At 54.6% G+C, this 52,654-nt stretch carries 50 protein-coding genes and 1 pseudogene; 18 read left to right on the top strand and 33 right to left on the bottom strand.

The window, feature by feature from the left end:
- Positions 1 to 77: 77 nt before the first annotated feature.
- From HALTITAN_RS23375 to HALTITAN_RS24615, 22 genes are all read right to left on the bottom strand, one after another.
- Complete coding sequence (locus HALTITAN_RS23375; RefSeq protein ID WP_201764714.1) at positions 78 to 941, bottom strand: acyl-CoA thioesterase; 864 nt, start codon at positions 939 to 941, stop codon at positions 78 to 80.
- 145 nt (positions 942 to 1,086) lie between these two features.
- Positions 1,087 to 1,278: a GMC oxidoreductase gene (locus HALTITAN_RS25075; RefSeq protein ID WP_425598109.1), complete on the bottom strand. Its 192-nt coding sequence runs from the start codon at positions 1,276 to 1,278 to the stop codon at positions 1,087 to 1,089.
- Positions 1,279 to 2,412: 1,134 nt separating this feature from the next.
- The gene (locus tag HALTITAN_RS23365) at positions 2,413 to 2,886 is read right to left on the bottom strand and encodes a nuclear transport factor 2 family protein (RefSeq protein ID WP_009288572.1); all 474 of its coding nucleotides are present in this window, start codon (positions 2,884 to 2,886) and stop codon (positions 2,413 to 2,415) included.
- A 230-nt stretch (positions 2,887 to 3,116) separates the two neighbouring features.
- Positions 3,117 to 3,452: a DUF4286 family protein gene (locus HALTITAN_RS23360; protein WP_051052213.1), complete on the bottom strand. Its 336-nt coding sequence runs from the start codon at positions 3,450 to 3,452 to the stop codon at positions 3,117 to 3,119.
- Between the two features lie 87 nt (positions 3,453 to 3,539).
- Positions 3,540 to 4,943: an aldehyde dehydrogenase family protein gene (locus HALTITAN_RS23355; RefSeq protein WP_039860800.1), complete on the bottom strand. Its 1,404-nt coding sequence runs from the start codon at positions 4,941 to 4,943 to the stop codon at positions 3,540 to 3,542.
- Positions 4,944 to 5,658: 715 nt separating this feature from the next.
- Positions 5,659 to 6,816: a CaiB/BaiF CoA transferase family protein gene (locus HALTITAN_RS23350; RefSeq protein ID WP_009288571.1), complete on the bottom strand. Its 1,158-nt coding sequence runs from the start codon at positions 6,814 to 6,816 to the stop codon at positions 5,659 to 5,661.
- Positions 6,813 to 8,324, bottom strand: a complete 1,512-nt coding sequence (locus HALTITAN_RS23345; protein WP_009288570.1) for an MDR family MFS transporter — start codon at positions 8,322 to 8,324, stop codon at positions 6,813 to 6,815. The genes HALTITAN_RS23350 and HALTITAN_RS23345 overlap by 4 nt, the downstream gene beginning before the upstream one ends.
- Positions 8,325 to 8,423: 99 nt before the next feature.
- Complete coding sequence (locus tag HALTITAN_RS23340; protein ID WP_009288569.1) at positions 8,424 to 9,386, bottom strand: electron transfer flavoprotein subunit alpha/FixB family protein; 963 nt, start codon at positions 9,384 to 9,386, stop codon at positions 8,424 to 8,426.
- Positions 9,387 to 9,400: 14 nt separating this feature from the next.
- A complete protein-coding gene (locus tag HALTITAN_RS23335; protein WP_009288568.1) occupies positions 9,401 to 10,162 on the bottom strand; it encodes an electron transfer flavoprotein subunit beta/FixA family protein in 762 nt (253 codons plus the stop codon).
- Positions 10,163 to 10,216: 54 nt separating this feature from the next.
- Positions 10,217 to 10,537, bottom strand: a complete 321-nt coding sequence (locus HALTITAN_RS23330; protein WP_039860798.1) for a 2Fe-2S iron-sulfur cluster-binding protein — start codon at positions 10,535 to 10,537, stop codon at positions 10,217 to 10,219.
- A gap of 44 nt (positions 10,538 to 10,581) precedes the next feature.
- Positions 10,582 to 11,802 (bottom strand): NAD(P)/FAD-dependent oxidoreductase, encoded by a 1,221-nt coding sequence (locus HALTITAN_RS23325; protein WP_039860797.1) that lies wholly within the window; start codon positions 11,800 to 11,802, stop codon positions 10,582 to 10,584.
- A 46-nt stretch (positions 11,803 to 11,848) separates the two neighbouring features.
- On the bottom strand, positions 11,849 to 12,904 hold the full coding sequence (locus HALTITAN_RS23320) for a TRAP transporter substrate-binding protein (RefSeq protein WP_009288566.1): 1,056 nt from the start codon (positions 12,902 to 12,904) through the stop codon (positions 11,849 to 11,851).
- A gap of 575 nt (positions 12,905 to 13,479) precedes the next feature.
- A complete protein-coding gene (locus tag HALTITAN_RS23315) occupies positions 13,480 to 14,271 on the bottom strand; it encodes a glucose 1-dehydrogenase (protein WP_201764713.1) in 792 nt (263 codons plus the stop codon).
- A 122-nt stretch (positions 14,272 to 14,393) separates the two neighbouring features.
- A complete protein-coding gene (locus HALTITAN_RS23310; protein ID WP_009288565.1) occupies positions 14,394 to 15,671 on the bottom strand; it encodes a cytochrome P450 in 1,278 nt (425 codons plus the stop codon).
- Between the two features lie 299 nt (positions 15,672 to 15,970).
- Entirely contained in the window at positions 15,971 to 17,020 is a 1,050-nt protein-coding gene (locus HALTITAN_RS23305; protein ID WP_039860795.1) for a TRAP transporter substrate-binding protein, read from the bottom strand.
- Between the two features lie 101 nt (positions 17,021 to 17,121).
- Entirely contained in the window at positions 17,122 to 17,985 is an 864-nt protein-coding gene (locus HALTITAN_RS23300) for an alpha/beta fold hydrolase (RefSeq protein ID WP_201764712.1), read from the bottom strand.
- Between the two features lie 83 nt (positions 17,986 to 18,068).
- Complete coding sequence (locus HALTITAN_RS23295) at positions 18,069 to 18,836, bottom strand: SDR family NAD(P)-dependent oxidoreductase (protein ID WP_201764711.1); 768 nt, start codon at positions 18,834 to 18,836, stop codon at positions 18,069 to 18,071.
- A 127-nt stretch (positions 18,837 to 18,963) separates the two neighbouring features.
- Positions 18,964 to 20,007 (bottom strand): TRAP transporter substrate-binding protein, encoded by a 1,044-nt coding sequence (locus HALTITAN_RS23290; RefSeq protein ID WP_236614992.1) that lies wholly within the window; start codon positions 20,005 to 20,007, stop codon positions 18,964 to 18,966.
- 828 nt (positions 20,008 to 20,835) lie between these two features.
- The gene (locus HALTITAN_RS23285; protein WP_236614994.1) at positions 20,836 to 21,594 is read right to left on the bottom strand and encodes a dienelactone hydrolase family protein; all 759 of its coding nucleotides are present in this window, start codon (positions 21,592 to 21,594) and stop codon (positions 20,836 to 20,838) included.
- Positions 21,595 to 21,877: 283 nt separating this feature from the next.
- On the bottom strand, positions 21,878 to 22,978 hold the full coding sequence (locus HALTITAN_RS23280; RefSeq protein ID WP_152419305.1) for a DcaP family trimeric outer membrane transporter: 1,101 nt from the start codon (positions 22,976 to 22,978) through the stop codon (positions 21,878 to 21,880).
- A gap of 868 nt (positions 22,979 to 23,846) precedes the next feature.
- The gene (locus HALTITAN_RS23275) at positions 23,847 to 25,139 is read right to left on the bottom strand and encodes a TRAP transporter large permease (RefSeq protein ID WP_009288561.1); all 1,293 of its coding nucleotides are present in this window, start codon (positions 25,137 to 25,139) and stop codon (positions 23,847 to 23,849) included.
- A gap of 66 nt (positions 25,140 to 25,205) precedes the next feature.
- The gene (locus HALTITAN_RS24615; RefSeq protein WP_051052209.1) at positions 25,206 to 25,817 is read right to left on the bottom strand and encodes a TRAP transporter small permease; all 612 of its coding nucleotides are present in this window, start codon (positions 25,815 to 25,817) and stop codon (positions 25,206 to 25,208) included.
- A 581-nt stretch (positions 25,818 to 26,398) separates the two neighbouring features.
- Here HALTITAN_RS24615 and HALTITAN_RS23265 point away from each other — a divergent pair.
- The 7 genes and pseudogenes from HALTITAN_RS23265 to HALTITAN_RS25070 all read left to right on the top strand — a co-directional run bounded on the left by HALTITAN_RS23265 (position 26,399) and on the right by HALTITAN_RS25070 (position 29,957).
- Positions 26,399 to 26,611, top strand: coding sequence for a hypothetical protein (locus HALTITAN_RS23265; protein ID WP_039860786.1), 213 nt, complete (start codon positions 26,399 to 26,401; stop codon positions 26,609 to 26,611).
- Positions 26,608 to 26,970, top strand: a complete 363-nt coding sequence (tnpB, locus tag HALTITAN_RS23260; protein ID WP_039860785.1) for an IS66 family insertion sequence element accessory protein TnpB — start codon at positions 26,608 to 26,610, stop codon at positions 26,968 to 26,970. The genes HALTITAN_RS23265 and tnpB overlap by 4 nt, the downstream gene beginning before the upstream one ends.
- A gap of 45 nt (positions 26,971 to 27,015) precedes the next feature.
- Positions 27,016 to 27,243, top strand: coding sequence for a hypothetical protein (locus HALTITAN_RS26435; RefSeq protein ID WP_039860784.1), 228 nt, complete (start codon positions 27,016 to 27,018; stop codon positions 27,241 to 27,243).
- A pseudogene (gene tnpC, locus HALTITAN_RS24610) lies at positions 27,240 to 28,332 on the top strand (IS66 family transposase); the annotation flags it as partial. The gene HALTITAN_RS26435 and the pseudogene tnpC, both read left to right, overlap by 4 nt.
- A gap of 270 nt (positions 28,333 to 28,602) precedes the next feature.
- On the top strand, positions 28,603 to 28,695 hold the full coding sequence (locus tag HALTITAN_RS26430) for a hypothetical protein (protein ID WP_411572277.1): 93 nt from the start codon (positions 28,603 to 28,605) through the stop codon (positions 28,693 to 28,695).
- Positions 28,668 to 29,189, top strand: coding sequence for a hypothetical protein (locus HALTITAN_RS23245; protein WP_009288556.1), 522 nt, complete (start codon positions 28,668 to 28,670; stop codon positions 29,187 to 29,189). Before HALTITAN_RS26430 ends, HALTITAN_RS23245 begins: the two co-directional genes overlap by 28 nt.
- Positions 29,155 to 29,957 (top strand): IS5 family transposase gene (locus HALTITAN_RS25070; protein WP_085947174.1). Its coding sequence is split into 2 segments (ribosomal slippage): positions 29,155 to 29,446 and positions 29,446 to 29,957, totalling 804 coding nucleotides; the frame shifts between segments, so codons are not numbered across the junction. The genes HALTITAN_RS23245 and HALTITAN_RS25070 overlap by 35 nt, the downstream gene beginning before the upstream one ends.
- Positions 29,958 to 30,052: 95 nt before the next feature.
- Here HALTITAN_RS25070 and HALTITAN_RS23230 read toward each other — a convergent pair.
- The 3 genes from HALTITAN_RS23230 to HALTITAN_RS23220 are packed head-to-tail and all read right to left on the bottom strand — an operon-like array spanning position 30,053 to position 36,267.
- Positions 30,053 to 33,256 (bottom strand): tyrosine-type recombinase/integrase, encoded by a 3,204-nt coding sequence (locus tag HALTITAN_RS23230; protein ID WP_009288555.1) that lies wholly within the window; start codon positions 33,254 to 33,256, stop codon positions 30,053 to 30,055.
- Positions 33,249 to 35,738, bottom strand: a complete 2,490-nt coding sequence (locus tag HALTITAN_RS23225; RefSeq protein ID WP_039860781.1) for a hypothetical protein — start codon at positions 35,736 to 35,738, stop codon at positions 33,249 to 33,251. Before HALTITAN_RS23225 ends, HALTITAN_RS23230 begins: the two co-directional genes overlap by 8 nt.
- Position 35,739: 1 nt before the next feature.
- A complete protein-coding gene (locus HALTITAN_RS23220; RefSeq protein WP_009288554.1) occupies positions 35,740 to 36,267 on the bottom strand; it encodes a hypothetical protein in 528 nt (175 codons plus the stop codon).
- A 180-nt stretch (positions 36,268 to 36,447) separates the two neighbouring features.
- Here HALTITAN_RS23220 and HALTITAN_RS23215 point away from each other — a divergent pair, with 180 nt between their 5' ends.
- Positions 36,448 to 38,781 carry a TOTE conflict system archaeo-eukaryotic primase domain-containing protein gene (locus HALTITAN_RS23215; RefSeq protein WP_039860779.1) on the top strand — a complete coding sequence of 778 codons (2,334 nt, stop codon included), beginning with the start codon at positions 36,448 to 36,450 and terminating at the stop codon, positions 38,779 to 38,781.
- Between the two features lie 96 nt (positions 38,782 to 38,877).
- On the opposite strand, the gene HALTITAN_RS23210 is transcribed toward HALTITAN_RS23215, so the two are convergent.
- From HALTITAN_RS23210 to HALTITAN_RS23195, 3 genes are all read right to left on the bottom strand, one after another.
- The gene (locus HALTITAN_RS23210; protein ID WP_039860777.1) at positions 38,878 to 39,171 is read right to left on the bottom strand and encodes a helix-turn-helix domain-containing protein; all 294 of its coding nucleotides are present in this window, start codon (positions 39,169 to 39,171) and stop codon (positions 38,878 to 38,880) included.
- Positions 39,172 to 39,197: 26 nt separating this feature from the next.
- Positions 39,198 to 39,521, bottom strand: coding sequence for a type II toxin-antitoxin system RelE/ParE family toxin (locus tag HALTITAN_RS23205; protein ID WP_035565904.1), 324 nt, complete (start codon positions 39,519 to 39,521; stop codon positions 39,198 to 39,200).
- A gap of 840 nt (positions 39,522 to 40,361) precedes the next feature.
- Positions 40,362 to 41,300, bottom strand: a complete 939-nt coding sequence (locus HALTITAN_RS23195) for a LysR family transcriptional regulator (protein WP_009288551.1) — start codon at positions 41,298 to 41,300, stop codon at positions 40,362 to 40,364.
- A 140-nt stretch (positions 41,301 to 41,440) separates the two neighbouring features.
- On the opposite strand from HALTITAN_RS23195, the gene HALTITAN_RS23190 reads away from it, so the two are divergent.
- A complete protein-coding gene (locus HALTITAN_RS23190; RefSeq protein WP_039860768.1) occupies positions 41,441 to 42,499 on the top strand; it encodes an SDR family oxidoreductase in 1,059 nt (352 codons plus the stop codon).
- A 207-nt stretch (positions 42,500 to 42,706) separates the two neighbouring features.
- Positions 42,707 to 43,651 (top strand): co-chaperone YbbN, encoded by a 945-nt coding sequence (locus HALTITAN_RS23185; RefSeq protein WP_039860766.1) that lies wholly within the window; start codon positions 42,707 to 42,709, stop codon positions 43,649 to 43,651.
- A gap of 16 nt (positions 43,652 to 43,667) precedes the next feature.
- Here the strand turns inward: HALTITAN_RS23185 and HALTITAN_RS23180 are convergent, their stop codons facing one another.
- Entirely contained in the window at positions 43,668 to 44,834 is a 1,167-nt protein-coding gene (locus HALTITAN_RS23180) for a MalY/PatB family protein (protein ID WP_039860764.1), read from the bottom strand.
- A gap of 37 nt (positions 44,835 to 44,871) precedes the next feature.
- On the opposite strand from HALTITAN_RS23180, the gene HALTITAN_RS23175 reads away from it, so the two are divergent.
- From HALTITAN_RS23175 to HALTITAN_RS23150, 6 genes are all read left to right on the top strand, one after another.
- Complete coding sequence (locus tag HALTITAN_RS23175; protein ID WP_022520367.1) at positions 44,872 to 45,303, top strand: hypothetical protein; 432 nt, start codon at positions 44,872 to 44,874, stop codon at positions 45,301 to 45,303.
- 55 nt (positions 45,304 to 45,358) lie between these two features.
- Positions 45,359 to 46,165, top strand: a complete 807-nt coding sequence (locus HALTITAN_RS23170) for a hypothetical protein (RefSeq protein WP_009288548.1) — start codon at positions 45,359 to 45,361, stop codon at positions 46,163 to 46,165.
- An 86-nt stretch (positions 46,166 to 46,251) separates the two neighbouring features.
- The gene (locus tag HALTITAN_RS23165) at positions 46,252 to 46,659 is read left to right on the top strand and encodes an acyl-CoA thioesterase (RefSeq protein ID WP_027957662.1); all 408 of its coding nucleotides are present in this window, start codon (positions 46,252 to 46,254) and stop codon (positions 46,657 to 46,659) included.
- Positions 46,660 to 46,700: 41 nt separating this feature from the next.
- The gene (locus HALTITAN_RS23160; RefSeq protein ID WP_007111787.1) at positions 46,701 to 47,003 is read left to right on the top strand and encodes a hypothetical protein; all 303 of its coding nucleotides are present in this window, start codon (positions 46,701 to 46,703) and stop codon (positions 47,001 to 47,003) included.
- 12 nt (positions 47,004 to 47,015) lie between these two features.
- Complete coding sequence (locus tag HALTITAN_RS23155) at positions 47,016 to 47,537, top strand: DUF501 domain-containing protein (protein ID WP_009288547.1); 522 nt, start codon at positions 47,016 to 47,018, stop codon at positions 47,535 to 47,537.
- Between the two features lie 91 nt (positions 47,538 to 47,628).
- Positions 47,629 to 48,171 (top strand): LOG family protein, encoded by a 543-nt coding sequence (locus HALTITAN_RS23150; RefSeq protein ID WP_009288546.1) that lies wholly within the window; start codon positions 47,629 to 47,631, stop codon positions 48,169 to 48,171.
- A gap of 20 nt (positions 48,172 to 48,191) precedes the next feature.
- On the opposite strand, the gene HALTITAN_RS23145 is transcribed toward HALTITAN_RS23150, so the two are convergent.
- A complete protein-coding gene (locus HALTITAN_RS23145; RefSeq protein ID WP_027957659.1) occupies positions 48,192 to 48,704 on the bottom strand; it encodes a hypothetical protein in 513 nt (170 codons plus the stop codon).
- 34 nt (positions 48,705 to 48,738) lie between these two features.
- Positions 48,739 to 49,233, bottom strand: coding sequence for a tetratricopeptide repeat protein (locus HALTITAN_RS23140; protein WP_009288545.1), 495 nt, complete (start codon positions 49,231 to 49,233; stop codon positions 48,739 to 48,741).
- Between the two features lie 249 nt (positions 49,234 to 49,482).
- On the opposite strand from HALTITAN_RS23140, the gene HALTITAN_RS23135 reads away from it, so the two are divergent.
- Both HALTITAN_RS23135 and yaaA read left to right on the top strand, forming a co-directional pair.
- A complete protein-coding gene (locus HALTITAN_RS23135) occupies positions 49,483 to 50,514 on the top strand; it encodes an NADP(H)-dependent aldo-keto reductase (RefSeq protein WP_022520370.1) in 1,032 nt (343 codons plus the stop codon).
- 134 nt (positions 50,515 to 50,648) lie between these two features.
- Positions 50,649 to 51,428, top strand: a complete 780-nt coding sequence (gene yaaA, locus HALTITAN_RS23130; RefSeq protein ID WP_027957657.1) for a peroxide stress protein YaaA — start codon at positions 50,649 to 50,651, stop codon at positions 51,426 to 51,428.
- A gap of 10 nt (positions 51,429 to 51,438) precedes the next feature.
- Here the strand turns inward: yaaA and HALTITAN_RS23125 are convergent, their stop codons facing one another.
- Together HALTITAN_RS23125 and HALTITAN_RS23120 are read right to left on the bottom strand one after the other, a co-directional pair.
- A complete protein-coding gene (locus tag HALTITAN_RS23125) occupies positions 51,439 to 52,014 on the bottom strand; it encodes an isochorismatase family protein (protein WP_022520372.1) in 576 nt (191 codons plus the stop codon).
- Positions 52,015 to 52,128: 114 nt separating this feature from the next.
- Positions 52,129 to 52,317: a hypothetical protein gene (locus HALTITAN_RS23120; RefSeq protein WP_022520373.1), complete on the bottom strand. Its 189-nt coding sequence runs from the start codon at positions 52,315 to 52,317 to the stop codon at positions 52,129 to 52,131.
- Between the last annotated feature and the right edge of the window lie 337 nt (positions 52,318 to 52,654).

Raw genomic sequence — 52,654 nt, 5'->3', positions numbered from 1 at the left:
CTGTCCCATCGCCATTCTCCATCAAGTAGCTTTTTCTAAACGCTCATTCAAGTTGCGGGAAAAACTCACCTATTCTCTCATTCGAATTTGGCATTGACGCGCAGCAACCCTTCCTGCATGGTCGTCGACACGAGCTGTCCGTCCTGATAGATCTCACCGCGCCCCAGCCCGCGGTTCCCAACCGAGCACGCTCCCTCGATGTCGTAGTAGAACCATCGGTCTGCACGAACCGGCGCATGAAACCACATCACATGATCGAGGCTCGCCGCCTGTGCGGCCGGATGCAGCCCGCCGATGCCCCGGGGCCGCATGGCGGTAGCCATCAGGTCAAGATCCGATACATAAGCAAGCAATGCTTGATGCACTAGAGGGTCGTCACCCAATGGCTGCCGGATCCGGCACCAGAATCCCGCCTTGGGAGCACGCCGTCCGGGCATCACTGGATGCCGCCAATCGGCGCTGCGACGCTCGATTAGGGCATGGAAGAACGCAGGGTTCACGGCGCCATTACTGCGATCGAGCGAACCGACCCGAGCCAGGAACTGCTCCTCCGACTCCAAGGCTTCCGGCTCGGCCACCCGTGGCATCGACGCACGCCATTCATCACTACCTTCCTGCGCTTGAAAGGAAGCTGACGCAGTAAAGATCGGCTTGTCGTTCTGCAGCACTGACAAAGCGAGTGTGGAGAAACCTCGCCCCTCACGAATAGGCTCAATCCGAAAGAGCATATCCCGGGTGATATCTCCCGGTCTTAGGAAGTAGCCTTGCAACGAGTGCAACCAGCGTTGGCCAATGGCAGATCGCCCCATAGCCATCACCGACTGGGCTAACAACTGACCACCATAAACTCTCGGCGTGCCTCCGGCCGGCGAGGCACCACGAAATAGGTAGGTATCGAGCCGCTCCAGTCTGAGCAACTCAACCAGATCGTCCACAGTCATTCGCACGGTCATTTCCTTTTCTCATCGACTACTCATATCAGGAAAGCCGACACTTCACACTGGCATTTTCCGATAGCCTCCAAACCACCATCCGCCCATCTCATCGACAGATCCAATACTTTCATCGGATGCTTTCATATGCTTTTTATATGAACAGAAAGTTCCCAAAGAATGGCCTTCGCAACCACCGCGTCCGAAAAACTCCCTGTGAGACACAGAGGGTATTGCCCTTGAGGGTAATTACCATGGTTGCCGTCGCGGTATTTCTGGAAGTCTGGTTCGGCATGATCGAGGCATCAATCACCCTCAACCCTGTCAGCCCATGGATGGGATCCACCACTGCGTCGATCAGTGGCAGGGCACATTCGCGCCGCACCTATAGATAGAGGTAGAAAACCGTGGAACCCTTCGTGGCAGCGTATGTAAGCCAATCCACAACGCTAGTAACGTCCGCACCGAGCGCCAACTCTTGCTCGTAAAAAGACCGAAGCGTCTTGCTTGCCAGGATCTTAAGGACCGTACGACAACACTCGCTGGCCCTCTTCATCAGCCAAGTAATTAGCGGAGGAACCTTCATATCCATTGACTGAGCACGGACATAGCCGCAACTGCGTAGGCGATGCTGCTAGACCGCGCAGGCCACCAGCGCAACGACCCTGATCGCCCTGATCTCTGGTCAAATGGCTAGCTTGTGTAAAGATGCATTGAAGACCGGCATCGCCCGCCTCCCCCCACTTCATAAAGTAATGTACCAACGCCAACTGCAACCCCAGAAAGCTCGATTTTCTAAACGACCAGCGCTGCGCCTCCCATAGCAGGCGCAGCCGCTTGACTGATGGAGGTGAAGCCGCTGCCACGCGCAACGATCTGCGCCATATCATGGCCTAGGAAATATGCGCCCACGCGCGGCAGATCATGGATCGTGGGCACCTTAAGCGAGCCAGCAACGAGTCTTCACCAATTCCCGAGCCCCTGCAGTAGCCTCGGCGTACCGATCGCCCCACAAATAAGAATGACCTCGCGTCGACAGCGAGTCTCCCCACGGCCCTGCAGTGTCACCCCAACTATTCGTTTTTCCTTAAAACAACATTCAGGTAATTACGGCATCCGTGACAACTATCAAATTTCTGCGGTGCTTGATCGGATTCAGAAACGCAGTAGCCGAACTGAGCCTTCGGATCTCAAAATATTGGATTGGAAAAAATTCATCTCAGCCTGAGTGTACCCATTAGTATCGAGTTTCGCGGTAATTACGGCCGTGGCTCAGCCAGTTTTCAGGTTCATGATCGACATGAATAATTCGCTTTCAAACGTCAGCAGTACCGTTCTCATCGGCAATAGAAACCGTTGCCGTGGTAATTATCCCAGTCAGAATCGCGCGTAATAAATGCTTTTTTATCAGCGCGCAAGCAGTTTGTGCGGGACGTTCTTTAGTTTGTAAATGTAAAAACATAGCAACTCACGCTCTTTGTTATGAATACTGTGCGTTGAGCAATGCCGTGTCGTAGTACTCTTCAAAGGACTCTACCTTACCGTCTCTAAAGCGGAATATTTGTACATAGCGGCCATTGTAGCGGAGGTGTTTGTTTCCCCAGGTGTCGCCGGTTTGCACATCGATTGCGCTTTGGGCCTTGGTGACAATCGTGTTGGGGTCTTCCCCAACAATAAAATCGTCAACGACCCAATCAAAGGTGCCTGTCATTTCATCAAAGATAGGGTCCCAGAATGCCTTGACGGCGGTCCAGCCGGAATGAACGCCGATTTTACACACCGCGACATCGTCACTAACAAATGGTGTTAAGACACTGGGCTGGTCGTCAACCCAAAGTGAATAAAATCGGTCTTTGTCTTTCAAGTAGAGAGAGAAAAAATCCCTGATAGTATCAATATTTTTCAGCGCAATCGGGTTTCTGGTTTCGACACTTGGTGAGGTATCGCTAGTCATGGTATTTCCTTAGGTTCTGAGTTTCGAAGTTATTTATACTTGATGTTTTTATTGGATTTATTCCCAGGGAGCCGGTTTCAGAAGCTTAGTGTCTCCTTCCGTGCCTTGACTGACGGTCGCTTTACCTCCGCTGGGTCTGCAAGGACATGGGTGGCATGGAAGATGGCCTCAACGGTGAGTGAGGCTTGGTATTGTAGCCGCATAGGCCTAGCCAACGCTTCGTCAGCCAATTACGGCGCACCGCCCCCTACGGAAACGGGCTCGTAGACAACTGCGAAAAGGTGTGGATCGAGAGCCTCGCTCATCGGCATAGTCTCTCCGCCGACGCGCCGCAATACCTCATCCATCACCTCTTTCGGGTCCTCTGTCTGTAGCTCATAGATCACGAGGTATCGCCACAGCGGATTCGCCTGCATCGGGTCATGCGCCATTCGGAAGCGCTGCGCGCCAATCACGCCCGGGACTTTCAGCAAGTCCGGGATGTGCTGCTCCTCGTACCAACGGTTGTATTCTTCCTCCGAACCTTCGCTCGGATTCGTCAGAACGATAAACGTGTATGTCTGCATACCTTCTCCTACGTAGTTATTGATAGTTCGATCTGGCCCTTCTTACTTCCCTACCTTTGATTCAGAAAAATTGGCTCAAAGGCTGGGCTATATCTTAGTCACATTCACCACTTTCACCTGCGTAAGTTCCGCCAGCCCCTCCTCAGCGAACTCAACGCCGAAGCCCGACAACTTGGCGCCGGCGAACGGTGTGGTCGGCGTGACGACGCCGTGCTGGTTGACCCAGACCGTGCCGGAGTCGAGCCGGCAGGCAACCTCATGGGCACGAGAGACATTCGGTGACCAGACGGAGTTGCCTAGCCCGTAGCTGGTGGCATTGGCACGGTACACTGCATCGTTCAGATCGGCGTACTTAATCACTGGCAACACCGGGCCGAACTGCTCCTCGTCGACCAGCCGGCTGCCCTCGGCAATGTCGCGGACAATGGTGGGATTGATGAAGTAGCCCGGCCGCTGTGGGCAGTCCCCACCGGCGATTATCTCGCCATCCCAACGGGACTCTTCGATCAGAGCCTTAAGCTTCTCGTACTGCTCGCGGTTCTGAATCGGACCGAGCTCGACACCCTCCTCCAATCCCGGCCCGACCACCGCCTTGTTCGCGATACCGGCAAGCTCTTCGCAGACAGCATCGTACAGCTTCTCTGGAACGTACAAGCGCTTCATCGCGACGCAGACCTGACCGTTGTTGGCGAACGCCGCTTTGAACAGCAGCGGTGCCACCTGCTTCGGGTCGCAATCATCGAGCACGATGCCAGCGTCGTTGCCGCCCAGCTCTAGGGTCAGCCGCTTTAGGTCGGCCGCGACAGAGCTCATCACCTTCAGGCCGGTCTGGGTCGATCCGGTAAAAGCGATCTTGCGGACCTTCGGATGGCTGGTCAGTAGCGGCCCGAGATCGTTGCAGTCGGTGATGATATTGAGCGTGCCGGCCGGAATTATATCTTTGAGCAGCTCGCCGAGCCTGAGCGTAGTGAGTGGCGTGCTTGGCGCTGGCTTCAACACCATAGTGTTACCCGCTAGCAGGGCCGGTGCGATCTTGCCGGAGGCCATGAAAACCGGGAAGTTCCATGGCAGGATAGCGCCGACGACACCAAGCGGTCGGCGGTGCAACTCGACCCGGCCAGACTCAGTTTCCTCGATCACGCGAATTGGTATGTCGACGCTGGAGTAGTGGCGAAACAGATAAGCGGCACCGCCCACCTCAGTGGTAGCTTCGGCGAGAGGCTTGCCCTGCTCCTTCGTCAACAGGCGTGCCAGTTCCTCAGTATTAGCCTCAATGACGTCCGCAACACGAGCTAAAACCGCCTGTCGCTGCGCCAGCGGAGTCGAACTCCATTCGTCGAAGGCAGCAGCGGCGGCATCTACCGCCAAGTTGACCTGTTCGGCCGAGGCGCGAGCACACTGCGCGAAGACTTCTCTAGTCGACGGGTCAATTACGTCCATCAACTTCGCGCCCTTTTCCAGGCGTCCTTTGATAAGCATGTCGAACGGCATGTTTCCTCCTACGGCTCCACTAGAACTGAACGAGCCTAATCTTCCGATGAGTGCGAAAGCAATCCATAACGGATTGCGCTTCAAGCTAGCGCTGCTTGCACTACGCAGCAGAAGCCGAATTGAGAAGTCGACGTATCTATCGGCTGCGCGAAGCGCGCCGCCGATAGATAGCGTTGGCAGTAGTTCGGCGTGCATAGATACGAGCTGCCCTTCTGCATTCGACGGTCAATCAGCAGCTCGGCCATACATGGGTCGGAGCTGTTTCCTACCCTCCACGCGGATTGACCGGAGCGCAGCAGGTAAGAGTTAAGAATATTATTAGAACTTTTGCCCACTTTCGAAAACTTCTAGGCCAAGCAACTAGAAACCCAACAAGATTGAGGTACATCTCAATGGAGGATTGAAAGATCAACATTAGAAACTAAAATCAATCATCACAAATATGTTTACAAGATGAAGCAAGATGAAAAACCTATAAAAGGAAAGACATCCCAGATACCAATGCTGGTGTTTCTGACTCTACCAAGCGATGGTTCTCAAGGTATCTATCGCATTTGAGTGGATTTACGTGGCCGATTTTTCCTCTCCCCACGATGATCTGAAGCTTCTGTTCTAGGTTGACTGTTCTGGTCAAGTCGTAGCGAGCAATTTGCGCCGTGACATTCTCTGAACCGCCCTACATCAGTCGAAAAAACATCACAACAAGATTGGTCAGTTACTGCAGTATTCCAGCTTCCAGTAGGGCCAAAATACGTGTTTCTTCGATTCCCCACTCGTTCAACGTGGTACGGGTGGTTGCGAAGCGCACGGGAGCTGGCTGCGCTGTAGCTGGCGTGCGACTGAGGCGAGGGGCTGGTGCCGGCTGGACGATGCCGCCCAGCTTGATAAAGGTGTCCCGTGCTTGTAGGTGGGGGTGGCTAGGCGCGGTCTCGAAGTTCAGCACCGGCGCGAAACAGGCGTCCGTTCCTTCTAGAAGCCGGCACCATTCCTCGCAGGTTCGGGACAGAAAGAGTACCCGCAGCTCCTCACGTTGCCGGGGCCAAGCGTCGGGCTTCTCGCGGTCGTGAGCCACGTCAATACCCAACTGGTCGCACAGTACCGTGTAGAACTGCGGCTCTAGTGCCCCGATGGAGATATAGCGGCCGTCCTTGCATTTATACGTGTCGTAGTATGGAGCCCCACCGTCGACCGGATTACTCTCGCGCTCGACGTTCCACAGCCCGCGGCCATGAAAACCCCAGAAGGCGGACATCAGTAGCGCTGCACCATCCACCATCGCCGCATCGACGACTTGGCCCCGCCCAGAACTATGCCGTTCGAACAGGGCGGCCAAGATGCCAAAAGCGAGTACCAACCCGCCGCCCCCCATATCGCCAGTAAGAGCGAGCGGCGGAGCAGGCGGACTGTCCTTGCGTCCGATCGCACCAAGCACGCCCGCCAGGGCGGTGTAGTTAATGTCGTGACCAGCGGTATGTGCCAGCGGACCAGTACGGCCCCAGCCGGTCAAGCGACCATAGATGAGACGAGGGTTGCGGTCGTGAACGGCATCCGGTCCAAAGCCAAGCCTCTCCGCCACCCCAGGACGGAACGCCTCAATCAACACGTCGGCCTCCCTTACTAAGTCCAGCAACAGACTGAGCCCGTCCGGGCTCTTCAGGTTCAAGCCAATAATGGAGCGCCGCCCTCGCCCAAGCACTGGACCAGGGTCGGTCCCCCCGAACTCGGCAGAATTACGTTGTGGACGTTCTATGCGCACAACCTCCGCGCCCATGTCAGCAAGCAACATGGCCGCAAATGGACTACCACCGATCCCTTCAACCTCAATAACCTTGATCCCGTGCAAGGGGCCCGAGGCCGTGGTGTAGCTAGTCATTTCTTTCGCCTCCTAGTATCACGTCGCAGCTGCTGGCCAGATACGGCCTGTTGTCTCTTGTTTCCCTTCGCTGTCTGGCCGATCAGCCAAGCCGGCACCAGACCCAGTGCCAAAACTAGGCTGAGTATCAGGAAGGTGTCGTGAAAGCCCAGAGCCTGGGCCTGCTGGTGAATGCCCCACCCCACATCTGCCTGGGTCACTCTCAGGGCGTCGGTATGAAAGGCGATCCGGTGCGCCAGCAACACCGCTAGCAGATTGACCCCGAATGTCGCTCCTAACTGTCGGGCAAAGCTAAGGGCACCGGATCCATGGGCCAGCAACTCATCGGGCAAGGAGCGCAATGCGCCGATAGTGAGGGGGGGATTCAGGATCCCCAGCCCCAGGCGACCCAGCGCCACCCAGGCAGCCATCCACCAGAAGCTGGTCTCCGCATCCGCCAGCGTCAACAGATAGGCCGACACCGCCAGACATACCAATGCAATCACGGCAGGGAAACGAGGAGGCACGTGGTCGCCAAGGTAGCCGCCGAAGGGAAACGTCAGGGCCATAAGTAATCCGGCAGGGACCAGCACTGCCCCTGCGCCGGTCGCCGAGACGCCCTGCACGTGCTGCATAAACAACGGAATCAGGTAGGTCGTGCCGTAGAGCGACGCCCCGTGGGCAAACATCAGCACAGCGCCCAGCACCATGTCCCGCGACAAAAATACCTGCAGGTTCAGCATCGGACGACGACTACGTAGCTCCCAGGCGACAAATGCCAGCGAACTCGTCGTGGCTAACGTCAACAGCCCTAGAATCAGCGGTGACGACCACCCCAGCCTATCGCCATTGGCAAACGACCACAGTAAGCTCACCAAGGCGGTGACCAGCAGCAGCAGCCCGTTCCAGTCAAATGCTCGACTAGGGCGTTTCGCCAACCGAGCAGGAAGAAAGAGTAGCCCCAGCAAGACGCCAAGACCACAGAAGGGAAGCGTAAGGAAGAACACTCCACGCCATGACCAAGCATCCACCAGCACTCCACCCACGGTCGGCCCTATAGCTGGACCGAGTAATACACCCATTCCGTAGATGCCCATCCCCAGGCCACGCTGACGGGGAGGAAACACCTGGAAGATTACGATGATCGCCAGTGGCTGAACGACACCAGCAGCCGCGCCCTGTATCACCCGTGCCACCGTCATGGCCTCGGCGCTGGGTGCGAAGCCACCCAGCAGGCTAGCGACAATGAACACAAAGAAGCCGACGACGAAGGTCAAGCGTTGGCCGAATGCATCCACAAGCCACGCCAGTGAGAGCATGGACGAAGTCATCGAGGCCAGAAAACCGGTCACCAACCACTGGACCTGCTGCTGGCTCATGCCAAACTGATCCATGATGGAGGGCACAGCCACGGTAATGGTCGTTGCCGACACCACCATCGATAGCGTTCCGATCATAACCGTCGCCGCTGCCCACCATTTATAACCAGGGCCAAAGCGCCTGAACAGCTCCTCCGTCGTCGGACTCAATCTCTCTCCCCTATCGACTGACGGTGGGCGTTGCTACATCCCATCATAGATCGGACCATGTCGACCTCCCTCCACGACTTGCTGTACCACGGGCTCCCACTAGTTAGCGTCCAGATTCTGTTTTTGTAGCTTCTGCTCAAGCTCGGGCAACACCTGGAACAGGTCACCCACCAGGCCATAATCCGCGACCTGGAAGATCGGGGCCTCATCGTCCTTGTTAATCGCGACGATTACCTTGGAGTCTTTCATGCCGGCCAGGTGCTGGATGGCTCCGCTGATGCCTACGGCGATATAGAGGTCCGGGGCTACGATCTTGCCTGTCTGGCCGACCTGCATGTCATTGGGCACGAAGCCGGCGTCCACCGCGGCTCTTGATGCGCCGATGGCCGCGCCAAGCTTGTCGGCGATGCCTTCGAGCAGCTTGAAATTCTCGCTGCTACCCATGCCGCGGCCGCCAGAGATCACCACCTTGGCGGCACCCAATTCGGGGCGGTCAGACTGCGCTAGCTCTTCCTTAACGAAGGTAGACTGTGCGTTGTCGGCGATGAAATTCACCGCCTCGATGGCAGCATTACCAACCTCGCCCCCCCTATCAGGGCAGGCATCGAAACCGGTGGAACGTACGGTGATAACCTTCAAGGTATCGGCGCTCTGTACAGTGGCGATAGCGTTGCCAGCGTAGATGGGGCGCTTGAAGACGTCAGCAGATTCCACGGCAATGATTTCAGAAATCTGTGAGACGTCCTTCAGTGCGGCCACGCGAGGCAGCACGTTCTTGCCAGTAGTGGAGGCCACCGCCAGCACGTGGCTGTAGTCACCTGCCAACTCAGCGATTAGCGCGCTCAGCGGCTCGGCAAGCTGATGGGCATAGGTGACGTGGTCGGCCACCCTTACCTTGTTGACACCGTCGAACTTGGCGGCCGCCTCGGCTACCGCAGCAACGTGCTCACCGACGACCAGAATATCGATATCGCCACCGATCTCTTTTGCCGCCGCGACCACATGAGCAGTCGCGCCGACCAGGACGCCGTCGTGATGCTCGGCCAAGACCAGGATGCTCATTTAATCAGCTCCTTTCAAAGCACTTTGGCTTCGTTTTTGAGTTTGTCAACCAGCTCGTCCACCGAGCCCACCTTGACGCCGCCCTGGCGTTCGGCCGGCGGCTCAACCTTGAGCAGTGTGATATTCGAGACCACCTCGACACCGAACTCCGCGGGGCTCTTGACTTCCAGCAGCTTCTTCTTGGCCTTCATGATATCAGGCAGCTTGGCGTAGCGTGGCTCATTGAGGCGCAGGTCGGTGGTGACGATGGCTGGCAGTTGCAAAGATACGGTCTGCAGGCCGCCGTCGATCTCTCGAGTGACCTGGAGCGTATCTCCTTCGACCTTAACCTCGGAGGCAAAGGTGCCCTGCCCCCAGCCAGTCAGCGCAGCAAGCATTTGGCCGGTCTGATTGTTATCGGTGTCGATGGCTTGCTTGCCGAAGATCACCAGACCCGGCTGCTCTTCGTCGACGACGCCCTTGAGCAGCTTGGCCACGGTCAACGATTCAACCTTGTTATCGGTCTCAACTGACGTATCAATATGAATCGCCCGATCGGCACCCAGCGCCAGCGCGGTGCGCAGCTGTTCCTGGGCGGCCTTGGGCCCGACGGTCACGACGACTACCTCGGTGGCCACGCCTGTTTCCTTGAGACGTACCGCCTCTTCCACGGCGATCTCGCAGAAGGGGTTCATGGCCATCTTGACGTTGGTGAGGTCGACGTCAGAGTGATCCGATCTAACGCGGATCTTGACGTTATAATCGATGACGCGTTTGACCGCGACGAGTACTTTCATTTCACCTCCTTAATCTTCAATCTCGGTACGCTGTACACACGATTGACTATCACCTCAGTACTGTTCAGCCGGAACATGCACGACTAAGCCGTCCAGCTCATCGGTAACTTCGACCTGACAACTCAGGCGGCTGTTGGGTTGCACATTGGGAGCGACACCAAGCATTTCTTGCTCAATCTCACAGGCAGGCCCGACTTTTTCCATCCAGGCCTCATCCACATAGACCTGGCAGGTGGCACAGCTACAGGCACCACCACACTCGGCGACAATCCCCTCGACCATGCCATCCATGGCCCCGTGCATAACGGAACTACCTTCATAGGCCTCGACCGCTACCTTCTGGCCATCATGAAGAATGAAATTAATTGTAGGCATAGCTGTTTACTCCTATTGTTTATATTGAATAACGTACGACACGTCTACGCGCTTACCAGCTCCTTGAATGACTTTGTATCGTCAACCAACTTTGCGACATCGATCTGGATTTGCTGAGTGATCAACCGCTTGCTGAGCATGAATTCCTGTGGCCGGTTGACGCAGTCTACGGCGAGCAAACGGCCCTCCTGGAGATAGAAGGCTGCGAAGCTACGTGAGCCTTGACGATCACCGCGAATGACTACCTGGTCGTAGCCCCGGTTAAGCCCGGCAATCTGTAGCTTCAGGTCATACTGATCGGACCAGAACCAGGGCAATGCGGTATAAGGTTTTTGCTTGCCGCAAAGCGTGGCGGCAGCACTCTTTGCCTGCTCCATGGCATTGGGCACCGACTCCAGGCGCACGTAGCCATACAGCTCGGAAGGATGCATAGTGCAATCGCCAACAGCGACGATATCGGGATCCGCGGTCTTGGTGTACGAATCAACCAGGATACCGTCGTCGGTGGCCAGGTCAGCGGCCTCAGCCAGTTCAGTGTTGGGCAGGACACCGACACCGATGACCACTAGATCGGCTGGATAATGACTACCGTCGGCACAGACGACGCGCATCACTCGCTTCGCCCCCTCGAAGCCACTGACAGCAATACCGGTCTGGATGTTGACACCTTCTTCCGCATGCACGCGCTCATAGAACTCGGATACTTCCGGTGCCGTCACCCGGGCCAGCACTCGAGAAGCCATTTCTAGAACGGTAACCTGCATGCCGAGCTTATTTAGCACGGCAGCAGTCTCAAGGCCAATATAGCCACCGCCGACGATGACAGCGTTCTTCTGCTCACCGACATGGGCCTTAATATGATTGACGTCGTCGATATTGCGCAGGTAATGGATGCCCTCCAGGTCGGCCCCCGGCAACGATACCTTCCGTACTCGAGCACCGGTACATAGTGCCAGCTTGTCGTAATACAGCACATCACCATTTTGAAGGGTGACTGTCTTGCTCTCACGGTCGATTGCCTCCACCCGTTCACCTAGACGTAGCTCGATGCCATGCTTGGCGTAAGCTTCCTGATGGCGGATGAGAAGATCATCGACTCCTTTCTCGCCCTGAAGATAGGTCTTCGACAGCGGTGGGCGCTGATAGGGGGCATAGGGTTCGTCACCGATCACAATGATCAGCCCCGCCCAGCCTTCCTGGCGCAGGCTGGGAGCCAGCTGCGCCGCTGCATGGCTAGCACCGATAATGATGCAGGTCTCGCTCATGGCAACATACCTCTCAACTGATTTCATTTAGTGGCGCGCAGAGGCACTACTGCGCCTCAGCCGTAGCCTTCAACTTGGCACGAAAATCGGATAGTACCGCCTCGGGGTCGCTCAAGCCGGCCGCTCTCGCCGATACGTACCAGCTTTGGTCAACCGTCTGCAGTCTTTCGACGAAGGCCTCTGACACTTTGGGTGACATCTGCTCAATCGTCACCCCGGCGTCCCTCAGCTTGGCGGTGGCGTCCTCCTCGGAATCCGTGAATGCTTGACCCGCGGCACGCGCAATACGCTCACCAGAGATGGCCATAATCGCTTGCCGATCCGCCTCCTCAATAGCTTTCCACTTATCTTCGTTGACTAGCAGCACCTGCACCGACTGACCGACGCCACCGGGCACCAGTGTCATGTACTGGAGATAGTTCTCAAGGCTGAAATCGACCACCGAATGGGGAGCAAAGAAGGTCCCGTCGATCACCCCCGCCGATACCAGGCCATGCATCTCGGTGATCGATTTCTGGATCGGGATGGCATCTACAGCCTTAGCTACTTGACTGGCCGTGGAGTTGGGCACGCGCAGCTTGAGCCCCTTGAGATCACCGATGTCGTTGATGATGCCAGTAGTGGTCGATAGATGAGCCGGTGTCGAGGTATACAGAGACAGCAGGTGGGTACCCTTAAAGGGTTCGAACTCGGCCAGGTGCTCCTGATAGATGAAATAAAAGGTGGGCGCAAGAATGGCATCGTTTTCGTGCAGTAGCGGCAGCTCTCCGATTTCGACCAACGGAAACCGACCTGCGGCGTAACCTAAGGGGATAATGCTGATATCCACCAAACCGTCGCGAACCGCATCAAACTGATCGCGCGGCGAGCCAACACCAGTGGCACGCGGTTCAACCCGCACACGACCTTCCGTCACCTCTGTCACCTCGTCCATCCAGGGATAGAGCACGGTGTCGTTGAGGACATAGCCCGGCGGAAGCCACGGCGAGTAGCTCAGTACGGTTTCTGCTGAAGCAGAGCTAGCGACGGAGGCCAGCCCGGCGCCTACGGCCAGGGCGGCTACCATTGCCTGAATGCGGCACATTCCATTGGTTAGAATCATTCATTTCTCCCAAGAGCGATTATGTCTTGTTGTAGTGTTTTGCCCAACGATTAGCAGTCGCACCATGGTCTTCGTCAGGCAAAGCGCGGCAGCTCATGGTTGAGTTACTAAGGCAAGATGAATCCGGTTGCCTTGTCCTCATGTGCCAAAAATTTCTATCGCACAATTTAGATTAATCAAACAGCCCCAAGCACAAAAGATCCAATACAATTTAGCACTTTAGTGAGAGGGTATTCCTATCGGCGTTACAGAGAATAAATCGTTGGAGAGGGAATAAGGGGCAACGGCCTTCAAGGGGATAAACATGAGCCGTTCGTATGACTATCGCATGGATACCATCCGTGGCAGGTGACTCCACAGCGACAGCACGTTGCTTTCGGCTATACCGAAAAAATTCATTACATCGAGCCCAGATAAGACTTCGCGGTGAGAGTGCAATACAGTAAACGCAAGGTGTTCATGGAGTTCAGACCGCCTCCAGACTATTACTTACGACGTCAGCGGGCCAGTCTAACAGCGCCAATCATCTCAACCGCGAGAGGCCCCTCTCGCTTACCATTTCGGGGGCAGATTGCCTATCGGGCTGTGCTACCGCCATCGACAGGCAACGCTACCCCGACCAAGAATGAAGCTGCGTCGGAGCATAACCAAACGACGGCCTCCGCAACTTCCTCCGGTTGGGCCATGCGCCCTAGAGGGTTAGCCATCTTTGCGAGGTTGGCCAATTCATCACCAAAGCGTGCACGCGTCAGTTCGGTTTCGATGAGGCCGGGACAGACTGCGTTCACCCGAACGCCCTGCGATGCAAATTCCACCGCCGCGGCCCGGGTCAAGCCGATTACGCCGTGCTTGGCGGCACCGTACACCGCATCTGAGGGCACGCCCACTAGGCCGGAGCGAGAGGAGTTGTTGACAATAGCACCCTGCCCCGCCTTCAGCATGTGATTTAGCTCCGCCTGCAAGCAATGCCAGACACCTTCGAGATTGACCGCCATCACTCGGTTCCAGTTATCTTGGCTGGACGTCAGCAGGCTTCGCGAGCCATCTGGAATGCCAGCATTGTTGAAGGCGCAATCCAGTCCGCCGAAGCGCTCCACCGTCGTGGCAACCATACGTTCTACAGATGCTGGATCCGTGACATCGACACACAAGAACAGCACCTGCCCACCACGCTCGGCGATGATAGCTGCGGTTTCTTCGCCGCCTTGTCGGTCCGCATCGGCGATGACCACAGCAGCACCCTCACGCGCGAACGTCAACGCAGTCGCCCGCCCGATACCGGAGCCCCCACCAGTCACCAGAGCGACTTTGCCCCTGAATGGCTTACTCATCAATCCAATCCCCGTTTTAAATGAAAAAAGCAACATGAATGAACCCATGAGGCATAGCACTATCATTTGTTTGACTCAATCACTATTCTTGCAACCTGAGGCATGAAGAGCGGGCGAATGCATTCAACTGGGATTGCTTCTTGCCAAGTGCGGGGCACCTACCAAGTTACCGGCAAGGTCTTGAGCCCATAGACGAAGGACTCGCTCTTGAATTCAAGCTCATCAAATGGAACGGCCAATTGCAGGTCGGGGAACCGTTTGAACAGCGTCTCGAAGACGATTTGTAGCTCAAGACGTGCAAGCGGCTGCCCCAGGCACTGATGAATGCCGTATGAGAAGGCGACATGGGCATGGTCCTTTTGATCACGGAAAATATCGAATTTTTCCGGCTCAGGAAAAACCGACGGATCATGATTAGCTGCATGCAGCAGTGGTAAAACACCTTCGCCCTTGCGGATCAATTGACCGCCGATCACAACATCCTCTGTGGCGACCCGATTCGCATTCATATGAGTAATAGAATGAAAGCGCAACATCTCTTCCACTGCACCTTTCACTAGTGATGCATCCTCCATCAGGGCCGCCTTCTGGTCCGGATGTTGAAATAGGCTAAGCACCCCCAAGCCAATTTGGTTGGCCGTGGTCTCGTGGCCAGCCATGTAAAGCAATACCCCCATCTGGACCGCGTCGTCATGCGATAGCTTGCCCGGGTTAATCCATTCAATCACCATACGGCTCAGCAGGTCAGAACCATCTCCGGGATCACGCTCCTTTTCTATCAGCAGGCCGGAAATGTATTTGCTCATGTTCCGCGCCGACTGCGTCAGCTCCTCGGGGCTAGTGCTGAGGTCCATGCGATTCCCTGCCCACTCTTGGAGCTTGTCATGATCCTCATAGGGCACGCCCAACATAATAGAGATCACCAGTGATGGTAACGGTAACGCTACGTCAGCGATGAAGTCCGCTGGCGCACCTTTGCGTTCCATATCATTGAGCAACCCATCCAAGGCCTGCTGCACAGACGGCCGCAGCTCCTGCATGCGCTTGATCATGAATTCCTTCGTCATCGTTCTTCGGTAATAGCCATGATCCGGAGGATCCATGGTAATGAAGGTCTGATAGGATTTGCTTTGTGCTTCCCGAGACGGCGTGATGAAAGGAAATCCAGGCGTCAAAGGGGATGCGCTGAAGTGAGGGCTCGTCAGCAGCTCCCGGAAGTCCTCCATTTTTGTCAAGATCCAAACCGAGTTGCCGTCCCAGAGCTTGACGCGCGAGATCGGCTCTTGCTCACGAATCTGCGCATATTGTGGCGGTGGCATCAACGGGGATTGCCTTTCGCGGGACCAGGGGAAGGTATCACCTTGAAACGGGCAACACCCCGATGGACTCGCAATCGCTGTTTCTTCATTCGATATGTCAAACTTATTGTTATTCATGTTTATACCTCGACTTCTTGGTTATATGTAGCCAATAGCATAGCCACTGAGTAGTGCAGGGTCGCCGGTCAACATGCCAGCACCCTGCGATGCCCTCAACCAGTTAGCAGTCATGTCGATGCAAAGTTGCCAGTATTCTCGCCAGTTAACTAAGCTACTCATTTTTATTTTCATAACTTTCCTTCCTTAATGACGCCGTTCACGCCGTGTGTCAGGAGCAACTCGCCCGGCACGAACTAGTTCCACGGGACAAACGGCCTACTAGCTACGATGGGCCGAGGATATCCGACCCCTGAGACTTACTTGGTGCGCGCTTCCGAAACCTTCAATTGGGCGCGGAATTCGGTCAGCACTCGCTTCGGGTCGGCCAGCCCGGCATCCATGGCCTTGGCGAACCAGTCCTCATCAACTCCCTTGATGCTCTCGGTGACCATGTCGGTCAGGGCCGGGCTCATGGTTTCGATTGAGGCGCCTGCATCGCGCAGACCGGTAATGGCCTCTTCGTTGGCTTGGGTAAATGCCTCAGCGACATCCAGCGCTAAGCGTTCGCCGGAGGCTCGCATTATCGCCGCACGGTCCTCTTCACTGATCTCTTGCCATTTTCTCTCATTGACAGTAAACGCCATGACCGACTGCCCTAACCCGCCAGGCACCATGGTCAGGTAGTTGAGATATTTCTCTACGTTGAAGTTGGCGACGGTCTGTGGCTCACTAAGGGAGCCATCTATCACACCTGAGCTGATCAGCTCATAGAATTCGCTAGCCGACTTCTGTACTGGAACAGCCCCCAGAGCATCTAATACGGTAGCCCCTGTCGGGTTCGCCGTTCTGAGCTTGAGTCCTTTGAAGTCATCAAGGCTCTCGATGGTGCGCTGGTCGGTGAAAACATGAGCCGGTAGGGTGGTATACACAGAAAGGAAATGAACTCCCGGAGGGGAAGCCACCTCCTCAAGCGTCTCTCGGTAAAGGCGGTCGAAGGCTGGGGCGGCAATGCGCATATCGCTCGACAGAAACGGCAACTCCCCCATACTCAATACTGGAAAGCGTCCCGGTGTGTAGCCAAGTGATACGATACTGACATCCACTAGGCCGTCCCGAACCATATCGAATTGTTCTCTGGCTGCGCCAACGGCGGCAGCACGCATCTCAATGCGAACTCGTCCCTCCGTTGCCTCTTCCACTCGTTCCATCCATGGATGCACGGCGTCGTTGATGGCATGCCCCGGTGGTAGCCAGGGTGAATAACTCAATACTGTTTGGGCCGCTTCGGCACCGCTCGCTGTTGCTATCCCGATATAAGTAGCAGCCAGTACGGCGCCCAGGCGGACTTTCGGGCTAATTCTGAACATGAAAAAATTCCTTTTGTTGTGTTGTAAGGGCTTGTGTGGGCAGGCTTGCAACGCGATGGCACTCAGTTAACGTCACGTTCCACAAGTATATGGAATCCACACTATCCGCTACCACTGGCACCAGCCCCTTGCCCGGAAGACCAGCTCTGGAGAAATTCAAGGATTGTGGAGTTGAATCGATCATTGCGATCCCCTGCCACCATGTGACCCGCTCCAGCGATATCGACGATTTCTGCGTGCGGGACCAACTCAGCAAATCTTTGAACCGCAGCAGCGTCGACCAATTCGCTATTAGTGCCGCGTATCAGCAATGCCGGCACGGTCAAGGACTGTGCCGCGGCCTCCATGCGCTGGGTCCGCCCATCACCTTGAGAGCGCTGACTGCTGGCAACGAAACGGGGATCCCAGTGCCAGTAATAGCGCCCGTCGGCTTTCTGCCGCAGGTTCTTGGCGAGCCCATCGAGGTTTTTCGGGCGTGGCCGATGGGGTAAATAGCGCGCCACGGCATCAGCAGCGTCCTGCAATGAGGCAAATCCAGTGTCAACGTTCTCCGCCATGAACCCCAGTACCTTATCGGCACCTTCTTGGCGGATTCGCGGTGCGATGTCGACGAGCACCAACCCCGCAAAGCCGCGCCGGTCCTGCAGCGCATACTCCCCCTGCGCAAGCAAGCCTGAACTACCGCCCAACGAGGCGCCGACAAGCACCGGAGGCCGATCGAAGGTGTCGGCCACCGCCAGCAGATCTTCCGCAAAACGATCGACCCGATAATCACCATCAGGTGACCAATCGCTCTTGCCGTGACCACGTAGATCGATGGCCACTGCGTGATACCCGGCCCGACCGAGCTTGGCCCCGCAGGAGCGCCAAGCATGGCGGGTCTGCCCTCCGCCGTGGGCCAGCAATACTGCATGCCCTCCGTCCGAGCCAAACCGATCTCCCTTCAGAACTATTCCTGACGGCAACGCAAAGGAAACACTATGGCGGTTCTGCATGTTCTAGTCTCCTTGTTCAAGTCGAGGCGTCATGCCCCGATGACACTTTCACGTCACTGCCGAAGGCCACGCCACGCAAGCGTTCCGCCATCGATGGGGAACACCGCACCGGTCAGGAAAGAGGCTTCATCGGAGGCGAGGAAACAGACAAAGTTGGCGACTTCCTCGGGCGTGCCGAGTCGCGGGATCAAGTGTGTTCCCGACATCCGGGCTTCAGCCTCACGACGATCCTCAAAGCTGGATAAGCTCGACTCAAACATCGGCGTTGCGATACCGCCTGGTGCGTAACCAATGCAGCGGATGCCAGCCTCGGCGAGATCGACCGCAATAGCCTTTGTCAGCAGCTTGACGCCCCCCTTGCTCGCGCTATAAGCCGGCCGACCCGGGTAGGCCACGCTGCTGGCCACCGAAGCACCATTGATGATCACAGGCCCCTTATTCGAACATCGTAGATGCGGTGCAGCGAACTTCGCAGCCAGCCACACTGCCTTTAGATTGATGTCCATGAGTGCATCCCAAGTATCTTCTGAAAGCGCCTCAATGGACTGCGGACTACCGGTCAGCGTGGTTTCGGTAACGCCCGCGTTGTTGACCAGCACATCAATACCGCCTGCTTGGCGCGCGGTTTCCTCTATCATCGTGCGGATATCCTCCGTACGGCGTAGATCAGTTTTTATGTACATCGCCTGGGCGCCCAACTCACGTACCGTTTGCGCGACATTCTCACCGTCCTGGATGTCGGCGAGGGTTACCCAGGACGCCCCCCGCCGCGCTGCCTCGATCGCTATAGCGCGCCCCATGCCCTGCGCTGCTCCTGTCACGATCACGATCTTGTCGGTCAGCTCTGTCATAACTCTCCCCCTTTTGCATCATTGGGCCGTCCGAGCCAGCGTAAGAGAAGATAGCCGTCTACATGCTTCACGCCAGATCGATAGCAAAGCACTCGCTTCATTCGGCTTCAGCGGTATCGGGAGTACCCAGTTCAGCACGGAAGTCAGCTAACACCTGCTTGGGGTTCTCCAAACCCGCCTCCTTGGCCTTATCAGCCCAGGCTTGATCGATTGGTTTGAACGTTTCGACCATCTGCTCGTACATATCAGCAGGCATCTCCTCGATGGTCACGCCCTGTTCCCGCAGTTTTGCGGCGGACTCGCTTTCTCCTCTTGCAACCGCCTTGCCCACTTCTGCGGCAAGGGCTTCTCCTGAGATTTCCATGATTGCCTGGCGATCCTGCTCGCTGATGCTGCTCCACTTGGCCTCGTTAACAAGCAGAGTCATGGTCGCTTGCCCCATGGCACCTGGCACCTCAGTGATATAATCGAATTCGCTGTAAAGATTCCATGTCAGCGTGGGTTCGTAGGGCATGATCGCTCCGTCGATGACGCCAGATGAGGCCATCGAATAGGTCTCGGCGATCGAAGCCACCACTGGCGCGGCTCCAAGCGACTCCATGCCACTGCTCACCGGCGCATTGGAGATGTACAGCTTCACTCCCTCCAGGTCACTTTGATCTTTAATGACACCATCTCGGGTAGTGATCTGGGCCGGTGCAACAGTAAATACAGACAGTACATGTGCGCCACGGAACGGATCTAAGGGCTCGAAATGTTCCGCATAGAACTGGTAGAAGGTCGGTGACAGTACCGCAGCATCCGAGGAAAGCAGCGGCAACTCCCCCATTTCCAACAATGGGAACCGGCCTTGAGTATATCCCGGCACCACCAAGCTTACATCGGCCAAGCCATCACGGATGACATCGAACTGCTCCTTCGGCGCGCCGACCCCCGCCGCACGTGGCACGATTTTCACCCGCCCCTCGGTAACCTCCTCGACCCGCTCCATCCATGGCATAACGGCCTCGTTCACAACATAGCCGGAAGGTAGCCAGGGGGAGTAGCTCAGAACAGTCTCGGCAGCAGCACTACTGCTCATACTCATGACGGTCAGGCCACCACCGATGGCCAGCAGTACCCTCGTCCGATGTGAAATCATTTGTGATTTAAACATGAGCCTCTCCTGATCTAATATCATTGTATGTTGTTTTAAACACCCGGCGCCGTTAAGTACCTAGATGGTTCGTTCACAACACCATGCTCCTTGATAAGGTTCCAATATTAATTTTGACTGTTTTTATACCTTTCCCATATTCCAGGGATTTTCTAGGTTAATCGCTCTCTCAGCTTTTAATTTCCCACAAGTTTTGATGCGCTTAGATTCGTAGTTTGGAACCCTTCGACGAGATCAGCTAACGGGAGAGCCTCGCCAGAGGACGATTGCTCCTGGAGGGACACCGCTTGAGCAATCCAAGCAGCCACTTAGACGAGTAACAGCGGTCTGTAGTAAAAGGCAATATCGCGTGGCGTGGTCTATTTGCTTGACGGCATCAATCGGTCGAGAAGGACTCTTTCAGGATCAGTACAAACGGTGGACAGGAACTAACGACGAAGCATGGTCAGCAAAAGTATTCGTAAGGAAACGATGCAGCAGAGCGTAATACAGTTGGCAAGTCTCTCAGCTGTGTTGGGTTGTATACTCAATATGGCTCCCATTTTCAGGAGCCCGAAGAACGCTTCTGTGTTCTGCGACGCGCATACCGGTTAAGCTTTTGCACAGCGTCAAAACGGCATGCATCGTCTGAGCACCACAAGTCATGAGGTAGCCTATGATTTCGCATTGGTGGCCCATGCAGCATAAAACCAGCTAACTATTTATGAATGTTTTTGTCTCGGCTATAACTTACCACCACGATTGCTAAAGCATGCTGCGAGATAGCAAAACACGTCAGAAAACCCCTACGGAGCTCTGAGTCGAAGCTAGGGGTTATGCGACGCCCCATCTTGCGAACCAAGCTAGCATCCTCGCCCAGCCATCCTCTGCTGCCTCCACCCGATAGCTAGGCCGGTAATCGGCGAAGAAGCCATGCGGCACCTCGGGATACACCTCGATGTCGGTTGTGGTGGGCGCATCCTGCAACGCCACACGCATACGGTCCACAGTCTCTAAGGGGATCCCGCTATCCTGGCCACCGTAGAGCCCCAACACGGGCGCCATGAGCTCCTTTGCCACATCACAGGGCTGTCGAGGTTGCAGCTCATTCCGCGCCCCCTCCAACCGGCCATACCAGGCCACCCCAGCCTTGAGTTGTGGATTATGAGCCGCGTAGAGCCATACGATACGGCCACCCCAGCAGAACCCTGTGATGCAAAGACGTTGCACATCCCCAGCTTCCCGAGTCCGACTCCACTCAACTGCCGCATCTAGGTCCGCCAAGACCTGCGCCGTCGGCACCTTCGCCACCACTTCTGTCAGAATTCGCTTGGGATCATCCATCCCCGAGACATCGCCCTGGCGTGCATAGAGCTCGGGCGCAATTGCCAAGTACCCGAGCTTGGCGAAACGCCGGCAGACGTCCTGGATATGCTCGTGGACACCAAAGATTTCCTGGACCACTAGCACCACCGGAAATGTCCCAGTACCTGCCGGCCTAGCGCGATAGACCGGTAAACTGCCGTCACTGACCGGGATCCTAACCTCTCCGACTATCAACCCCTCTGCGTCGGTAGTGATAGCCTGTGACATCACTGTCGACGTGGCCATCGAGTAGCCACTGGGAAGCCTGGCGCTGGCTAGCTTGTCAGCAGCAGCGCGTGAAACGCCTGAGTCGTTATCGTATCGATTCACCATGTGGGTCTATCTCCTAATGGAGACAGGGGAAGGCACTACCCTGCCATATTATCGACAGCCGACTCTCCGCCTGATACGACGTCGCAGCTATCAAAAAGGCCGTCCCGAAAGGACGGCAATACCGAAACAGTAATTACAAGGACTAGTGGATGACGGCGCTCTCATCCTTAAGGAAGCATCAGAAATCGTAGATCACGCTCGCCATCAGACGTGTGGCATCCCCGCTGTCGCCCTCGATGGTTTCTCGTTCCAGCCATGACGCCTCGATACCGTACGTCACTCGGTCGATTGGTGACCAAAGGTAGTTGACCGTAGCAAACGAACGAGCCTCGTCGGTATCGCCAGTTACAGCGTCGGCATTCACCGCGTCATCCCAGTCTGCCTCAACATAAGAGTAAGCTAGATTTATGCGCCCTATGCCAACGTCCTGGGTTATACCCACCTTTCCGCCCCAAGCGGTAATCGTATCCAGCTCATTATCGACGCGATAGCCGGCCGCTGTAGGTGTATTGTGAAGATAATTACCAATGCCGTCCCCGCCAGCCACATGCGCCCGAATAACTGTACCTGGGACAATCTCCATACTAGCTGCAGACGTTAGACCCCAACCGAATGCTGAATCGTCATTCTCGCCATCGTCGATAGCAATCTCGCGAGCCATACCGGCAACTGCGAATTTCACGGGGCCAGCCGCACTCTCGTAACGCAGAGTGAGGTCAGGCATGCTGTCCTTACGGTCAGGCTCATTAACAAAGTCTCTTTCAACATAATCCATTCCGGACTGAGCACTATCCGGATCCTCGAGCGCGACGTGGAAATCACCCATTGAGTAACGGATCTGGGCGGCACGATTGACGCCGCCGCGACCTGACTGACCGGTAAAATCAAGCGTCTCGGTAGTCCCCAAGAAGGAAACGAAATTCGACCAAGTTTGACCAGCAGTAATATTATTCCAACTACCGTAGGCGTGACGTAGTCTAAGATCGCCATCGACAAAGAAATCACCCTCAATAACGGTGGTCAGATCCCCCTTTTCAGTAGGAGTGACCGTTTTGAAACCAATACGGCTCTGATAAGCGTGCGCATCGAAATGCCTGCTGGTATCAGCCTGATCGCCGACCGCCACATTATTGAACGTAACGCTCTTGCCGAGCCCACCGGCTCCGGCCCGGACGCCATCCAGATCGTAAGTAAAGTCCAACTTGGCATAGCCATAGACCGAAAACTTAGTGTCACCAACAGTACCAAGTTCAACCGCCGATGCCGATCCTGACGTCACCAATGCACATGCTGTAAGTACTCTCGCAAGTCTTATCTTATTCATCTTTTTTAGCCCTTCTTCATCGTTCTGATTGTTATGAAAATCCCCAAGAAGTCCATTTCTTCATGCCACGGTCAACCCATCGTGCCGATGCTGTTGATTCGACATTGTTTAACTAATAGTTAAACCCGGCTTATACGGACAAAATAATCCGAAATAAACGCTGAACGCACTCAAGCAGCTAAGCCAACATATTAATGATGAATAGTTTAACGCTCGAGCACTCCCTTAATAGTAATGTCTTAAAAAAACAGCAATATGACTAATACTTTTTTACGCTTAATCGATAGGAAACTCATATAGCAACTCTGTAAATAATTTTCCACTTCAAGCCAAATAAAAAATAAACAAAAAATCATCAACCTCTGCTATAGCTTGAGTTCGTATTAGAATACAGCATACAAGAACTGTACGCATTGAAGAGCGCCCACCATACTTGCATGGCTCATACAATGTATAAGGCTACGTCGGATTGTCTAGGGTATGGCAACACATAAAATTAGAAATTATTTATATATAGAAAATGATCTATACCACAATCTACGTTTCTATTTTTGGAGAAATAAAGAATAACTTATTTATTAACCACACTAAATAAACTAACCCGCTAACCGCTGGCAAGCTGCAGGAAGTTGAGCGTAATAAACAGGCTGCTTAAGCGCAGCCATTTGGACAACCGGGTTGAAAATCACCGCTAACCTCGCTGGATAAGTTAATCATCTATTGAGCAATGTTTCACTAGAATCTGTATCTATATACACACAGCTATTATGATACTACTTAGGGCTTTCCACGGCGGTTAGTGCCGTGAAAAGCCTTACTACCTTCAGTTAAACAAATAATTCGGCAGCCAGAGAGCAATGACCGGAAAAGCGACGATTAGCAGCACACGAGCAAGATCCAGTAAAACAAAAGGCGTGATACCCTTGATAATTGTGATTAGAGGAACCTCGGGCGCGACAGCTCGGACTATGAACAGATTCATTCCCATAGGGGGTGTGATAAGGGCGAGTTCAATTACCATTACTATTACGATCCCAAACCAGACTGGATCATAACCAAGACCCATGACAACCGGAAAGAACATTGGCAACGTCAACAACATCATTGCTAAGCTATCTAATAGGCAACCAAGGAAGATGTAGATCAAGAGAATAATTCCGATCGTCATCCATGGAGCAAGGCCGGATGCGGTTACCATCTCAAGAACCATACGGTCGGCGCCAGTGAGATTGATAAACTCGCTAAATGCATGCGCTCCAATTAGGATGGCAAAAAGCATTGCTGTCGTCTGGGCAGTATCCTTAAAGATCAAATAATAGTTTCTGATATCAACCTTGCGAAACATAGCGACGAGCAGGGCACCGGATGCACCAATGCCGCCAGCTTCCGTCGCCGTAAAAATACCAGCATAAATACCGCCTAAAACCACCGCAAACAGCAACCCTACCAGCCAAGTCTTGCGCAGTGCTGTCATTTTTTCTCTGAATGATGAAGCGGTGCTAGGCGGAGCGGCAGCAGGATTTAGGATCACTGCCAATTTAACAGCAAACATGTAACCAATAACGCCAAGTATTCCAGGAATAACACCAGCAGCAAACAGATGGCCGATACTGGTTTCCGTTGCGATTCCATAGATCACCATGATGATACTAGGAGGAATAAGAATGCCTAAGGTTGCACCAGCCGCAACTGTTGCAGTACTGAGGCTATCAGCATAGCCATACTGCCTCATTGATGGTATGGCGATACGCCCCATCGTCACCGCCGTCGCCACGCTCGAGCCGCAAACTGCGGCGAATCCGCCTGAGGATACGATGGTTGCCAATGCCAAGCCCCCGCGACGCCTACCGATAAACGCCTGAGCGGCTCGGTATAGGTCCATGGAAACGCCAGCCCCTGCGATCAGGTTCCCCATCAAGATAAAGAGCGGAATCACTGCCAGATTATAGTTCAAAGTGTTGCTACTGGTAGTGAGAGTGAGCATGGTTATCGCAGGAGACCAGTCAAGCAACCACACATATCCCATAAACCCGACTAGACCCAGAGCCATCGCTACCGGGACACGCGCAAATATCAAGAGGAAGGCAACGATAAAACCTATTATTGCAGCAAACATTTATTTTATTCCTCGCAAAACATACATTAAGTTTCAAGCAAAAAGACTGTTTAACAATCTTCACCGTCAAGTTTTCGTCTTATCGTCGCCCGTTTGAGCCTCAGAGATGGGTCGTTCTGAGGGATTAAGGCTTGAACTTGCCGGCTTAGTCATTGTCCTTCCTCGGAATCCCTCCTTATTCGATTTGACGATCTCCTGCGGGTGGCTTTTATCCTGCATTTTCTTGCCAATTCCGAATGCGGCAAATATAAAGGCAATCGCCGTGAAACCTGCCAAAATGGCCATAAAGTAGTAAGCGGGGGCGACGGGTAATCGCAGATAAGGAGTGACATCGCCGTATTCTACTAGGCGATCGCCTTGCGACCACAAACGCGAAGAAAGGAGAGAAAATACGACAGCCCCCACGATGCCAGCCAATAGCTGCTGCATAATACGACCGACCCTACCGACAAAAGAGTCAAATATGTCAATCACGATGTGCTGTTGCCGTAGTGCAATCACCGGGTAAATAAGGAAAGTCAGCCCGACCAGACCGTACTCGGTCAATTCAGTGGCACCAGCCAACGGACTGTTGAAAATATTCCGACCGACCACATCAATCAGAGTAAGAAAGGTCAGGATAAGAAGCAGGACCGCAGCTAATGCATAGCTAATAAATTCATAAACCTTCATGAACATGGTTTTTTCTCTCCTCGGCATTGCCCAGTAGTGTTTTATTTTTAGGACTGATTTAGCTCTACCTAGAGATCAGCAAGCTTTTATGTGGAATTACTCCCAGCGAGCCTTTCTCGCATGCTCAAACTACGCTCACTGGCCGCGGCTTCAGCATTTCGGCAAATTTCTAGCAGTCTTTAGGTGTCATCTTTCTGACCTAGACACTGCCTACCCACAGTTTTAACGCGTTTTTCGCTCCTAGAAATTCCATGCACTTTCCTCAAGTTCGTGAATTGTTTTTGTACATGACTGCCACACCTCTCTAGTCGGGATGCGAGCATATATTTAACCAATACCAAGCGCAGCCAAAAGGATCCAATACTATTTTAGGATGTGGTTAGACAAGAAGCATCTCGCTGGGGCAAGAGAAGCCCCCTGCTCCCCCCAAAGCCATACCCTTTAGCCCATCTCTCGGCGACGAGACTGGACTGCCCTGTGTTCTACGGACACTTCTAGCCTATTAAAGTAAGCGCGCCATAAAACCCATCTACCCACCTTAACGTTGGCTGATCACACTGTTGGTCTCTTTTGCTTTGGAGATCATCATGAGCCGCGAACTCAATCCCACTCAAGCGTTTTGGTTAGGCCACCTGTGTTATGCCGCCGCGCTGCAGATACCGTTAAGTGCGTATGTCAGAGCACAAACCGTGAGGTTAGCCGACCTGATGGCGTGGGAAAAACGGTTACTCGTGCAACGCTTCCTCTTGCCTTCGCGTTGTCGTCCCGCTCGGTTTGTCGCGGTGGAGGTCGTCGTATGATTCGCCCCGGCACTGATCTCAAGGTATACCTGTGCCGAGAGCCCGTGGATATGTGTAAGCAAATCGATGGCTTGGCGCTGCTGGTTCAGGAAGCCATGGTCTTGAACCCGTTTGATCAAGCGCTGTTCGTGTTCGGTAATCGCCAGCGCGATAAAGTGAAGCTACTGTTTTGGGAACGTAACGGCTTTGTGGTGTGGTACAAGCGCTTGGAGCGTGAACGCTTTAAATGGCCCACCCACCTGAAGGGCGAGGGCGAGACCGTGACGTTAACCGGTCAAGAACTTAACTGGCTGCTGGATGGCGTTGACTTGAAGGCCATGAAGCCTCACAAAACGTTAAATTTTCAGCGCGTTGGCTAACCTTGACGCTCCTATTTTAGCGATGTTTTTGGAACACTAAATGGTATGAAAAACACCGCATCCTCCTCACCGACGGTTACCCAGCTTGAGCGCAAGCTGGCCGCAGCTGACGCTGAAAATGTGCGGCTGTTGGCGTTGATGGAGAAAAAGGAAGCGCAGTGGGTAGCCACCAAAAAATCGTTGTTTGAACAGGTCCAGCTGGCCCTGGAGCGTCAGTTCGGCCCCCTCAACCGAAAAGTACCGTGTCGACCAGCAGGATCTGCTTATCAATGAAGCGGGAGGGGCGGTTGACGAGGAAGATGCAGCGGAGAGCACCACCACCGCGAATGACACGACTAGCGACACCGGCAGAGCTGCCGCGTATCGAGGTCATCCATGAACTGCCCGATGATGCGCGCCACTGCCACGATGACGGCCCCGCGCTGAAGGTCATCGGTGAAGCGGTCAGCGAGGAGTTGCATGTGGTGCCCGCCCGAATCGAGGTCATCCGTCATGTGCGACGCGAATATGCCTGCCCGACATGCGAAGAGGGCGCCAAGGTTGCCCCGGCGCCTGCCAAGCTGTTGCCTAAGAGTAATGCCAGCGCCATGCTGCTCGCCTATATCGCGACGGCTAAATACCAGGACGCGCTACCGCTTTATCACCAAAGCCAGCTCTTTGCCCGCCATGGCGCCGAGATCCCCCGTAATACCTTGGCCCGCTGGATGGTACAGGCGGGAGAACGGATCACCCACTGATCGACGCGTTACGCCAACACCTGTTAGACGCGCCACTGATCCACATGGATGAAACCACTCTCCACCAGGTCAAGCAAGAAGCCGACCGCCATGCCAGTGCCACCTCATACATGTAGGTGCAGCGGGGTTGGCCGCCGGGCCAGCAGGTCGTTCTGTTCGACTACGCGGCCAGCCGCGCCGGACGGGTGCCCGTTGACCTATTAGGCGACTATGCGGGTCGCTTACTCACCGATGGCTATGAAGGCTACGCCGAGGTCGTGCGCCGTAATGGGATCACCCATGCAGGCTGTTGGGAGCATGACCGGCGTAAGTTCGTCGAGGCCCAGAAGGTGCAGCTCAAAGGCAAAACCGGTAAAGCGGACTGGGCGCTCAACCAGATCCGTAAGCTATACGCCGTGGAAAAACAGGCGAAAGCACTAGCGCCCGCCGTGCGCTGCGTGAACAGAAGAGCCGGCCACTTATCGATCAGCTCCGCACCTGGCTCGACAAATCACTGGCCCAGGTACTGCCCAAAAGTGCGCTGGGTAAAACCCTGCACTACCTGGATAACCAGTGGCTCCGCCTGACCCGGTTCATCGACGATGGCCTGATCCCGCTGGACAACAATCCGGCAGAGAACGCTATCCGCCCGTTCGTGGTGGGGCGTAAAAACTGGCTGTTCAGCCACACCCCGGGCGGCGCTCACGCCAGAGCGGCGATCTACAGCCTGATCGACACTGCCAAGTCCAATGCCTCTCGCCTTACGACTACTACAGTACATCTTCGCGACCCTGCCCACCCTCAACGATGATGACCTCGACACGCTGCTGCCCTGGCAGTGGAAAGAGACCTTACCGGTCTAAGCGAAGCCTGCCTAGATGGGGTTGGTGGAGCGCTTACCCCTAATCAGGACTCGATGCCCGCTGGTGGGTTTGGCAATTTGATTCCCCTTCCGCTTCAATACCAGGCGCGCAATCGCGGATGTACAAGTTCGTCGACGATGACTTGATTCCTTACCCGGATCAATGGGCATTGCTCAGTCGGCAAGAGTCTCTTTCACCGGCTCAGCTCGGAGAAAAGGTCGGCAGGAAACCTGATTCCGATGCTACCGTAGACGCTACATTGCCGTGGGAGCAAGCGTTACCAGTTGAGACAGAGAAAATTATCGAATGTCCTGAAACCGTCACGCTCATACTGTCCAATCACAATTATGTGAAGTTGTCAGACATACCGGGGACGCTGGCTGCACGAATTAAGCGCATGGCGAGCTTTACCAATCCCGTATTTTTCAAAACACAGGCACTGCGTTTCTCAACGCATAGTATTCCTCGCTACATATCCTGTGCCCAAATCGAGCAAGGTTATCTCTCGGTACCAAGAGGCTGTTTTGATGAACTCCAGGCATTGTTGCTGGGTCAGGGAATAACGGTAGAAATAGATGACCGCAGACTACCAGGCCAGATTCTAAATGGCATCGCCCCCTCAAACCATGGGCAGACCTAGGCGGGATGACCGAAAAATGCTCAATGGTATATTCTGGGTGCTGTGCTCTGGCGCCAAATGGCGTGATTTACCCGAGCGATATGGTCCTTTGTCGACGGTGTATGACCGGTTCCGCAAGTGGCGTGATGATGGAACTTTTGAAGCGGTACTTTCTCGCTTACAGCTCAAGTTACGTGAAGATGGGCTTATGGACCTGGTCACGTGGATGATCGATGCCACTTCCGTGCGAGCCACGCGCGCTGCCGCTGGTGGCGGTAAAAAGGGGGCTCGAAAGAACCGCTAGACCATGCGCTCAGCCGTAACCGCGGCGGTTTAACAACCAAAATCCACTTGGTTTGTGATCGCCATGACTGGCCACTGGCGTTCACTCTGTCTCCTGGTCAAGAGGCAGATTCTCAGCACTTCGTTCCGACATTAGAGAAAATTAATTTACCAGGTGGCGTCGGGCGTCCTCGCAAACGTAGTCGCTATATGATGGCGGATAAAGGATACGACAGCGATGAGTTGCGTCATTATTACGACAGGCACGGCATGAAACCCGTGATTGCTCAGCGCAACATGCATCGAAGAGCCCGGCCGGGGTTACCCAGGCGGTTCGATAAACCCAAATATCGGCAACGGAATGCGATAGAACGCTGCTTTGGCTGGCTTAAAGAATGTCGCCGCATTGCCACACGCTATGAAAAGCTGGCAAGTAGCTTTAAGGCGATGGTATGCGTAGCGTGCATCGACCGTTGCTTGCGAGCCAACTTTTCGTACAAAAACTAGATCAGACAGCAACAGCCCAAGCTGTACACTGGTAGCCATCTTAGAGAAACGGCACAAAAAAACTGCAACGCCAGCGAGGGAGGTGTCGCCTCTTCCTATCCCACTTTAGAGCTTCCCCCATTTTGGGCGACCGTAGCCATTACGATACACGTCATCACCAGCATATAGCGTACTGGGTAGCCACTTCGAGAACGCTTATTCTCATTGACTACATAGAAAGTAACGTTGCCCGTGCCCAGCGGTTTTGAAAAACGGTTGCCTGAAGGTTTAGATTGCCATTCCACCTTATGTTGATGCGAAGGTAGTCGCTTCTTCCATTCACTCAGCTGCTGCCTCTCAGACAGGGATGATCGCGCACTTGGTGTCACCTCAACGACTGCTCTGATGCGAGCATCCAGACCCAGCACCCAACTCACAAAGGCCAAGCCATCAGCGGTATCGCGAATCCATACATGACCGTCGGTGGCACGGTGGTAGCGGTAGAAAAAACGTAGATGCCCTCGCAATTCATCCGGATGATGGCTGAACCACCGCGACCAGATGGCTTGGTACATCGCATTCGCCACTGGGCGTTCCGCCAGCGAGCGCGGCATTGCTAGGCGTGGATGGGCAAAATCATTCGGTGCTGGCTGCTTACCTTTCGTCAACCGGTAGTGACGAAACGCGCTCATCCCCTGCCGCGTGCGCGCTGTTAGAACCCGCCGCGCGCAAGACGTTAGCCGCTCTGCCTCGCCTTTACACAAATTAAAGATATGCTCAACGTCGTCAAAATCGCGTTGATACAAAGCATCCAGCGCGGCGGCAACCTGCTCCAGCGATAGCTGACTCAGACCTTGGCGCTCAAGCAGTATCTTGGCTGGCAATTCAGGATAGGGGGCAAACGCCTGCTGAGCTACGTCTATCACAGAACATTTGGGAAAGGCCTTATTAAGCCAACGTGGCGGTTTTTCGCCGAAACGCTCTTTCCATTTACGCAGGGTCGCCGGCTTGATTTGGAGCACGTTGGCCAAGGGTTCCAACTGAGCAATTGCGTGGCTCGGAATACAGCTCTCCATCGAGGAGGGCTGCTTGTGGCAGTAATGGTCAAGGAGCAGGCAGGTAAAGTGCAAGTAGCTTCGTAATGTCACATCGGGGGACGCATGGCCCATCAGTTGCGCAATAAAGTACAGCCCTGATCGCGTGGGACCCTCAGCGACCTTGTCCCAAAGAAAAGCATGATGGGAAGGCGCTGAGCAGGGTATCTCCACCCCATGAAAAGAGAGCAACAGATAGTTAGCCAGTGAATGACGCAGGTGATGAAAGCGCAGACTGTAATCCCCGGTGATACGTCGCATGGCTTCGTGGATCTCTGCCTGCACCTCATCATCGCGTAGTGGAGCCACCGAACCACTTCCCTCACCGAACAGCATGACTCTACCGTGAAGGGACACCTCTTGTCGATTGGCGATGAAGGCCTTGAATGCTTCCAGCTCGCTGTCCGTCAGCAGATAATAAAGCGGAAGCTGCCGCCGTGAATCATGGCTCTTAACCCCCACATACTCGTTGTTACGAACCAGAAGAGTAACGTCGGTATTCTGCACCTCTTGATGAAGCAAGACATCATCTAACTGAATGGAAAGTGCTTCTCCTATCCTGAGACCAGCGCGAAATCCAAGCACAAATACCCAATAGCGAATTTGCCCCATGATGTTTGCCGAGCGGGAGGCCAGAAAGCTAGCTATCAGACGATACTCATCCTCTGACAGACAATTGGCATCGGCGTGATGCGCGACAGTTATCCCACCGTCAACAAGCACCATAGAGACGTTGGCCAGGCCTTGATCAATCACAAGAAAAGAATGGAATGAGCGCAACACCGCCCAACGGTAGTGGCGGTTTTTCTCGGTCTTGGCCTGTTCGACCACGAACTGATAGGCCTCAATGAGCGCATCCATCCGGTCCTGATCAACCGGCGTCTCCCCCAAAGCCTGCAGTAGCGGCATGCTTATACCGAGATACTTGTACAGCGTCGACTGCTTTCGCTTCTGCTTCTGATGCAGGAACAGCAGCCAGCGACACAAGCATTCAATGATGGGAGCCATACGCTGAGAAGCAACAATGGCACTTTCCAGCTCGCGAGAAAGGTCTCGAAACCTGAGGCGTTTCTGGTTACGACGCTTATAGAGCGTATCGTGTAACGATTTCAGCAGCGCACGCCCTTCATACAACGGTTGGTCCCGCTCACAACGCTCGGTCACCATTGGCGTTAGCCCGGATCCTTCTCCTGGAAGCACATCCTCCTGCTCGGCTTTTGGCTTGGCATGCTTTACGTACCCACCGGTGAGCAGCTGATGCCAACGCTCTTCAGCAATTGACGTGCTTGGGTGTTTGCCGTGTGCGCTGTTCACGATATAAGCCGGTACATGTAAGCGAAAGGCGGTCGTGGCATGCTCGCTAAACGTCGGAAGTGACACCGGCTCAGTCTTTAAAGCGCCACAGAAATGCAGCCAAGCCGTCTGGGTATAAGCCCTCGCCTGCTGATAACCGCCACACTTCTCGCCAGGGTGGCCAAAATGCTGAATGTGGCGCATCAACACCGCTAAGGCCGACACTCCCAACAGCCAACGGCTACGTGGCAACACCCGTTTCGATTTTGGCATGCCTTCCGGTACTGTCTCATGCAGCACCAACCAGGCAGAAGCCCCGTGCACTGCCAATGTAGTGGTGGCCAATGGTAGTGAGTTCAGGTGCTTGCTGCCCAGCAGGCCGTCATTGGCAATCACACAATAAAGAAACAGCCCCCAACTGATCATTTCAGGCTCAAGCCGACGGTGTCCCTTTTTTCCATTGCCGTGCCAAAGAAGCGCCTGAAAGTCTGGCTGCTGAATCTCATGATCGGCATCCTGGCACCAGTCACGGTAATCGCTTAAATTTTTGAAGGACAAGGGCGTAAAAGGACTCGCCGCTGGCCTGACCAGGTGCAGCGGCGCTGGAACGCGCACGTCCCACCCCAACTCACGCTGCCCACGCGACAGCCCCAGTGATAAGAAGTTAACCTTGTTGCGAATTTCGACGACTGAACGGTTGTCACCGGTTTGTAGGGCTTCTTCCCACTGCTGGGCGATATCCGTCGGCACGCTGACATCCGGTTCACCGCGGACAAGGCCAGGGTGCGTTTCCTGTAGCAGTTCCAGCACTGCCATTTGGTGACGACGCCTATTTAGCAGATGCTGCCGATGGCGTGCCTCGGCACCACCTGCCCCTTCCGGAACTTGTATTAGCTTCCAGCCGCTCCAAACTTCCTCGACATAGTCAGTCATCCGCTAGCCCCTGCTGCACTGTCCATCCCGCTTCCCGGCGCATTTTACTGAGGACAGGCGCTAGCTCCCGAAACATTTCCACGGGGGTCAAGGTAGAGAAAGCGCCAAACGGCTCCTGCCCTTGTTGAGCGTGCCCCATAAAGGCATTAACCAGTTCGCCACGAACCCCTTCAGCACGCAAAGCACTGCGAAGATAGTGCCGACTTGCGTTGACTGGCAGCGTAAAGAGCGGTACGTGGCGCCGCAGATTCTCTGGAGAAAGCTGAACCATCTGCCAGCTGTCACTGATAAAGAACATCAGCGGCACGTCTGGCTGAGGCTCACTCAACACTGCTTCGAGGTGCTCGTAAAGAGACGCACGTTGATAAAACCGGGCCTGTAGCACTTCCAAGTGGCTCGCATACTGGCGTATTTGATCACGCAACTCCGGCAACAGCCAAACCACCCGTGCCTGACTCATCGCTTCGTCATCCTTGTCGGAAATGGCCAGAAAACCGGACGCAAAGTCGATTTCCCGCCAGCGAAAAACCAAGTCATTGACAGCACGGTAGCCCGTCGCGAACAGTATCCAGAAAGCGATATAAGCCACGTAGTGATTATGCGTTTGTCGCCAACTCTCCTCCCCAGGCTGAAGACGCCTAGCTGCCCGCAGTTCGCCTTTCAAGTGTTTGACCAGGCGTGTCAGCAATATCGGTTTGAGGTTCAGCTTACTGCCATGGTCGCCCCTGTTTTGAACGACCTGTTTGAAGGCGTAGTAATGCTTTTCTTCTACGCTAAGGTACTGATAAATACTGTTGCGCAGCGAAACAGCAGCAGCATGATAGAGTGCCTCAAGATAGCCAGCCGGCACGCTGTAATAATGTGCGGCCACGTCAGCGACGGTGAAACGGTGCCCGGTCAACAGGTAAGCATCGACCCAATCGCTGGAGTGGCCGACGATCTCATCGAACAGCGCTTGACTGATGCGACGGGGTGTCAGCCGCATACGGTGGGCGCGGTTGATCTTTGAAACCGCCGCCCGCATTGCCTCCTCAATGCCGCCATAACGCCATTCGGGAAACAGTTCGCGATATTTTGTCCGACTTTTCCGCACCAAGCTGAGGCGCGAGATAAACTTCCCCATCCGCACGGGACTGGCGACCACCACTACCTCATCCACCAATGCAGGCGTGCTCCCACCGGCTGTAAAGAGCAGTTTCTTTGCGTCGTCCTGGAGACTGTTACGCCACTCCGGCGACGGAATGGGGAGCACAAAGGCGTGCTCTTCAATCAAAAAAGCGAGTACGTCCTTGCGGTGTTTCGGTAGCTCATGTCGATGGTTATAGACCCGCATCCCCAGAATCTGCTCGACGGGACGTCCAAGCCAGATCATCAACAGCAGCAGTAGACCGGCATAGACATCTTCGTCATCACGCTTTTCAAAGCGGCCTCGGCCCGTAAATAGCTCGAAAGCTGCTTTCGCTGCCAGCGATAGCTCGACCCGACTTAAGCTGGCGTAGCGAAAAGGAAGCCTCTGGTTGGACTGGCTGATATGTTGGATACGGCTGCTCTGGCGCCGGATCAAGTCCCTTAGATCAAACCCTAATGTCGGTGATGCTTTACTTTCCGTGAAGGAAACAGCACGCAGTGTCTGGGATTCTTTGGGGTGCAAACCGGCGGCACGCTGACGGCCCTGCGCCTGCTCGTCACCGGCCGATTCCAACAGTTGCATCGACTTTTCTGGCCCCTCATTTTCCTCGTCATCCGAATCCGACACATCAACGCGCCGCTCGATCGTTCGGGCCGGGTGGCCACCCCCACCTCCACCGTCTCTCGTCTTTCCCTTATGGTCGAGTACTTTTCGAACGAGCAGCTCGATACCCGACAGCGGCTCGAGGATCTCGTCGCTCTTTAGCAAATATTGTTGACGGTAGCTTTTGAGCGTGGCGTCCATCTCAATCTCTATCAACAGCCCGAGAGACTTCTTGCCATTGCCAATCGTCCGGATATCACGACAAGCAGCGGTGATTTCGGAACCAATATGCGCTTGGTGCCGCTTTCGCTGAACGGCTGAGCACGCCATAACTACACCGGTATGCTGCCAATACGCATCATTGCCATAGCACTCAGCATCGGGGGTAAGAATCAGCATCGCCCATTCAGGGTGGTCATTGATAATGCCGCGCTGCTTCCCCGACTGATCTAACCACGTCTCTGGGCAGCTTTCGCGATCAAATCCCTTCAGCACGGCGATAATCTGGGTAATGACAGGAAGGTAATGAAAGAGGCCTTTCTCCTCCTTTTTCTTGGTCGCATCATCAAGATCCTCCCGAATTTTTTGGCTTCTTTGAACTGCTTGTAAAGCACGGTTCAAGTTTTCCATAACTAGGAGAAGGTGGGTTAGATCATCCGGCGCTTTCAGCAGCGCAAGCAGCTTTTCTATTCTGGAAAGCTCCACGCTACTCAAAGTTGCCAATTTCTCCAAATCTGCTTGCATCACCATGTCACTGGGACTCCATGATCCGCTGGAGTTCTGATTTTCGCTTCCTTGAATGCGTGATGCGGCGCTCTTCTAGTCCCATTAATGCCTTTAGATTGCGTGTGGACAGACTCTTAGGCACCTTGATGCCGTGCGTCTTACGCAGCGTAATGGAGAGCTCTTTTAACTGTCGATAGACGCGCTCTTTCGCATCCACAGCCTCAGGACAGTGCATCAGGCTATGGCTAATAAGCTCAAACAACGCTCCTCTGACCAGATCAGATTCGTGAGCATCTGTGATGCCTACCGAGATGGAAGCCTCTGGATCCAGCAAGGCACTAACGGCATGAAACGCGCGAAATCCACTGACCACTTCGTAATGCCTCGATACCTTTTGCACAGAAACGGGATGGTAGGCAAGTAAGGTATCGGCTAATTCAGCATCCAGCCATGACGACACGGGCAATTGATTGGCAATGTTAATGTTGACTCGCTCGATCTCAGCGAGCGCTCCGGAAGGGGATTTGATCTTCGATATTACCAACTTTGTCACACCATGCCTCAGTGTTGTCAGTCCAATGCATTACTATTATATCAAAATAGGTCGCCGTAAATTTTTATGGTGACGAGTGTGGTCTGTCAGCCGAGTGCTGACGATAAGCTAGACTACAAATAAGCGTCTCTAACCTGTTAAACCGTAGACCCCTATAGCTTTACTGGGCACGAGGTAGGTATCCGCACAGATCAAGAACTCGTCACTATTGAGCTGAGACTATCAGAGCTTGAACAAGAAAAGGCTGCTCTCCTTTCTCGAAAGCAAGAGCTGTATCGCTCTGCAAACCGACATGATTTACCGCTACTCACCCCTGGCCAGAAAATCGAAGTATACCGAAAACTCTTTCGAGGCAGGCAGGATGTTTATGCGGTTCGCTGGCAGAGCTCCGGCGGCCGTTCCGGCTATGCTGTCGCTTGTGCGAATGAGTGGATGCCGGGCATCTGTCAGAAACCACGGATCAAGTGCGGAGAATGTCGACACAAAAATTTCAAGCCCCTCGATTTTGATGCAGTTTATGACCACCTGTCTGGCAAACATGTGACTGGCCTTTACCCTTTACTACCGGATAGCTCTTGTTACTTGCTGGCGGCGGATTTTGATAAGGGGGACTGGAAAGCGGATGTTCGTGCACTAGCCCAGGTCTGTCGTGGTGAAGGCGTACCCTATCTTGTGGAGATTTCTCGGTCCGGTGCGGGTGCCCATCTATGGTTTTTCTTTTCAGAAGCTGTTCAAGCTTCGTCAGCGAGGAGGTTGGGATTCAAATTGTTGGATAAGGCCATGGAGCTTCATCCAGGCTTATCCTTCGACTCCTATGACCGGCTATTTCCTAACCAAGACACCATGCCTGATGGTGGGTTTGGCAATCTGATTGCCCTGCCGCTTCAACACGAGGCGCGAAGTCGCGGATGCACCGTCTTCGTCGACGACAACTTTACGCCATACCCGGATCAATGGGCACTGCTCAGTCAGCAACAGACACTTTCATCAGCTCAGCTTGAAGAGCTGATCGGCAAGGAGGCTAATTCCGGTGTGACTGCAGATACTGTGTTGCCGTGGGAGTCAACGTTACCGGTTGATACAGGGAAGCTTTCTGGATGTCCTGAAAGCATCACGCTCATCCTGACCAGTCACATTTATATAAAGTTATTAGGCATTCCTGGAGCATTGGCGGCACGAATAAAGCGAATGGCCAGCTTTGCTAATCCTGTATTTTTCAAAACACAGTCGCTTCGTTTCTCGACGCATGGCATCCCTCGCTACATATCATGCGCCCATATTGAGCAAGGTTATCTTTCTATTCCCAGAGGCTGCTTGGATGAGCTTCAGGATCTGCTGCTGGAACAAGGAATCACGGTGGACATTGATGACCATAGAATATCAGGCCAGTTTTTACCTGGAGTCAGCCTAAAAGCAACGCTGCGTGGCGACCAGGATAAGGCGGTGCAGGCACTTGTCCAACACGATACCGGAATACTTCATGCACCGACCGCTTTCGGTAAAACCGTAACGGCTATTGGCGTGATAACCAGGCGGCAAGTCAACACACTGATCCTCGCGCACAGTCGTCAGCTACTTGATCAATGGAAGGAGCGACTCGACACCTTCCTTGAGGGGGCGCCCATCGGTGTAATTGGCGGCGGTAAAAAGAAACCTACTGGGCAGGTCGACGTTGCCACTTACCAAAGCTTGATCAATAAGAAAGACAATACGGTCTCGAAGCTGGTCAAGGAGTACGGGCAAGTCATCATCGATGAATGCCATCATATCTCAGCGCCACGTTACGAGATGTTGCTTAATGAGGTCAGCGCTCGATACGTCATTGGTTTGACAGCAACGCCTGATCGTCAGGATGGCCACCAAAAAATCATGTTGATGGTTGCAGGGCCCATTCGTCACAAAGCCCAGGCGCAACACAGTAACCGATTTATCCAACACGTCATTGTTCGAGAGCATCACGAAACGCCACCCACCCACATCTGCCAGCCTAGTGTGCGGCCCCATATCGCATCGGTTTACCATTGGCTTGCCCAGAGCAGCGCCCGAAATGAGGCCATTGTTCAGGATGTTGCAAGCTGTGCGCACAACCAAGCAAATTGCCTTGTGCTGACGGAACGACGAGAACATGCCGAGACCTTGGCGACACTGCTGGATGCTGAATCCATATCGTCAGTTATCTTACGTGGTGGGATGCGCGTCAAAGAGCGCCAGTTGGCAGAAAAAGAGTTGCATAGGGTTCAAGTCATCGTTGCAACTGGGAAATACATTGGAGAAGGCTTTGACTTGCCTCGACTGGACACCCTGTTTTTAGCTCTGCCCATCGCATGGAAAGGAACGCTGTCACAGTATGCAGGCAGACTCCATCGAGACACCGAAGGCAAACTAGAAGTCACTGTCTATGATTACTTGGATACTGGCCTGCCTATGCTTGAGCGAATGTTCCGAAAGCGTGAGAAAGGCTATAAAGCTATGGGGTATAAGTTTATCGATTCCGGGCAAACCAGATTGCTTTAGCCTTTGAGAGGCAGTCAGTCGTTAAAAGCTCATCAAGTGAACTGAGGCCAAGAATTTCTTCACTTGTCTAGCTGAACCTAGTTTATCTGGTCACTCTCAGGCGGCTACTTCCTTCTCGTCTTCAATCTCCAGTTCGAGATGGAAGTTAGCTGGCCCCGTCAGGTTGACCAAAGCATCGAGACTGAACTTATTAATCTGGCCGTTCAGCAAGTCGTTGAGGCGGGGTTGGGTGATTCCCAGACGATGTGCAGCCTCTTTCTGAGTAATATCCCACTCCCTTACACGGCCAGCAATCCTCGCCATGAGCTCGGAGCGCAGCCGCATGTTCAGCGCCTCTTCAGGAGTGTCCTCGATGGCGTCCCACACACTGTCGTAATACTCGATGGCCATTTTCTAACCTCGCTTGGTGGTTGGGCTCAGGGCAGCTCCTTGTATCGCTGCTTGCCCAAGTCGATGTCTTTTTTGGCGGTCTGCTGGGTTTTCTTCTGGAAGCAGTGGAGCACAAATACCGCGTCGCCCCGGTTGGCCACGTAGAAGACCCGAAAGGCGCCGTTGTGTTCCCGAATGCGGATTTCCATGACACCAGGGCCAACGCTTGGCATTGGGCGGAAATCGTCCGGCTGGCCTCCAGCCTGAATCTTGTCTATCTGAAACCCCGCTTCTCGCTTGGCGTCCAGAGAGAAGTCGCGCAGCCGATCCTTCGAGTCTCCAACGAATGCAACAGGTTTCTTGCGCGCCACGCTGGCTCCTTAACTGCCATAAATTTATATCAGTTCAGATATAATAAACTCATCAATCGAATGCTTCAAGCTGCTTCCACTGTAGCCGTATCACCAATAAGATGCCGTTGACTATTCGCACTTGGGTTGGCGGTCTCAATGACCAAATGCAATATCTGACCCTCCGGTATGGTTTTGCCACGACTCATTGCTATTGCGACCTCTCTACTGAAGACCGAGCCGCCATCATGCAGATGCGGGTTCACTACTAAATCCGAACCATCGCCCGACAATTGGAACATCCGCCCAGCGCCATCTCACGGGAACTGGCATACCAAACAATCCGTTCTGACAAAACCTATGATGCCAGTCTCGCCGGTTTCAGAGTCCGGCTAACCCGCTGCCGACCTCAGCAGCAGCCTAACGGTCATTTATGCTGTAAATTTTACATTTTATTTTGTGACACTCTTTAGCGTGCTAGATTGACCTTAAATTACCTAGACAGCATTTCAAAAACCGACGAAAACCCTTATATAGCAGGCTATTTAGACAAATAACAACAAATAAAGCAGCACTAAGAAAATCAAATCAATCCGGCTCATAACCCGAAGGTCATCGGTTCAAATCCGGTCCCCGCTACCAATATTTTTAAAGGCAGATCAGTTACTTACTGGTCTGCCTTTTTTTATTGCCTAGAGTTCGGTGAGAGTAGTCAGAAAAGCTCTCGGGTTCAGCGTCTCATCCCCCCCCTGAAGGCCATCGGTTCGCTTTTATTCTAAAGCCAAAGCCAGCGAATCTCGCTATCCAATACAACAGAGAAAGCCGTTATCGAAAGGCAGCGGCTTTTTTGTGCCTGAACCCTTACACCGCCAGCTGCTCACGCCAGCGATCCCATTCTGGTGTAGATCCAACCATCTCAAACAGATGATCCAAAAAAGCGCTTACCTTGCGGGTGTGCAGCCGACGCTGGGCGTAGAGCACGTGGATATCGCGCCTGCCTGGCACGACTTCACATCGCCACGCTTCGAGCAGAGGCAACAGTTTGCCCGAGGCCAGCTCATCAGCGATCAGCCAGGTGGGAAACATCACCAGTCCCTGCCCCATTAGCGCGGCACGCACCAGGCTCTCGGCATCGTTGCTATACAGGCTGCCGTCGACTTTGTAAGCAAAGGCTTGCGGCTGCTCGGCATGATGGAAGTACCAGCGCTGACGACCCATTTCACCTTGGTAGAGCAGGCAGTCGTGGTGTTCAAGGTCATCTGGGGTATTGGGCCTGCCGCAGCGCTGTATATAGGTGGGGGCAGCAACCACAACGTAGTTCATTGACGCTAGGCGGCGTGCCACCAGCGTTGAATCGGCCAATTCGCCGACACGAAAGGTAATATCGATGCCCTCGCGCACCGGGTCGGTCAGTTGATCGGTTAACATCAGTTCGGCTTTGATCGCCGGGTAGCGGCGTTGAAAGTGATGCAGAATCGGCACGATTTGGCGCTGGCCGAAAGCCACGGGAGCATTGAGGCGCAGCACGCCGCTAGGCGCTGTATTGGGGGCCGTTAGCGCTTCCGTCGCCAGGTCGAGTCGTTCAAGTATCTCGCGAACTTCCTGATAGTAGCGCAAACCTGCCTCGGTCAGCGTCACGGCGCGGGTGTGGCGATAGAACAGTTGCTGACCAAGCGCCTCCTCTAAAGAGGCAATCTGACGCGAAACCGACGACACGGCGCGATGAAAGTGGCGTGCGGTGGCGGTAAAACTTCCTGTCGCGGCGACGCGCTCAAAGATGCGTAGCGCATTGAGATCCATCGAGTTGCTCCTAGCGCAATAAAGATTTGCGATTTTTCCAATTGTAGCAATGATTCTTGGCGACCAGACTGCTTTTCATCGGACACAAAGCACATTTCCACTGCCCGTTCCGAAAATTTTGTCTACAAAAGGAGTTAACGATGCGCAAAGGCACCGCATTAGTCGTCGGCGCGACCGGCATCACTGGTGGCAACTTAGCCAGCTACCTCACCGCTAGCGGGTGGAGTGTCTATGGATTATCTCGTCGCCCCTCTGATCAAGCAGGGGTAATTCCCGTCGCTGCCGATCTGTTAGATCGCGAGGCTACGGCGGAAGCACTGGCGGGGCTACCCATCACCCACGTGTTTTATTGCACTTGGGTGCGGCGCGAAAATGAAAAGGCTAACGTCGAGGCCAACGGCGCGATGATGCACAACCTCCTCGACGCCCTGCAGGGCGCAAGCTTGGCACATGTCTCGTTGGTGACCGGCACCAAGCAGTATCTGGGTGCCTTCGAGAACTACGGTAGCGGCAAGACCGAGACGCCGTTTCGTGAATCAGCACCCCGCGTACCTGGCGAGAACTTTTACTACACCCTCGAAGACACCATGTTCGCGAAGGCGGATCGGGACGGCTTTAGCTGGAACGTGCACCGACCACACACGGTCATCGGCTATGCCCGCGGTAACGCCATGAACATGGGCGTGACGCTGGCGGTTTACGCCTCTATCTGCAAGGCAACGGGCAAGCCGTTTACCTTCCCTGGCTCGCAGGTGCAGTGGAACGCCTTGACCGATCTAACCGATTCGCTGGTGTTGGCGCGGCAGATGGAGTGGGCGGCGACCACGCCCGGTGCCCACAATGAGGCCTTTAATACGGTCAATGGCGATGTGTTCCGCTGGCGTCGACTGTGGCATGAAATTGGCGAATTCTTCGAGCTTGAAGTAGCCGACTGCCCGGAAACGCCACAACCGCTCGAAACCCAGATGGCCGACATTGCGCCTACCTGGGCCGAGATTGTCGAAAACAACGAGCTAGTCGAAGCCGATGTCAGCAAGTTAGCCTCCTGGTGGCACACCGATGCCGACCTGGGGCGCGAGCTTGAGTGCGTCAACGACGTCACCAAGTCGCGAGATTTCGGCTTTGATCACTTCCGTGAAACACGCGCGGCGTTTTTCGATCTGTTCGCTCGCCTACGCGCGGAGCGCATCATTCCTTAAGTAATTTCAGAAGCAATTTCAGAAACAATGCCAAAAATAGTAGCTCATCCAGGGCGCCTAACCGCGCCCTGTTTCTGCTTTATCAGGTTCACGTAGCTTGATACCTACTAGCAGTGAGTTTTATTTCCCTCCTCTTCCTTGAATCCACCGGCAAATGCCTGCATATCATGGGGAACTATTGTTCATTTTTTGATGCCGAGTCTACCCATGCAAATTATCGATCCCCGCTCAGGTAAGCCGCTTACGGCGGATACCGGAAGTGCTGACGCTACCGCGCCTAACGCTGAACAAGCGGCGGTGCGCCCTGAAGATGTCATTATCGAGCTCAATGCTGGCAATATTCAGCAGGTGCTTGAAGCGTCCATGCAGGTGCCGGTGCTAATGGGCTGCTACTCGCCGTCCAACGCAAGCAGCAGCACCCTGCTCGCGGTGCTGGAGAGGCTGGTGGTTGAGTACGCGGGCGCTTTCCTGCTCGGCAAGCTCGATATTGAAGCAAACCCCGAAATCGGCGGCCAACTGGGCGTGCGTTCTGTGCCCGATGTGAAGCTGATTAGCCAGGGCGGCTTGGTGGATGGCTTCCAGGGCGCTCTGCCGGAGAAAGAAGTGCGCGAGTGGCTCAATCGCTACTTCCCCGCCCCCGGCGAAGCGCCGCCTACCCCTGAAGAGCAGGCGGAAGAAGCGCTTAAAGCCGGTGACACCGCCGCTGCCCGCGAGATTTATCAAACCCTAATGGGCCAGTACCCAGAGCACTATGCCTACCAGGTAGCCTTCGCACGGGTATTGGTGGCCGAAGGGCGCGGCAGTGAGGCCCGTGAAGTACTCGATAACCTGCCCCCGGAAGAGCGCGACGCGGCACCTGCGCGTGGCGTACGCGCCAGCATCGAGTTTAGCGAGCAGGCACTCTCAGCCGAGGAGATTGCGGCCCTGGGCAATCGCACCGATAGCGAAGCGCAGTACCAGCGCGCCCTGCGCCAAGTGGCCGACGGTCATTATGATGAAGGGCTGGAGGCGCTGCTGGCGCTGATGAAGCAGGATCGCGCCTATAACGATGACGCGGCGCGTAAAACGCTACTGCAGGTATTCGACGCCCTGGGCGCCGACCACCCGCTGACCGTTGCTTACCGCCGTAAGCTTTTTGCGATGCTGTACTAAGGTCTTCTTAAGGCTTTCAATCCCGCTTCAGCAGGGAATCCATACGAGACAGCGCCGCTTCCAGCTGGGAAGCGGTGGTACCAAAGTTAAGCCGCACAAAGCCGGGGCAGCCAAAGGCCGCCCCGTCCGAAAGCGCTACTCCCGCCTCTTTCAGCAACGTCTTGTAGGGCGCCTCACCTAACCATGCCTCGCGCATATCCAGCCAAGCTAGATAGGTCGACTCCGGCGCACTCCAGCGCACGCCCGGCCAAGTCGCTACGCGTGCCTGCAGCGTCCCACGATGCTCACGTAACACGCTTAACAGCTCCTGGCGCCACGGCTCGCCATGTCGATACGCTGCTTCCGCCGCGACCAAGCCGAGCACGTTGCCATCGGGAAGTAACCCCTTGGTAGCCGTCGCAAAGCGCTCACGCAGTGCGGGGTCGGGAATCACCGCGCAGGCGCTGGTTAAGCCCGCCAGGTTAAAGGTTTTCGACGGTGCCCATAGCGTAATGGTGCGCTTCGCTAATTCAGGAAATGCCGCGGCTAACGGGCGGTGCTGGGCGCCTTCGTCCAATAACAGGTCGCAGTGCAGCTCATCGGAGACCACCCAAAGGTCGTGGCGCTCCACTAGCTCAGCCAGCGCTGCAAGTTCCTCATGGCGCCACACTCGCCCCGTAGGGTTGTGGGGCTGGCACCACAGCAGCAAGCGCGTACGCGGCGTAATAGCGGCCTCCAAGGCGGCAATATCGAGCTGCCAAGGCTCATTGGGGGTTGAAGGCGCTGCCAGCATCGCCTGCTGGGGCAATCGGCCTGTGCGCTTTGCAACCTCTAAAAATGGCGGGTAGATCGGCGCCACCGTCAAGACACCGTCGCCTGGCTCGGTCAGCGCTAACGCGGCCAGGTGCAAAGCTGGCACTACGCCCGGCAGCCACTGCTGCCACTCCGGCTGAATGGGCCAGTCATAGTGGTGGGCGCTCCACTGGCACAGGGTTTCTGTTAACGTAGCGGGCACTCCGCCATAGCCATATACACCGTGGGCCACCCGCGCCTGCAGTGCATCAATCACCGCAGGTGGGGAGCGGAAATCTATATCGGCGACCCAAAGAGGCAGTACGTCGTCGCCGTAGCGGTGCCATTTTTGCGATGCCCAGCCACCTTCTGGGTGGCGTCGCTCCACAGGCGTGGCAAAATCGTAGGCCATGAAAAATCTCACTCATTCAATAGGGGTTGTGCCAAGCATGCCGCAAGATGACTTTTATACCAAGATGCGGGCGGGGCTATCGGCGCTGTTGCGGCAATGGCGCTCGCTTGGGCAAGCGAATACGGATCAGCTAGCGCTCATTTTGGCCGAAACAGCACGGGTAGCTAAATTAGGTACACCCGACGCCACGCCCAGCGGCGCCACCCTGGAGCAGTGGAGCCAGGATGAGCTAGGTGAAATGCCGCTATGGGCGCCGCGCACTGCGGTCTTTCTGCTCAATCAAATGCCCGCTCGCCCGACCCCCGATAGCGACGCCGAAGCCTGTGCCTGGGCTTACTGCTGGCTGCGCAACCGTTCGTTTGATTCACTCCAAGCGGCGCAGGAGGCGCTCCCCGCGCACTTGAAAGCGCCCCTAAAAGATGCCCTTGAGGCCGCATGGCGCGACCAGCAAGGCCTGCGTTTGGTTTAATTCACGAGCTCGCAGGCTGACAGTACCCAAACAATAACAGCAAGGAAAACGCCGCATGATTGAAGTCCCTCTCACTTGGCAGCTAGCGAAATTAGGGCTATCGATCAGCATGGTGCTGGGACTAGGCGCGATTGCCGTGCGTGCTAGCCCGCGCATGGCGGGCCTGCTGGCGGGCTATCCGTTAGGCACGGCCTTGGCGCTATTTTTTATCGGCTTGGAAATTTCCCCTCAGTTTGCGACCCAAAGTGCGGTGCATACCCTGGCGGGCTTTACGGCCACAATGGCGCTAGGGGCCGGTTATTGGATGGCAGGACGACAGCCGGGCGTTAAAGGTGTCATTGGCGGCGTGGCGGGCGGCTTGGTTGCCTGGCTCGCCGTTAGCACGCTGCTCGCTCAGTTTAACTTCACGCGTTTGAGCGGCACGCTGGTGACGCTATGCGCCATTGCTCTGTTCAGCGGCTTATTTCGCAGCATTACTGATGTCAGGATACCCGCCAGCAGAACGTTTTCGTTACCGGCGCTTGCCGCCCGCGCGGCACTTGCCACGGTGATCATATTTACCATTACCAGCCTGGCCCACTGGCTGCCGCCCGCCTGGGCGGGAACGTTGGCCGCCTTTCCCGTCACGATGCTGCCTTTTTTGCTGATCCTACACCTGAACCATGGGGCAGCGCCGGTGGCGACGGTGATCAAGCACTACCCGATGGGACTTGGCTCGCTACTGAGTTACACGCTATGTGTTTCCTATACTTACAGCACACTAGGGTTGCTATGGGGCACATTGGTCGGCTTCGCTGCTGCCACGCTATGGCTGTTGGGGTGGATGCAACTCATTGCGTGGTATCAACGCCGCACCGCTTGACCAAGCGCTTGCTTGGGTTAATCCTAAACGTTGCCGTTGCGATTACCCCTACTAATAACCTGTTTTTTTAATAACAAGGACAAGCCATGTTTACCCGTACCATTGAGCCCGCCTTTTACGATACTGACGCCTTAGGGCACATTAACAACACCCGCCTGCCAGCGTGGTTTGAGCTTGCCCGAAATGACTTGTTCAAACTCTTTACCCCTGATTTAAACCCCAAGCAGTGGCGCTTGATTATGGCGCGCATGGAAGTCGACTACCGGGCTGAACTGTTTTACGGTCACGATATCGAAATACGTACTTACTTAACGCGATTAGGCAATAGCTCGTTTACAGTCACCCAAGAGGCGCGGCAGCACGGCAAGCTCACTAACCTGGGCCATACGGTTATGGTGCAGTATGACCACCAGGCCAAGTGCGCCATGCCTATTGAGGGTGACCTGCGCGAGGCGCTAATGTCGCACCTTCAAGACGCGCCTGAGCCCGCCTGATCGACGCTGCCCTGCACTACCGGGGCAACAGGAGCCTTATAATGGCAATCCGCTACAACCTCTGGATAGACCCTGACAACGTCGCCCAGCATCGCGCCGTGGAGGCAGACCTTGAGCGCTATTTTATTGAGCGCTTTGCCGACTATCCGCATATCCGCTTGTTTGGTGCCGATCCCTACGATTATGATGCCCCCTTCAATCGCCTTTATGACGTGCTAATGGCACGAGCCGCTGAATACTGTGAGCGGACGTGGTGCTATGTCGCGTCGCCTGAACAGCTCAATCGCTGCTTTTTCCGTGCCGTTGGCCGCTCGACTAAATTTGTTCAAGACGACCGTTCGTGAGAGACCAACCCAATGGTGATACGCACCAACCAAGCGCCTGACGAACGTCAGCTCGCCATTATTGCCCAGCAGCTTGGCCGCGCACCGCGTGGTATCGAAGCGGTAGCCGCCACCGACGGTGAAGGTACACCGCTAGTACTGCGTATGGCGCCGATTGTCGATGGTAAACCCTTCCCCACCCTGTATTGGCTCTGTTCCGATGTTCTGAAAGTTGAGATTTCCCGCATCGAAGCCGTTGGGGTTATCAAAGCGCTCGAACAACGCCTACAGGAAGAGCCTGAATTTCTTGAGGCTTACCAACAGAGCCATCGCGACTATGTGACCGCTCGCTGGGACTATATGAGTAATGCTCAGCGTGAAGAAGTCGCTAAGCTGGGTTACACCAACGTGATGACCGAACGCGGCATTGGCGGCATTAGCAACTGGCATCAGATACGCTGCCTGCACACCCAGTACGCCCACCACCTGTGCGGTGATAATGTGATTGGGCAGTGGATGGATGAGCATCATCAGGTAGACCGCTGTTTACCCTAAGCCCCTTTTAACCTAAGCCTCGTAGTAATCTCGTTTTCTTTTTGGCTACGGTTTTAGTCACGTTCATTTTTTAACGACAGGAAATAAACGAATGGCTCGAATTTGCGTTTATCTTGGCTCCCGTGAAGGTAACAGCCCTGCCTTCCGCCAGGCCACCAATCAACTGGGGCGCACCCTCGCTGAACGCGGCCACACGTTGGTTTATGGTGGGGCACGCGTTGGCCTGATGGGCGAGCTGGCTAACGCAGCACTTGAGGCCGGTGGTGAAGTCATTGGTGTGATGCCCGACCACCTGGTGGAGCGCGAACAGGCCCACTTTGGCTTGAGCGAGCTGATTCGGGTGCGCAACATGCACGAACGCAAAGCCACCATGGCGGCCAACGCCGATGCTTTTATTGCCTTACCCGGCGGGATTGGCACCTTGGAAGAGCTGTTTGAAATATGGACGTGGGGCTATCTAGGCCTGCATGAAAAACCGATGGGGTTGCTGAACATCGACGAGTTCTATTCGCCGCTGCTGACCTTTTTAGACAGCACGGTTAGTCATGGCTTTTTGGCGTCTCCCACCCGCGAAATGCTGCTCGATGCACCGTCCCCCAATGAGTTGCTTGAGGCGCTGGAGGCCCAGCTATAAAACTGGTGAGGGAAGAGTTACTAACGTCCCGGGTGCTCGGTGAGCTTGCGGGTATGCTGATAGGTAAGCTGCAGTAAACGGGCATCTTCACCTGCCCGGTGGCGGTGAATACCCTGTTCGGCGATCAGCGCTTCTTTGGTGTCGCTCCACACTGCCTGCTGCTCTTCGCTAAGCAGAATTCTTAGCGCCTCAAGACGAAAACGCGGCAGCATACCCGCATGATGGAAGAGCAGCGACAGCCAGGTATTGTCGTACCCCCAACTATCGCTGTACGCCTTACCCAGCTCGCGTAGTTCATCGTTCAGCCAGTGGGCGACCTGGCGTACCGGGTAGCCCTCCTGAATAAGGCGATCACGGGAGATGCCATGCAGCAGTTCAGCCTTGGGATCCCAGTGCGTCCACTCTTCCAGCGGTTGAATGAGAAAAGCACAGCAGCTTCCATCGGCACGGGCGATGCCTACTTCAATGGGGTAGCTGCCGCGCCCAAATCCGGACGCTTCAATATCTAGCACTGTGGGTAGCGTCTCGGACACAACCTTCCTCACTCAATCAAAACGCGGTAACGCTTCATGCGGCGGCCACGCTATTTAGTGCCAGCTGATCCGCCTGTCGCTGCCAGTAAGCCGCACGCTCACCATCTACCGCCAAGCCTAATTCACCCAGGCGATAAGCGCGAGCAAGCCGCTCTGCGGCGAGATAGTGCCCAGACTGGGCGGCGCGTGCGTACCAGGTCACCGCGTAATCTTCACGGCGCGGGTACTGGGCACAGCCATGTTCGTGGATTTGTGCCACCTGGTACTGTGACTTTACATCCCCGGCATGCGCAGCTTCCAGAACGTACCGCGCTCCGCGCGCTTTGTCCTGGGGCGTCTGACTGCGATGAAACAGCATATGGCCGTATACGGAGAGCGCGTCTGGGTGACCCGCTTCCGCACAGCGCTTAAACAAGCGCATCGTTAAACGCTGGGTCCGCGGTGAACGCGGCAACAGCCAGTGATTATGAAACAGCCGTTCAGCTAGGCGAAATTCTAGCCGAGTAAACAACGTTGATGCCTGCAGCATGGCAAACCACCCTGCCTGTCGTCTGTTGGAACCTTGGGCTAGCAGTCACAAAAATAGCTGCCAACCACACGAGAAACCGGCCTTTAGCCGGTCGATGGGCTGGCAAGCATACGCCTGCCTTTGCGACGACTCAACCCCATTAATTTGCTGCTTGCAATGAGCCTCGCTAACATGCCATTCATACGCCGTTTACCAGCCTGGTAATGGCGGCTTATCTTGTGGCAATTCCGCCTTAGTAAGGAGATAAAAATGCAAACGCGCCCACTTGGCAGAACCGGCATGGAGGTAAGTCGACTCTGTTTAGGCACGATGACGTTTGGCGAGCAAAACAGCGAAGCTGAAGCCCACGAACAGCTTGATAGAGCCGTGGCGTTTGGCATCAATTTTATTGATACCGCAGAAATGTACCCCGTTCCGCCCATGGCCCAGACCCAGGGCTTAACTGAGCGCTATATTGGCAGTTGGCTTAAGCAGCGTGGCGCCAGGGACGATCTGATCATAGCCACCAAGGCCGCAGGCCCAGGGCTTGACCATATACGGGGTGGCCCGCGTTTAACCCGTGAGCATATTCATCAGGCCATCGATACAAGCCTGGAGCGCTTGAACACCGATTACGTTGACCTTTACCAACTGCACTGGCCCGACCGTCAAACCAATTTCTTTGGCAAGCTAGGCTACGTTCATAGCGAAGACGAAGATGCGACGCCGCTAGAAGAGACGCTTGATGCGCTGAAAGAGCTGGTTGATGCAGGCAAAGTACGGGCTATTGGGCTCTCTAATGACACGCCCTGGGGCGTGATGCGCTCACTGCAGCTTGCCGATAAGCTAGATTTACCGCGTGTGGCGTCTATTCAAAACCCCTACAACCTTCTAAATCGCTCTTTTGAAGTTGGTTTGGCTGAAATTGCCCACCGTGAAGATGTCGGTCTACTTGCTTATTCACCGCTAGGGTTTGGGGTACTCTCAGGTAAATACCTGAATGGCGCGCAACCACCCAAAGGTCGTTTGACGCTGTATGAGCGCTTCAAGCGTTACACCTCGCCCGAAGCCGAGGCGGCCACCCAGGCTTACGTTGCGCTTGCTGAAAAGCACGAGCTAGACCCTGCGCAAATGGCGCTGGCGTTTGTTAACTCTCGCAGCTTCTTGACCAGCAATATCATTGGTGCGACCACCATGGAGCAGTTGGAAAGCAATCTTGCCAGCGAGAGCCTCAAGCTGGACAACGAAGTGCTAGAGGCAATCGAAGATATTCACCGCCGTATGCCCAATCCCTGTCCTTAAAACAAACAGCCCTTAAAAACAAGCCGACTCTCATAAGGCTATCACCGCTATAGCCTCGGCCTTTGCCGAGGCTTGGTATACTGAGCCCACTTATATCAGGCTTTTATTTATCAGGGCACGACCAGGAGCATGCGATGCTGAGCGTTATCTCTCCCGCCAAAACGCTGGACTTTGAAACCCCACCGACCACAGAGCAAGTGTCACAACCCGACTTTCTGAAACACAGCCAAGCGCTTATCACTATTTTGCGTGATTACTCGCCGCAGCAAATCAGCGAACTCATGGGTATCAGCGATAAATTGGCGGGCCTGAATGCGGCGCGTTTTGAGGAGTGGCACCCTCCTTTCACTCTGAGCAATGCCAAACCTGCTGCACAGGCTTTTCAGGGCGACGTTTATACCGGCCTGCAAGCAGAAAACTTCAGCGAAGCGGAGAACCGTTACGCACAGTCGCATCTGCGCATACTTTCTGGCCTATATGGCCTGCTGCGGCCGCTGGATTTGATTCAGGCCTACCGCCTGGAAATGGGCACCAAGCTGCCTAACAGTGCCGGTAAGGATCTGTATGCCTATTGGAAGCCCATCCTGGCACCTGCACTTAATGAAGCCATTGCAGAAAGCGGCTCCAACGTGCTGGTTAATCTCGCCTCGAATGAGTACTTCAAAGCGGTAGATACCAAGCAGCTTAATGCCCGGATCATTACGCCGGTGTTTAAAGATGAGAAAAACGGCACCTTTAAAATCATCAGCTTCTACGCCAAAAAAGCGCGTGGACTGATGAGCGCTTGGCTTATCCAGGAACAGGTCAACGATCCAGATGAACTCAAGGCGTTCAATGTGGCAGGTTATCGTTTCGATGCATCGGCATCCCAAGGGGATACCTTCGTTTTCACTCGTAAAGAAGCCGATCGCTAAAGCGAATGGCCTAATAGAAACGTACGGGGCGTGACGCGCGCGGCTTTAAAAAGCGCTGGTGCGCCTCTTTGAACAGCGCTGTATCGCAGCGGTGAAGCCACTCATAAGCCACCATATCTGCCGTCACCGCCACAGCACCGCTCGCGCAGGCGCGCTCACGGGCAAACGCAGCCTCTTGCGGGCGTCGACTGGCAGAGGCGTCACTCAGCCAGTACAACTCGTAGCCTGCCTCTAATAGCCCTAAACCCGTTTGCAGCACGCAGATGTGCGCTTCTGTTCCACACAGTACAATCTGTGTTTTACCCGTTGCGTTTAGCGCTTCACGAAATTCAGTTTCCGCCATGGCCCCAAAATGCTGTTTCTGCCAGAGCCGATAGTCATTCAGGCAGGCGAGCAGTGATGCCGAGGATCCTCCCAGTTTTTCTGGAGACTGCTCGGTTAACCATACAGGCACCTCAAGCAAGCACGCCATTTCGCCTAGCCAAGCCGCTTCATTCATGGCTTCTTGACCACCATCGATTACAGGCAGCAGACCCGCCTGGAAATCGACCATTAACAACAGGCTTTTATCGCGTTGTAGTAGCACGTTGCCACCTCATTTTTATCGTTATTCAGGCTAACCATAATAGACGCGATACAAACAATAAAGCAGCCGCTTTTCAGCGACTGCTTCGGTTAACTCATCAAACAAATGCTCGGCCTAGTTCTCGGCCGCTTCTTCCATATCTTCGCCGAGCTCTTCCATGCTCTCCCCGGCATCTTCTGCGGCGTCATCAATGCTTTCACCCGCTTCTTCAGCAGGCCCTTGATCATCACAAGCGATCAGTCCGCCTGCCATCAAAGCCATAAATAGAGCAATTGCTAACTTCTTGGCTACTTGCGTCGTCATACCGTTTCTCCTCCTGAGATTTTACTTCTGGGTACGTGCAACATAATACTAGATGCTGCGTGGCAACAATACCATGTTAAATGCACAAGCTATTGTTATATATGACATAAAACGCCAGAAAACCGCACGTTAGTGTGAGGTGTGAGGTGTGAGGTGTGAGGTGTGAGGTGTGAGGTGTGAGGTGTGAGGTGTGAGGTGTGAGGTGTGAGCAGGGTATTCGTTAGATACCCCTACACCAACGTTTTCTACTCACTATTCCCCCTCTCTCCTCACTCTTTACCCCTCACGCCCATGCAAAAAAAATCCCCCAAGGCATCAGCCCTGAGGGATTTTTCAT

The sequence above is a fragment of the Vreelandella titanicae BH1 genome, from assembly GCF_000336575.1.
Lineage (GTDB): Bacteria > Pseudomonadota > Gammaproteobacteria > Pseudomonadales > Halomonadaceae > Vreelandella > Vreelandella titanicae.
This window is presented reverse-complemented; position numbering and strand designations above follow the sequence as displayed.

Excerpts from the sequence above, each read along its gene's own strand:
- HALTITAN_RS23175 (WP_022520367.1), top strand. The coding sequence starts at position 44,872 with ATGCCGCAAGATGACTTTTATACCAAGATGCGGGCGGGGCTATCGGCG.
- HALTITAN_RS23135 (WP_022520370.1), top strand. The coding sequence starts at position 49,483 with ATGCAAACGCGCCCACTTGGCAGAACCGGCATGGAGGTAAGTCGACTC.
- HALTITAN_RS23375 (WP_201764714.1), bottom strand. The coding sequence starts at position 941 with ATGACTGTGGACGATCTGGTTGAGTTGCTCAGACTGGAGCGGCTCGAT.
- tnpB (WP_039860785.1), top strand. The coding sequence starts at position 26,608 with ATGATTCGCCCCGGCACTGATCTCAAGGTATACCTGTGCCGAGAGCCC.
- yaaA (WP_027957657.1), top strand. The coding sequence starts at position 50,649 with ATGCTGAGCGTTATCTCTCCCGCCAAAACGCTGGACTTTGAAACCCCA.
- HALTITAN_RS23320 (WP_009288566.1), bottom strand. The coding sequence starts at position 12,904 with ATGATTCTAACCAATGGAATGTGCCGCATTCAGGCAATGGTAGCCGCC.
- HALTITAN_RS23230 (WP_009288555.1), bottom strand. The coding sequence starts at position 33,256 with ATGACTGACTATGTCGAGGAAGTTTGGAGCGGCTGGAAGCTAATACAA.
- HALTITAN_RS23325 (WP_039860797.1), bottom strand. The coding sequence starts at position 11,802 with ATGAGCGAGACCTGCATCATTATCGGTGCTAGCCATGCAGCGGCGCAG.
- HALTITAN_RS23225 (WP_039860781.1), bottom strand. The coding sequence starts at position 35,738 with ATGGTGATGCAAGCAGATTTGGAGAAATTGGCAACTTTGAGTAGCGTG.
- HALTITAN_RS23275 (WP_009288561.1), bottom strand. The coding sequence starts at position 25,139 with ATGTTTGCTGCAATAATAGGTTTTATCGTTGCCTTCCTCTTGATATTT.
- HALTITAN_RS23245 (WP_009288556.1), top strand. The coding sequence starts at position 28,668 with ATGTACAAGTTCGTCGACGATGACTTGATTCCTTACCCGGATCAATGG.
- HALTITAN_RS23185 (WP_039860766.1), top strand. The coding sequence starts at position 42,707 with ATGCAAATTATCGATCCCCGCTCAGGTAAGCCGCTTACGGCGGATACC.
- HALTITAN_RS23195 (WP_009288551.1), bottom strand. The coding sequence starts at position 41,300 with ATGGATCTCAATGCGCTACGCATCTTTGAGCGCGTCGCCGCGACAGGA.
- HALTITAN_RS23190 (WP_039860768.1), top strand. The coding sequence starts at position 41,441 with ATGCGCAAAGGCACCGCATTAGTCGTCGGCGCGACCGGCATCACTGGT.
- HALTITAN_RS23350 (WP_009288571.1), bottom strand. The coding sequence starts at position 6,816 with ATGACTAGCTACACCACGGCCTCGGGCCCCTTGCACGGGATCAAGGTT.
- HALTITAN_RS23360 (WP_051052213.1), bottom strand. The coding sequence starts at position 3,452 with ATGCAGACATACACGTTTATCGTTCTGACGAATCCGAGCGAAGGTTCG.
- HALTITAN_RS23305 (WP_039860795.1), bottom strand. The coding sequence starts at position 17,020 with ATGTTCAGAATTAGCCCGAAAGTCCGCCTGGGCGCCGTACTGGCTGCT.
- HALTITAN_RS26430 (WP_411572277.1), top strand. The coding sequence starts at position 28,603 with ATGCCCGCTGGTGGGTTTGGCAATTTGATTCCCCTTCCGCTTCAATAC.
- HALTITAN_RS23160 (WP_007111787.1), top strand. The coding sequence starts at position 46,701 with ATGGCAATCCGCTACAACCTCTGGATAGACCCTGACAACGTCGCCCAG.
- HALTITAN_RS24615 (WP_051052209.1), bottom strand. The coding sequence starts at position 25,817 with ATGTTCATGAAGGTTTATGAATTTATTAGCTATGCATTAGCTGCGGTC.
- HALTITAN_RS23210 (WP_039860777.1), bottom strand. The coding sequence starts at position 39,171 with ATGGCCATCGAGTATTACGACAGTGTGTGGGACGCCATCGAGGACACT.
- HALTITAN_RS23340 (WP_009288569.1), bottom strand. The coding sequence starts at position 9,386 with ATGAGCATCCTGGTCTTGGCCGAGCATCACGACGGCGTCCTGGTCGGC.
- HALTITAN_RS23180 (WP_039860764.1), bottom strand. The coding sequence starts at position 44,834 with ATGGCCTACGATTTTGCCACGCCTGTGGAGCGACGCCACCCAGAAGGT.
- HALTITAN_RS23165 (WP_027957662.1), top strand. The coding sequence starts at position 46,252 with ATGTTTACCCGTACCATTGAGCCCGCCTTTTACGATACTGACGCCTTA.
- HALTITAN_RS23265 (WP_039860786.1), top strand. The coding sequence starts at position 26,399 with ATGAGCCGCGAACTCAATCCCACTCAAGCGTTTTGGTTAGGCCACCTG.
- HALTITAN_RS23290 (WP_236614992.1), bottom strand. The coding sequence starts at position 20,007 with ATGATTTCACATCGGACGAGGGTACTGCTGGCCATCGGTGGTGGCCTG.
- HALTITAN_RS23355 (WP_039860800.1), bottom strand. The coding sequence starts at position 4,943 with ATGCCGTTCGACATGCTTATCAAAGGACGCCTGGAAAAGGGCGCGAAG.
- HALTITAN_RS23310 (WP_009288565.1), bottom strand. The coding sequence starts at position 15,671 with ATGAATAACAATAAGTTTGACATATCGAATGAAGAAACAGCGATTGCG.
- HALTITAN_RS23285 (WP_236614994.1), bottom strand. The coding sequence starts at position 21,594 with ATGTCACAGGCTATCACTACCGACGCAGAGGGGTTGATAGTCGGAGAG.
- HALTITAN_RS23150 (WP_009288546.1), top strand. The coding sequence starts at position 47,629 with ATGGCTCGAATTTGCGTTTATCTTGGCTCCCGTGAAGGTAACAGCCCT.
- HALTITAN_RS26435 (WP_039860784.1), top strand. The coding sequence starts at position 27,016 with ATGAAAAACACCGCATCCTCCTCACCGACGGTTACCCAGCTTGAGCGC.
- HALTITAN_RS23120 (WP_022520373.1), bottom strand. The coding sequence starts at position 52,317 with ATGACGACGCAAGTAGCCAAGAAGTTAGCAATTGCTCTATTTATGGCT.
- HALTITAN_RS23365 (WP_009288572.1), bottom strand. The coding sequence starts at position 2,886 with ATGACTAGCGATACCTCACCAAGTGTCGAAACCAGAAACCCGATTGCG.
- HALTITAN_RS23155 (WP_009288547.1), top strand. The coding sequence starts at position 47,016 with ATGGTGATACGCACCAACCAAGCGCCTGACGAACGTCAGCTCGCCATT.
- HALTITAN_RS23170 (WP_009288548.1), top strand. The coding sequence starts at position 45,359 with ATGATTGAAGTCCCTCTCACTTGGCAGCTAGCGAAATTAGGGCTATCG.
- HALTITAN_RS23140 (WP_009288545.1), bottom strand. The coding sequence starts at position 49,233 with ATGCTGCAGGCATCAACGTTGTTTACTCGGCTAGAATTTCGCCTAGCT.
- HALTITAN_RS23315 (WP_201764713.1), bottom strand. The coding sequence starts at position 14,271 with ATGTTGCTTTTTTCATTTAAAACGGGGATTGGATTGATGAGTAAGCCA.
- HALTITAN_RS23330 (WP_039860798.1), bottom strand. The coding sequence starts at position 10,537 with ATGCCTACAATTAATTTCATTCTTCATGATGGCCAGAAGGTAGCGGTC.
- HALTITAN_RS23335 (WP_009288568.1), bottom strand. The coding sequence starts at position 10,162 with ATGAAAGTACTCGTCGCGGTCAAACGCGTCATCGATTATAACGTCAAG.